This window comes from Acetobacter sp., from assembly GCF_022483985.1.
Lineage (GTDB): Bacteria > Pseudomonadota > Alphaproteobacteria > Acetobacterales > Acetobacteraceae > Acetobacter.
In genome coordinates this window covers 2,589,957-2,636,081 of record NZ_JAKVME010000001.1, presented here as the reverse complement: position 1 = coordinate 2,636,081, position 46,125 = coordinate 2,589,957, and the positions used below count along the sequence as shown (strand labels likewise).

36 protein-coding genes, 1 tRNA gene and 1 pseudogene (1 of these 38 cut by a window edge) are annotated in these 46,125 nt (G+C 60.3%); 30 read left to right on the top strand and 8 right to left on the bottom strand.

Translation table 11 applies throughout. The annotated features are described in order from the left end of the window. Nucleotides 1-137: 137 nt before the first annotated feature. The 5 genes from LKE90_RS11705 (at nucleotide 138) to LKE90_RS11685 (ending at nucleotide 7,151) form a co-directional block, all read left to right on the top strand. A complete protein-coding gene (locus LKE90_RS11705; RefSeq protein ID WP_291493536.1) occupies nucleotides 138-962 on the top strand; it encodes a DsbA family protein in 825 nt (274 codons plus the stop codon). 501 nt (nucleotides 963-1,463) lie between these two features. After that, nucleotides 1,464-2,888: an NAD(P)/FAD-dependent oxidoreductase gene (locus LKE90_RS11700; RefSeq protein WP_291493534.1), complete on the top strand. Its 1,425-nt coding sequence runs from the start codon at nucleotides 1,464-1,466 to the stop codon at nucleotides 2,886-2,888. Continuing rightward, on the top strand, nucleotides 2,881-4,080 hold the full coding sequence (locus tag LKE90_RS11695; RefSeq protein ID WP_291493558.1) for an NAD(P)/FAD-dependent oxidoreductase: 1,200 nt from the start codon (nucleotides 2,881-2,883) through the stop codon (nucleotides 4,078-4,080). The genes LKE90_RS11700 and LKE90_RS11695 overlap by 8 nt, the downstream gene beginning before the upstream one ends. Beyond that, nucleotides 4,077-5,516, top strand: a complete 1,440-nt coding sequence (locus LKE90_RS11690) for an FGGY family carbohydrate kinase (protein WP_291493532.1) — start codon at nucleotides 4,077-4,079, stop codon at nucleotides 5,514-5,516. Before LKE90_RS11695 ends, LKE90_RS11690 begins: the two co-directional genes overlap by 4 nt. Nucleotides 5,517-5,615: 99 nt before the next feature. Beyond that, entirely contained in the window at nucleotides 5,616-7,151 is a 1,536-nt protein-coding gene (locus tag LKE90_RS11685; protein WP_291493530.1) for an amino acid permease, read from the top strand. A gap of 319 nt (nucleotides 7,152-7,470) precedes the next feature. On the opposite strand, the gene LKE90_RS11680 is transcribed toward LKE90_RS11685, so the two are convergent. Together LKE90_RS11680 and metH are read right to left on the bottom strand one after the other, a co-directional pair. Continuing rightward, nucleotides 7,471-9,825: a TonB-dependent siderophore receptor gene (locus tag LKE90_RS11680; protein ID WP_291493529.1), complete on the bottom strand. Its 2,355-nt coding sequence runs from the start codon at nucleotides 9,823-9,825 to the stop codon at nucleotides 7,471-7,473. Nucleotides 9,826-10,342: 517 nt separating this feature from the next. Further along, the gene (gene metH / locus LKE90_RS11675) at nucleotides 10,343-13,858 is read right to left on the bottom strand and encodes a methionine synthase (RefSeq protein ID WP_291493527.1); all 3,516 of its coding nucleotides are present in this window, start codon (nucleotides 13,856-13,858) and stop codon (nucleotides 10,343-10,345) included. A gap of 511 nt (nucleotides 13,859-14,369) precedes the next feature. Between metH and LKE90_RS11670 the strand changes: the two genes are divergently transcribed. The 7 genes from LKE90_RS11670 (at nucleotide 14,370) to LKE90_RS11640 (ending at nucleotide 26,715) form a co-directional block, all read left to right on the top strand. Beyond that, nucleotides 14,370-14,816, top strand: coding sequence for a hypothetical protein (locus LKE90_RS11670; RefSeq protein ID WP_291493524.1), 447 nt, complete (start codon nucleotides 14,370-14,372; stop codon nucleotides 14,814-14,816). A gap of 322 nt (nucleotides 14,817-15,138) precedes the next feature. Beyond that, on the top strand, nucleotides 15,139-17,262 hold the full coding sequence (locus LKE90_RS11665) for a peptidase domain-containing ABC transporter (RefSeq protein WP_291493556.1): 2,124 nt from the start codon (nucleotides 15,139-15,141) through the stop codon (nucleotides 17,260-17,262). Nucleotides 17,263-17,265: 3 nt separating this feature from the next. Then, the gene (locus tag LKE90_RS11660; protein WP_291493522.1) at nucleotides 17,266-18,717 is read left to right on the top strand and encodes an HlyD family type I secretion periplasmic adaptor subunit; all 1,452 of its coding nucleotides are present in this window, start codon (nucleotides 17,266-17,268) and stop codon (nucleotides 18,715-18,717) included. 160 nt (nucleotides 18,718-18,877) lie between these two features. After that, nucleotides 18,878-20,698: a tetratricopeptide repeat protein gene (locus LKE90_RS11655; RefSeq protein WP_291493521.1), complete on the top strand. Its 1,821-nt coding sequence runs from the start codon at nucleotides 18,878-18,880 to the stop codon at nucleotides 20,696-20,698. Nucleotides 20,699-20,707: 9 nt separating this feature from the next. Further along, nucleotides 20,708-23,932 (top strand): glycosyltransferase, encoded by a 3,225-nt coding sequence (locus LKE90_RS11650; protein WP_291493519.1) that lies wholly within the window; start codon nucleotides 20,708-20,710, stop codon nucleotides 23,930-23,932. A gap of 110 nt (nucleotides 23,933-24,042) precedes the next feature. Next, the gene (locus LKE90_RS11645; protein WP_366509544.1) at nucleotides 24,043-25,173 is read left to right on the top strand and encodes a hypothetical protein; all 1,131 of its coding nucleotides are present in this window, start codon (nucleotides 24,043-24,045) and stop codon (nucleotides 25,171-25,173) included. 165 nt (nucleotides 25,174-25,338) lie between these two features. Further along, nucleotides 25,339-26,715 carry a glycosyltransferase family 4 protein gene (locus LKE90_RS11640; protein ID WP_291493515.1) on the top strand — a complete coding sequence of 459 codons (1,377 nt, stop codon included), beginning with the start codon at nucleotides 25,339-25,341 and terminating at the stop codon, nucleotides 26,713-26,715. Nucleotides 26,716-26,838: 123 nt separating this feature from the next. Here LKE90_RS11640 and trxA read toward each other — a convergent pair whose 3' ends face one another. The 3 genes from trxA to rpsU form a co-directional block, all read right to left on the bottom strand. Next, a complete protein-coding gene (trxA, locus tag LKE90_RS11635) occupies nucleotides 26,839-27,165 on the bottom strand; it encodes a thioredoxin TrxA (RefSeq protein ID WP_173574355.1) in 327 nt (108 codons plus the stop codon). A gap of 294 nt (nucleotides 27,166-27,459) precedes the next feature. Next, nucleotides 27,460-27,657, bottom strand: a complete 198-nt coding sequence (locus tag LKE90_RS11630; protein WP_291493512.1) for a hypothetical protein — start codon at nucleotides 27,655-27,657, stop codon at nucleotides 27,460-27,462. Between the two features lie 145 nt (nucleotides 27,658-27,802). After that, nucleotides 27,803-28,006, bottom strand: coding sequence for a 30S ribosomal protein S21 (gene rpsU, locus LKE90_RS11625; RefSeq protein ID WP_010666215.1), 204 nt, complete (start codon nucleotides 28,004-28,006; stop codon nucleotides 27,803-27,805). Between the two features lie 232 nt (nucleotides 28,007-28,238). Between rpsU and def the strand changes: the two genes are divergently transcribed. The 5 genes from def to LKE90_RS11600 are packed head-to-tail and all read left to right on the top strand — an operon-like array spanning nucleotide 28,239 to nucleotide 32,124. Then, the gene (gene def / locus LKE90_RS11620) at nucleotides 28,239-28,793 is read left to right on the top strand and encodes a peptide deformylase (protein WP_291493510.1); all 555 of its coding nucleotides are present in this window, start codon (nucleotides 28,239-28,241) and stop codon (nucleotides 28,791-28,793) included. Further along, nucleotides 28,790-29,452, top strand: coding sequence for a hypothetical protein (locus tag LKE90_RS11615; RefSeq protein ID WP_291493508.1), 663 nt, complete (start codon nucleotides 28,790-28,792; stop codon nucleotides 29,450-29,452). The genes def and LKE90_RS11615 overlap by 4 nt, the downstream gene beginning before the upstream one ends. Beyond that, nucleotides 29,449-30,006: a MarR family winged helix-turn-helix transcriptional regulator gene (locus tag LKE90_RS11610; RefSeq protein ID WP_291493506.1), complete on the top strand. Its 558-nt coding sequence runs from the start codon at nucleotides 29,449-29,451 to the stop codon at nucleotides 30,004-30,006. Before LKE90_RS11615 ends, LKE90_RS11610 begins: the two co-directional genes overlap by 4 nt. Continuing rightward, on the top strand, nucleotides 29,996-30,751 hold the full coding sequence (locus LKE90_RS11605; RefSeq protein ID WP_291493504.1) for a response regulator: 756 nt from the start codon (nucleotides 29,996-29,998) through the stop codon (nucleotides 30,749-30,751). The genes LKE90_RS11610 and LKE90_RS11605 overlap by 11 nt, the downstream gene beginning before the upstream one ends. Nucleotides 30,752-30,759: 8 nt before the next feature. Continuing rightward, entirely contained in the window at nucleotides 30,760-32,124 is a 1,365-nt protein-coding gene (locus LKE90_RS11600) for an ATP-binding protein (RefSeq protein WP_291493502.1), read from the top strand. A gap of 289 nt (nucleotides 32,125-32,413) precedes the next feature. Here the strand turns inward: LKE90_RS11600 and LKE90_RS11595 are convergent, their stop codons facing one another. Further along, the gene (locus LKE90_RS11595; RefSeq protein WP_291493554.1) at nucleotides 32,414-32,923 is read right to left on the bottom strand and encodes an outer membrane protein assembly factor BamE; all 510 of its coding nucleotides are present in this window, start codon (nucleotides 32,921-32,923) and stop codon (nucleotides 32,414-32,416) included. Nucleotides 32,924-33,149: 226 nt separating this feature from the next. Between LKE90_RS11595 and LKE90_RS11590 the strand changes: the two genes are divergently transcribed. The 10 genes and pseudogenes from LKE90_RS11590 to LKE90_RS11545 all read left to right on the top strand — a co-directional run bounded on the left by LKE90_RS11590 (nucleotide 33,150) and on the right by LKE90_RS11545 (nucleotide 40,223). Next, nucleotides 33,150-33,725 (top strand): YceD family protein, encoded by a 576-nt coding sequence (locus LKE90_RS11590; RefSeq protein ID WP_291493500.1) that lies wholly within the window; start codon nucleotides 33,150-33,152, stop codon nucleotides 33,723-33,725. Nucleotides 33,726-33,876: 151 nt separating this feature from the next. Next, nucleotides 33,877-34,080 carry a 50S ribosomal protein L32 gene (rpmF, locus tag LKE90_RS11585; RefSeq protein ID WP_010666207.1) on the top strand — a complete coding sequence of 68 codons (204 nt, stop codon included), beginning with the start codon at nucleotides 33,877-33,879 and terminating at the stop codon, nucleotides 34,078-34,080. 77 nt (nucleotides 34,081-34,157) lie between these two features. Further along, a complete protein-coding gene (gene plsX / locus LKE90_RS11580) occupies nucleotides 34,158-35,258 on the top strand; it encodes a phosphate acyltransferase PlsX (protein WP_291493498.1) in 1,101 nt (366 codons plus the stop codon). A gap of 112 nt (nucleotides 35,259-35,370) precedes the next feature. After that, the gene (locus LKE90_RS11575) at nucleotides 35,371-36,336 is read left to right on the top strand and encodes a beta-ketoacyl-ACP synthase III (protein WP_291493496.1); all 966 of its coding nucleotides are present in this window, start codon (nucleotides 35,371-35,373) and stop codon (nucleotides 36,334-36,336) included. Between the two features lie 94 nt (nucleotides 36,337-36,430). Then, the gene (locus LKE90_RS11570; RefSeq protein ID WP_291493495.1) at nucleotides 36,431-36,724 is read left to right on the top strand and encodes an integration host factor subunit alpha; all 294 of its coding nucleotides are present in this window, start codon (nucleotides 36,431-36,433) and stop codon (nucleotides 36,722-36,724) included. A 65-nt stretch (nucleotides 36,725-36,789) separates the two neighbouring features. Next, nucleotides 36,790-37,015, top strand: a pseudogene (locus tag LKE90_RS16615) (MerR family transcriptional regulator); the annotation flags it as partial. Between the two features lie 350 nt (nucleotides 37,016-37,365). Then, nucleotides 37,366-37,439 (top strand) — tRNA-Pro (locus LKE90_RS11560). 368 nt (nucleotides 37,440-37,807) lie between these two features. Beyond that, a complete protein-coding gene (efp, locus tag LKE90_RS11555) occupies nucleotides 37,808-38,374 on the top strand; it encodes an elongation factor P (protein WP_291493494.1) in 567 nt (188 codons plus the stop codon). 92 nt (nucleotides 38,375-38,466) lie between these two features. Further along, nucleotides 38,467-39,294 carry an inositol monophosphatase family protein gene (locus tag LKE90_RS11550; RefSeq protein WP_291493552.1) on the top strand — a complete coding sequence of 276 codons (828 nt, stop codon included), beginning with the start codon at nucleotides 38,467-38,469 and terminating at the stop codon, nucleotides 39,292-39,294. A 113-nt stretch (nucleotides 39,295-39,407) separates the two neighbouring features. Next, nucleotides 39,408-40,223 carry a hypothetical protein gene (locus tag LKE90_RS11545; RefSeq protein ID WP_291493493.1) on the top strand — a complete coding sequence of 272 codons (816 nt, stop codon included), beginning with the start codon at nucleotides 39,408-39,410 and terminating at the stop codon, nucleotides 40,221-40,223. A 328-nt stretch (nucleotides 40,224-40,551) separates the two neighbouring features. On the opposite strand, the gene LKE90_RS11540 is transcribed toward LKE90_RS11545, so the two are convergent. Together LKE90_RS11540 and radA are read right to left on the bottom strand one after the other, a co-directional pair. Further along, nucleotides 40,552-40,962, bottom strand: coding sequence for a YidB family protein (locus tag LKE90_RS11540; RefSeq protein WP_291493492.1), 411 nt, complete (start codon nucleotides 40,960-40,962; stop codon nucleotides 40,552-40,554). A gap of 253 nt (nucleotides 40,963-41,215) precedes the next feature. Beyond that, nucleotides 41,216-42,616: a DNA repair protein RadA gene (gene radA, locus LKE90_RS11535; protein WP_291493491.1), complete on the bottom strand. Its 1,401-nt coding sequence runs from the start codon at nucleotides 42,614-42,616 to the stop codon at nucleotides 41,216-41,218. A gap of 164 nt (nucleotides 42,617-42,780) precedes the next feature. Here radA and LKE90_RS11530 point away from each other — a divergent pair, with 164 nt between their 5' ends. From LKE90_RS11530 to LKE90_RS11520, 3 genes are all read left to right on the top strand, one after another. After that, nucleotides 42,781-43,221, top strand: coding sequence for a hypothetical protein (locus LKE90_RS11530; RefSeq protein WP_291493490.1), 441 nt, complete (start codon nucleotides 42,781-42,783; stop codon nucleotides 43,219-43,221). A gap of 133 nt (nucleotides 43,222-43,354) precedes the next feature. Further along, entirely contained in the window at nucleotides 43,355-45,526 is a 2,172-nt protein-coding gene (locus tag LKE90_RS11525) for a ComEC/Rec2 family competence protein (protein WP_291493489.1), read from the top strand. A gap of 381 nt (nucleotides 45,527-45,907) precedes the next feature. Beyond that, on the top strand, nucleotides 45,908-46,125 hold the 5' portion of the coding sequence (locus LKE90_RS11520; RefSeq protein ID WP_291493488.1) for a hypothetical protein. It continues 418 nt past the right edge of the window; only the first 218 of its 636 coding nucleotides appear in the window; it begins with the start codon at nucleotides 45,908-45,910; its stop codon lies beyond the right edge, outside the window.

The following is a 46,125-nucleotide window of genomic DNA, read 5'->3' as shown; positions in this document are numbered from 1 at the left end:
TCCAGGCGGTTCAGTAGAAAACAAACGGTTTTCCGGACCTCCTGCAGCGTTTCTGAAGTTTCTTCGAAACGGTCTGGCATGCTTTCAGCACGTAAATTAAAGCCTGTCGGTGAGCGGATTATCGCAGTCCTGCTGCAATGAGCGCCTGTGGCCAGACGTTCACACCGCCCTGTCTCTCCGCTACACTCAGCCCCATGATACGCAATCAACGCTTCCGGGTCCGCACCGCATTGCTCGCCGTGCTGACCTCCATTTCCCTGTTCAGTAGCCTGCCCGCCCGCGCGGATGGTGACTTCTCTCCTGCCCAGCGCAAGGAGATCGTGGACATTGTTCGCGCTGCCCTGAAACAGGATCCTTCCATTCTTGCTGATGCTGTGACGGCCATGCGCGCTCAGGGTGAAGCGGCGCAGCAGGAAGCCAGCCTGAAGGCCGTGCATGAAAACGCAGGCAAGTTCAGCGCCACCACCACGGATGTCGTGCTGGGCAACCCGCAGGGTTCCGTGACGGTTGTCGAGTTCTACGATCCCCGCTGCCCTTACTGCCGCAAGGTGCTGCCGGTGATCGACCGGCTGGTGGCCGAAGATCCGGACCTCCGTTTTGTCGAAAAGGTCATTCCGGTGCTGGGGCCGAACAGCCAGCTTGAAGCGCAGGCGCTTCTGGCCTCGGCCCGTCAGAATGCCTACATCAAGTTCCAGCACACCCTGATGCTGGACAGCCAGCCGCCATCCATTGACCGTATCCGTTCCATCGCCAGATCCGTGGGCCTTGATGTGTCGAGGCTTGAGAAGGACATGAAAGGTGCTGACGTCACCAGCCTGCTCAACGAAAACCTCGAACTGGCTCGCAAGGTTGGCGTCGATGGCACACCGACCTTCATCATCGGCGAGAAGACCGTCATTCCGGGTGCGGTATCGGAAGCGGACCTGAAAGCCGCCATCGCGGCAGTGCGGAAAGCAAAATAACCAGTGGGGACCGGATTTCACTCCGGTCCCGTCTCATACCAACCCGCCTTGACAGTGACATAGTGAAAGCTCAACACGGGGCCGCCTGCACTCCGATTTATTGATAATAAATACGGTTTCCAAAGGCCGATGACCTTTGGTGGGGTTCGGGGCAACACCCCTGAAAACGTCGTCACAAGAGTCAATCTTTTCCCGGGTTGGTATCAGGCCCCGTCTGGGGCTCCGTCCTGTGTATGTTGCCCTCTGGACAGAGACGACCTGCTTCCGAACCGGGTCACACCGGTCCTGTCAGCGACGATGAACGCCGAAAGATTCTGACAGTCCGTTTGAACACATACGGCGCAATCTGCGCCTCTGTCTGAAAATCTTCTGTTTTGCAGAGCCATTCTGATAAGGGGCGTCGGGCGGCTGTCACGGACAGCGCCTGTTCAGCCTTGATCTTGTTGCGATGGAAAAACATAATCCGCGCATGATGATCGCGCGGCTTTTCTGGACAGGTGCATGACGGAGATGATGGCGGGAGACGGCCTTTACGACATAGCGATCATCGGCGGAGGGGTCGTCGGCTGCGCTGTCTTCCGCGCCTGCGTGCTGGCGGGTGCGCGCACTGTTCTGCTGGAAAAAGGCGGCGATCTGCTGGAGGGTGCGAGCAAGGCCAACAGCGCCATACTGCACACCGGTTTTGACGCCACGCCGGATACGCTGGAAGCGGCCTGCGTGCAGCGTGGTTACGCCCTGTATCGTGAAATCTGTGCCGACATGAACCTGTCCGTGGTGAAAACCGGCGCCATGGTTGTCGCCTGGACAGATGAGGACCTCGCGCAGTTTCCGAAAATCATCGAGAAGGCGGTGCGCAATGGCGTGACGGTCAGGCGTCTGGATGCGCGTGAGGTGAGGGAGCGTGAACCCGCTCTGGCAGACGATGTGCGTGGCGCGGTGCTGGTCGAGGGCGAGCATCTGATCGACCCGTGGTCCGCGCCCATGGCCTATGCGCGGCAGGCGCTTCTCAATGGTGGCACGTTGATACGGCAGGCGCGGGTTGAGAACGGTGTAAGACGGGAAGGTGCCTGGCATCTGGACCTCGCGGGCAAACCAGCCATACAGGCCCGGACGGTCATCAACTGCGCCGGGAATTATGGCGATCTGGTCGAAGCCATTGCACGCCCCTCGCCGTTTCAGATTACGCCCCGCAAGGGGCAGTTCGTGGTCTTCGACAAGACGGCCTATGACCTGTTCCGCACGATCATCCTGCCGGTGCCGACGGCGCTGACGAAAGGCGTGGTCGTCACGCGTACGGTGTTCGGCAATGTCCTTGTCGGCCCGACCGCCGAGCCGCAGCAGGAACGCGAATTTCCTACAGTCGATCATGATAACCTTGAAGCGCTTCGGAAGGCCGCTTTTCGGATTATTCCCGCCCTGCGCGAGCATGATGTCACAACCACCTATGCGGGTCTGCGCCCCGCCACGCAGTTCAGCGATTATCAGATCGAAGCCCTGAAGACTGAAGGCTGGATCACCGTGGGTGGCATCCGTTCGACCGGTCTGACCGGCGCGCTGGGGATCGCCGAGCATGTTGTGGCGCTATATCGCGACACCTTCGCGGACCCTGCGCCGCTGCGGGATGTGACTTTGCCGCAGATGCCCAATCTGGTGGAGGAACTGCCGCGTCCATGGATGCTGCCGGAGCGTGGACCGATCGCCTGTCACTGTGAGCGTGTCACGGAGAAGGAGATCAAAACCGCTCTGACCGATGAAGTGCTTCCGGCAGGCACGCTTGGTGGTCTGCGACGTCGGACACGTTGCATGATGGGCCGCTGTCAGGGTTTTTACTGTACACGCCGGGTCATGGAACTCGCGGAGACGCATCTGCCAGGACTGGTTACTCCGATCAGGGGGAGCCAGAGGGGAGATGGGCGTGATGTATGATGTCCTGATCGTCGGGGCTGGGCCTGCCGGTCTCAGCGCGGCCCGTGTCCTGAGGCGCGCGGGCGTTGAGAAGATTGCCGTGCTGGAACGCACGGGTGAGCCGGGAGGCCTGCCGCGTTATTGCGGGCATCTCGGGTTCGGCATGCTGGACTTTGGTCGGATGTGGAGAGGGCCGCGCTACGCCCGCGCACTGACGGAGGCGGCGGGCGTGCCGATCCTCACCGATACGACCGTAACAGGGATTGAGCCCGGCGGTATTGTGCATGTGTCCACGGAACGCGGGCTGGAAACATGGCAGGCTCGTGCCGTTCTGCTCGCCACCGGCACACGGGAGACACCACGTGGGCCACGTCTTGTCTCCGGCACGCGGCCCTGGGGGGTGACCACAACCGGCGCGTTTCAGGAGATGGTGATGAAGGGCCTGCGTCCCTTCCGGAATCCGGTCATCATCGGCAGTGAACTGGTGTCGTTTTCCGCCCTGATGACGGCGCGGCATGGGCAGGTGAAGCCTGTCGCCATGATCGAGGAAAATACACGCATCACAGCACAGCGTCCGGCCGATGTGCTGGCGTCGATGATGTATGGCACGCCCATCCTGCTGAACACGACGCTCGTTTCGATCCTTGGTGGCGACAAGGTCGATGGTGTGGAAATTGAGCAGGATGGCGAGCGGCGGACACTGGCCTGCGACGGTGTCGTGTTCACAGGACAATTTGTGCCGGATGCCATTCTGGCCCGGACATCCGGCTTTGCGCTGGACGGTGGCACGCGGGGGCCGGTGATTGATTCGACCTTCCGGACACTGGACCCGCAGGTCTTCGCGGCGGGCAATGTGTTGCGGGCAGTGGAACATTCTGGACAGGCGGCGCTGGAAGGACGCGCCGCCGCACGGATGATCCTGCGGGCGCTGGAAGGCAGATTGCCAGACCCCGGTTCCGCCGTGTCGGTGACATGTTGGCAAGGGGTGGCCAACGTCTGGCCGCAGCGTCTCCATGCCGCGCCACGGGGTAGAATCGTCCTGCATGCGCGGATGGAAACGCCGCAGCGGGGCGTGCTTCGTCTGTCGGATGAACAGGGGCGCACCGTGGCGTCTCGACGTGTCAGCGTCCTGCCTGAGCGGCGGGTGGAACTGGCTGTTCCCGCTGCCTCGCTGTCGGGCGTGTCCACACTCCGGCTGGAGGTGGAGAAATGAAAAGCTGCCTCGCCATTGATCAGGGGACGACTGGCACCAAGGCCTATCGGGTCTGGAGCGACGGACGGATGGAACTGGTGGGGCGACGTTCGCACCAGCAGTTCCTGCCTGCGCCGGGTCTGGTCGAGCATGATGCGGAAGAGATTCTGCGTCACATCGAGGAACTGATCGCCGAGGCTGGACCGATTGACGCGCTGGCTCTGGCCAATCAGGGTGAAACTGTTGTGGCGTGGGATGCCGAGACCGGCGTGCCCATCGGTCCCGCCATCGTGTGGCAGGACACGCGCACCGCCGATGTTGTGGCGCGCATGAAGGAACAGGGGCTGGAGCCCGAGATCAAAGCGCGATCCGGTCTGCCGCTGGACTGTTATTTCTCGGCTTCCCGGCTACGCTGGTATCTGGACCACGTGCCGCAGGCCCGTCTTCTGCGTGAGCAGGGACGACTGCGTTTCGGCACCAGTGACGCCTTCTTTCTTGATCGCCTGTGCGGCGTCTTTGCCACCGACGTCTCCACGGCCTCGCGCACGTCGCTGATGAATCTGCGGACATGTGAATGGGATGAGACCCTCTGTCGTCTGTTTGACGTTCCCATGGACTGCCTGCCGTCCATCCGGCCGACTGTCGGCGATTTCGGGCTGCTGCGTGACCGGAACGTGCCGGTCCGTGTGAGCGCCGTCGATCAGCAGGCCGCGCTGTATGGACATGGGCTCCAGCATCCCGGTGATGTGAAGATCACGTTCGGCACAGGCGCTTTCGCTCTGGCTCTGGGAGGCGAGGGGTCATGTGAAGGTGGTGAAGGCGGCGTGCTTCCCACCGTGGCATGGCAGTTTGCGGGACAGTCTGCCGTCTATGCGCTGGAAGGCGGCATCCTGACGGCGGGGGCTGCGGTCAACTGGGTGGAAAGCCTCGGCCCGGATTTTTCCTGCGCGGATGAGAAAACGCTGGCGGCAGCGCAGGCGGCTGAAAAAGGCGTATTCTTTCTGCCTGCGTTGCAGGGGCTGGGCTGTCCGTGGTGGCAAAGGGACGCACGCGGAAGCTGGGTCGGGCTTGGGCTGGATACGCGTCCGGCGGACATGGCGCGGGCTGTGCTGGAAGGCATCGCGTTTCGCTCGGTGCAGCTTGTCAGGACGTTCGCTGCGGCAAGCGGGCGGACGGCCACCCGGATCTCTGTCGATGGCGGGCTGGTGAGCAATCACTGGTTCACGCAGTTTCTGGCGAACTGTCTGGGCGTCACGGTGCATGTGCCGGAGCTGATCGATGTGACGGCGGCTGGACTGGGGCGTTTCTGGCTGGAGGGTGAGAGCGTGCGGCCTGTTCCGGCGAGGGAGGCTGGCTGGCGCGTGGTCGAGCCCCTGTCTGGCGGAGCAGAGGCGCTCTGGCAGGATGCGTTTGATCAGGTGACCCGGCAGGCGATCGAAGGCCATGCAAAAAGCTGATTGCATCATTGCAATATCGTCATGATAATGCGGTGATCAGGGTCATCATGCCCCGACGACGGCCGACATGCCGGGACATGAACAGCAGAGGATCTCTCAATGGAGACCAACCACCATAGCGACGAGGACGCAGGCGTACTCGCTTCCATGGGTTACGCTCAGGAACTTTCGCGAAGCATGAAGGGCTTCTCCAACTTCGCCATTTCCTTTTCCATCATCTGCATTCTTGCTGGCGGCATCACGTCCTTCCAGCTCGGCTTTTCATCGCTGGGAGGCTTCGGTGTCGCCGTGGGCTGGGTTGTGGGGACACTCTTCGCCACCATCGTCGCCTGCTCGATGGGCCAGATTGCCTCGGCCTATCCGACCGCGGGCGGTCTGTATCACTGGTCGTCCATTCTCGGAGGGCGTGGCTGGGGCTGGGCCACGGCGTGGGTGAACCTGCTGGGTCTGATCTTCGTGCTGGCCTCGGTGAATGTCGGCGCCTACACGCTGTTCACGCAGCTCATTCTGGGCAAGATTTTCGGGGTTGATATCTCCGGCTGGGGCTACGGGCACCAGATCGTGGGCGTTTCCCTGATCGCGGCCTCACAGGCGCTGTTCAATCATGTCGGCATCAAGATCACGAAAATTCTGACGGATTTTTCCGGCTATCTGATTCTGTTCGCCGCCGTGCTGCTCACCATCATGATGCTGTATTGTGCGCCGGGCTTCCATTGGGAGCGGCTGGTCTCCATCGTGAACAACACGGGGGCTGCGGGTGGCGGCGTCTTCCCGCATTCCGACAGTCTGATCTATGCGTTCTGTCTGTCCCTCATTCTCCCGGCCTACACCATCACAGGCTTTGACGCTTCCGCGCATGTGGCGGAAGAGACGATCGACGCAAGGAACGTCGTGCCGCGCGGCATGATCAACGCCGTCATGATCTCGGGACTGTTCGGCTTCGTCATGGTGTGCTCGTTCGTGCTCGCCATGCCGGACCCGACGGCGTCGGCTTCGCAGGGGGGGGACGTGTTTTTCAACCTGCTCGCCCAGCTTCCCGTGCCGGGCTGGCTGCGCAGCCTGATGTACGTGATGATCGTCGTCGCCAACTATCTATGCGCGCTGGCAGGCATGACCTCCACCTCCCGCATGGTGTTCGCCTTCGGTCGTGACGGCGGACTGCCGGGCTCGAAGCTGTGGCGCTATGTCAGCCCGACCTACCGGACGCCGGTTCCGGCCATCTGGCTGGTGGCGTTCCTGTCCTGCGCCGTGACGCTCTACTCGTCCGCTTTCGCGGCGCTCGCAGCGGGTTGCGCCATCTTCCTGTATGTTTCCTACGCCATGCCAATCGGAGCGGGCATTCTGGCGCAGCGCAAGCGCGATGTGATGACGGGACCGTTCCGTCTGGGGGCGCTGTCCACGCCGTTTGCGATCGTCACAGTTCTGGGCTCGCTGGTGCTGGTCTGGATCGGCATCCAGCCGCCCAACGACATTCTGATCAGTTACGTGGTGGGGATTGTGGTCGTGCTGCTGGCAGGCTGGTTCCTCGTCGAGAAGAGGCGCTTCAAGGGACCGCCGCTGGGTGGTCTTGCGCCGACAGTGACCGAGAGCATGCTGGAGGAGGAGATCGCCGAGGAGCTGAGTGTCAGAAGCTGAGGCAGGATTAGAGCGGTATCCGTTCAGACTGGATCACGGATACCGCTCTAACTCATTGTTTATCGAGCAACTTTATCCGACCAGACGATTCCGTCTGATCAGATGTTGCTCTAGCCTGCCGGATCATGGATGGTGTGTTTCTGATCTGACGGGTGTTACCAGTCTGTCCTTCAGGTAGGGTCTCTTGTTTCCGTACGCTGGCGGGTTCCGATTTTGAAACCCGCCAGCGCCATGGTTTTTCAGATAAGAGCTGTCAGTGACAATGGAGACCAGCTGTGTGCAGGTCTCTGAACCGGTCACTCCATCGTGGGAATCTGGTTCAGTAGTGACCCCGGATTGTAAAGTTGAACGTCCGGGGTTCTCCAAAAATCATCCCGTCATAGAAACCGGCCTGTCTGACGTAGGTTTTGTCGGTGAGGTTGGTGATATTGCCGGCAATGTCCACCCAGTTGTTCACACGGTAGCGGGCCATCAGATTGATGAGCGCGTAGCCCTTAACACGAAGGTTGGAGGCGTCGTATCGTCCGTTGCCCAGAGGGCGCCCGGGGTTGGTCGACCATTCGGTGCTCGTCTGGCTGGAAATGCCGCCGCCTATTGTCAGATTGTGCAATGCGCCGGGCAATGTGTAGCTGGTTGTCAGACGGACAAGATGATGCGGGTCCTGTCGATAGCTCAGGCCTTTTTCGTAAAGATAACTGTAGCCAAAGAAAACATTCCAGCCGGGAAGAAGCTCTCCTGACGCGTCGAAATCAATGCCTTCGGTTTTGACGCCATTGACCGAGCGGTAAATCGACTCACCCGTCGCGGTATTGGTGGCGCCTGTCGCTTCCGCCACGTTGCTCTGTCTGTTCAGATAAAAGGCGAGAGACGTGTTCAGGCGCTGCCGGAAGAACGATCCCTTGAGCCCTGTTTCATAGCTTTTCCCCATGACGGGATCGAGAGGATGATCGTTTGCGTCCCGCAGGCTGGATTGAGGAGTGTAGATATTTGTATAACTGCCATAGACTGACATGGTTTTTGTAAAGTCGTATACCATTCCGGCGTAAGGTGTCAGAACAGCGTTCTGTCGTCCCGTGCCTGTTGCGCCGGAATACTGGTTCTGTTTGTCGTAGGTGCCGCTATAGGCCTCATAAGTGCTGACACGGCCACCAAGGATAAGAGAAAGACCTTTGGCGAGGATGAAACGCCCGGAGGCGTAGGCGCCGTAATTGCGCGTGACATCGACTTCGCGTGCCTTCGTGCGGTGTGTCACGAAATTGGGGTATGATCCATCCCATGTCTGCCAGTTGGATACGGGCAGGCCTGCCGAACGATACTGACAGCCGGAGTAGGGGGCGACACCGGCGATGTTGCAATTTCCAAGAGCATTACTGAAGGTATACTGTGTCAGTTCGTCATTGTAGCCGTTAAAGCCGACAACGATCTGATGCTCATGGCCGAGGAAATGTATGGGGCCAGAGAGACGGACGTCGGCATTGTCACGTGCATCCGCATATTCCGCGTGAAGCGCATTGAGATAACCTCCTGTGCCGTCCTGATTCCAGAAGCCCGCGTAACCGCCGACATTTCTGGCGGCGTTATTGATCTTGGCGACTCCCAGATTGTTATAGGAACTGCCCTGAGTTCTCATGTAGCCGACATTCAGATGCCAGCCTGCTGAAAAATCATGATCGTAATTGATGAAGGCTGTGTACTGGTCGCGTGTCGCCTGACTCCAGTCGGCCGCCGGATTGGTGCGGCGTGAAAGATGGGTCCTGCTTCCATCCGCATACCAGATGGGCACGTTTGTTCCCCATGACGCGCCGTCATTGCGGGTTCTTTCGTACTGAAAACCGAAATTCAATGTGTCGTTCGGAGAGATGTCTGCGGCGAAATTGGCCAGGGCGCCAAGCCGGTTGACATGTTCGCGGACACGAAACGTATCGGTATCGTCCCAGGTGAAGATATACCGGCTACGGATCGTTCCTGACTGGTTCAGCGGTGTATTGATATCGGCCATGACGCGATGCTCATTCCAGTTTCCCAGTCTGAGCAATCCATTGGCGGAAAATTCCTTGTGAGGCGCCTTGCGCTGAAGATAGATGGTCGCGGACGGATCGCCTGTACCGCCAAGCAGGCCGTTGGCTCCCCGCACAATCTGAACATTGTCGTAAAGATCCATGTTCATGGATGATCCGACGCCACCAAAACTCGTGGTGGCGTCAATCTGCATCCCGTCAATCTTGTAGTTTGTGATGTTGAATCCGCGTGCGCGATAGGTGGTGCGTCCTGCGTTGTCATTGGCATAAGACGTGACGCCGGGCGTCATGTTCAGAATATCATCCAGACTGTTGACCTGCTGGTCATCCATGATCTGTCGCGTAACAACCGTTACAGTCTGCGGTGTTTCGCGCAGGCTGAGAGGCAGGCCCGTGGAAGCGCTGCTCGAAGATGCCGTATAGCTGCTTCTCTGCCATCTATGGGACCGGACGAGGATGTGTTCTGTCGCTGGCCTATGTTTTTTCTGCTCTTCTGATGAGGAGTGTTCCTTCTCCTGTCCGGAGTGTTTTTTCTTTCTGGATTCAGGACTTTTTCCGGTTTTTCCAGAGAGAACGGCAGTGTCGTTCGGCTCCGTGGCATAGGCCGGGATCAGAATATCGGGTGCAAGGACTGTAGACGTGAGGAGGGCGGCCATGCCGTAACACATTCGGATTCGCAGGTTCACGTCAGATGTTCCGCTCAGGTTGTTTCAATTGATAATCATTATCATCTTTGGCGGATAGCAGGAGTGTTCTGAATTGAAAAGAAACTGAATAGTTACAAAATATGTCAATACGTGAGTGGATATTTCTTCTGAAAGTATTGTTTTTTATTTTTTAAATTAACTAAAGTAATATTTTATTTTTACTGTAAAAATACTTTAAATATTTTGTTACATTATAATTTATCTGATTATTTTAAGTATTTATAGGGTTATTCTGATTTTGTCTGACGTCTTTTATTTCCAGAAATGTCCTGAAATTCGTCCTGTCAGGGCGTTCGCCGCGTTTTCACCGGGGCTGGAGGAGCGAAATCAGAAGCCCTGCTCCATCTGCCCCATACGGCTGTTTTCGTGTCAGGCAATACCAGTTCTCTGTCGCCCACTTCCTCTCTTCGCAGAGAGAAGTGAATGGCACAGGCTGGTATTGCTCAGAACTCTTTAAGGCAGGTTCTTAAACAGTAAAATATTTCGCCCGCGGGTTCAGAATCACCAGAGCCGAAGTCGACTGTTCCGGATGCAACTGATAACCGTCCGACAGTGACACACCGATCTTCTCCGCATCCAGCAGCTTCAGGATCGGTTCCTGATCTTCCAGACGTGGGCAGGCAGGATAGCCAAACGAATAGCGTGAGCCGCGATAACCCTGTGACAGGAGCTTGTCCATGTCACGCGCATCCTCGCCAGAGTAACCGAGTTCGGCGCGGATACGCTTGTGGGTGTATTCCGCCATCGCCTCGGCTACTTCGACCGACAGGCCGTGCAGATAGAGGTAGTCCTGATAACGGTTTTCCTCAAACCACTCGCGGGCCATGTCGGAGGCTTTCTGCCCGACCGTCACCACCTGCAAGCCGATCACGTCGCGCTCGGCGTCATCAACGTCACGCACGAAGTCAGCGATGCACTCGCCATCCTCACGTGGCTGACGCGGCATGGTGAAACGGGCGACTTCGGTCTGCCCGTCTTCGGCGAACAGGATCAGATCGTTCCCCTGTCCGGCGGCTTTCCAGTAGCCATAAGCGGCGCGCGGCCTGAGAATGTTCTCCGCTTCGCACAGCGTCAGCATCCGGCGCAGGACGGGACGCAGTTCCTGACGCGCCCAGCCGAGGAAGTCCTCCAGCGTGCGGCCCTGTTTCTTGAAACCCCACTGGAACTGATAGAGCGAACGCTCATTGAGGAACGGCAGCACGGCGTTTGTTTCGGCCTCGACCACGCGTGGCCCCCAGAAGGGCGGCGTGATGACCGGCTCGTCTTTCGTGACCCGATGACGACGGGCCTGTGCTGCGGCCACATCCACCGGTCCGAAACCGCGCTCCTCGGTGACTTCCGGCGTGCGAGGGGTGGAACGCTTCGCCTTGCCTTCACGACGCTTGGCGATGGCGGCGGCATAATCGTCGAACTTGCCCTGCGCGACTACATCCATCAGCGAGAGGCCGTCGAACGCATCGCGGGCATAGGCCACACGGCCATGCGTTCCATAGGCGGCGGCGCAGTCGTCCTCGACATAGTTACGGGTCAGTGCGGCCCCTCCGAGAATGACCGGAAGCTCAAGCCCCTGCCGGTCGATCTCCTGAAGATTCTCACGCATGATGACCGTGGACTTCACCAGCAGGCCGGACATGCCGATGGCGTCGGCCTTCTCGGCGCGGGCGGATTCGATCATGTCGGCGACCGGCACCTTGATGCCGAGATTGACCACCCGATAGCCATTGTTGGTCAGGATGATATCGACCAGATTCTTGCCGATATCGTGCACGTCGCCCTTCACGGTCGCCAGTACGATGGTGCCGCGCGCCTGTCCCTCGGCGCGCTCCATGTGTGGCTCAAGCCATGCGACGGCCGCCTTCATCGTCTCGGCGGACTGAAGCACGAACGGAAGCTGCATCTTGCCGGAACCAAACAGTTCGCCGACCACCTTCATGCCGTCGAGCAGCACGTTGTTGATGATGTCGAGTGGCGGCATCTCCTGCATGGCTTCCTCAAGGTCGGCCTCAAGCCCCTTGCGGTCACCATCGACAATGCGGTCTTTCAGACGTTCCGGCGCGGTCTCGGCTTTCGCCTTCTTCGCAACATCCGTCGCTTTCCGTCCCTCAAAGAGTGACAGGAACTTCTGGAGCGGATCGTAGCCTTCGGTACGACGGTCGAAGATCAGGTCTTCCGCGACCTTCACTTCCTCGGCGGGGATCAGGTGCAGCGGACGGATTTTCGACACATGCACGATCGCACCCGTCATGCCCGCCTTCACGGCATGATCGAGGAACACGGAGTTCAGCACGGCGCGCGCCGCCGGGTTCAGGCCGAAGGAGATGTTCGACAGGCCGAGGATGATCTGGATGTCCGGGAACTTGTCCCGGATCATGCGGATGCCTTCCAGCGTCCACTGACCCAGCTTGCGATCATCTTCCACGCCGGTGGCGATGGTGAAGGTCAGCGGATCAATCAGCAGGTCCGACTGCGGCATGCCGTACTTGTCGCAGGCGAACTCCACCAGACGCGAGGCGATGCGGAGCTTGTCTTCCGCCGTCTTCGCCATGCCGACCTCGTCGATGGTCAGCGCCACGACAGCCGCGCCGAACTTGCGGGCCAGCTTCATGCGGTCGTGGGCGATGGCCTCGCCATCCTCGAAGTTGATCGAGTTGATGATCGGCTTGCCGCCATGCAGCTTCAGCGCCGATTCGATGACCGGCGTTTCCGTGGAGTCGATCACCAGCGGCGCGTTCACCGAGGAGGTGAAGCGGCGGATGACCTCGTCCATCTCCGCCTTCTCGTCACGCCCGACGAAGGCTGTGCAGACATCCAGCGAATTGGAACCTTCGACAACCTGCTCACGTCCGACGGCGACGCAGCCGTCCCAGTCATGCGCTTCCTGAAGTTCACGCCATTTCTTGGACCCGTTGGCGTTACAGCGTTCGCCGATGGAGAAATAGGCGTTCTCCTGACGCAGCGGTGTCTGGCTGTAGAGGCTGGCGACGGAGGGCACCCATGTCGGGTTGCGCTTCGTCGGTGCCGGACGATGCCTGCCGGACGGTGCGCGACTGCGGAGCATGGCGTCGAGTGCTGCGATATGCGGCGTGGACGTGCCACAGCAGCCGCCGATCATATTCAGCCCGTCCTCGATGATGAAGCGTTCCATCCATACGGCCATTTCTTCCGGGCTGAGCGGATAGTGCGTCTGGCCGTTGACCAGTTCCGGCAGTCCGGCATTCGGGAGCACGGAAATCAGGCGCGGCCAGTTTTCGGCCAGCCAGCGCACATGCTCGGCCATTTCCTGCGGACCTGTGGCGCAGTTCAGTCCGATCAGATCCACATCGAGACTCTCCACCACCGTCGCGGCGGCGGCGATATCCGGACCGACCAGCAGGGTGCCGGTGGTCTCGACCGTGACCTGCACGAAGATCGGCGTGTTCACGCCCATCTCGGCACGGGCGATCTTCATGCCGTTGACGGCCGCCTTGATCTGGAGCGTGTCCTGACAGGTCTCGATCAGGAAGGCATCGACGCCACCATCGATCAGCCCGCGTCCCTGCTCGGCCAGACCGGCTTCCAGCGTGTCGTAGTCGATGTTACCGAGGGAAGGCAGCTTGGTGCCCGGGCCGATGGAGCCGAGCACGTAACGGTGACGACCGTCATCGAACTGGTCGGCGGCCTCGCGCGCCAGTGTTGCGGCTATACGGTTGATCTCGCGCGCGCGGTCCTGAAGGTCGAATTCCGCCAGCGTGATGGGTGAGCCGCCGAAGCTGTTGGTCTCGACCATATCCGCACCGGCCTCGAAATAGCCGCGATGGATTTCACGCACCAGTTCCGGACGGGAGAGGTTGAGAATCTCGGTGCAGTTCTCCTGCCCCCAGTAGTCCCGCTCGGTTTCGAGATCGAGCGCCTGCACGCGCGATCCCATGCCGCCATCGCACAGCAATACCTGTTCCTGCAGGGCTTCGAGCAGCGGGGGACGGGAAGAGCTTGAGGAGGTCATGTCTGGACTACCGGATATTCGGAGGAGGCAACCCGCATGAGGCGGGAGGGGGACGGCGGTTATTCCAGAGGGTCTCTGTCCTGTCCAGAGAAACGACCATCCAGTGAGCGGGCTGGTTGGATGGGCTGGTCTGGTCCTGTGACAAAAGCCGGACAGGATGCGGTTCCGGCTCACCGATATCTGGTGGTGTCCTGCTCTAAATTTCCAGTGTGGAAGCAGGGCGGCAGTGCTGTCGGGAGAGAGTTTCGGAGCGCTGTCCCGAACTCCATCAGAGGCGCGCCTTTGGGAGCCATTTTACTTATCGATAGACCGGGGCAGGGGACTGTGGTCCCTTGCGGGTGCGGGTCAGCCCGCATCAACCCTGAAAAACGTCCTCTTCGTCAGGAGGGTGTATGAAATGAACAGGATTTCAAGCTGACCCCTCCCGGATTTCCGGGATATTTGAAGCGGGGAGCGGAATACCTTATCTTCTGCCCGGAATGTCTTTCCTGATAGACAGAATGACCGGCCCTTGATTCCTCTGACCATCACCAGTCCGACCGAAGCCGCGTTGTGGCCAGAGGACCTACGCCGTACCGCTTTTCTGCTCGATACAACGGAAGAGGGGTGTTCAGGCGCAGGGTGGGCGCAGAGTGAGCATCTTGCCTCCGCAAACCTTCTTTCGCCTGTCACGCCTGTCACGAAAACGTCTTTTTCCTTAGTGGGAGTCTCTGACGGGGGGAGCGTGTCCGCTGCTGGTGCGCTGCGGCGTCATGGCAGTTCGTGCGCGTGCTGCGTGGGACGACCGGTGCTGGTGGACCGCCTGCTTTCTCTCATTCAGGAACGGGCGCGGGGACGTTGTGCATTCTTTCGCCACATTGCTCTCGTTGTGTCTCCCGGACAGCAGTGTGGCGTGGCGCAAGGACTGGAAATCAGCCCGTTTCTGGAAAACATGTTCAGTCTCAAGGTAGAACAGTAACCAAAAATCATTCTTTCATGCGCTATATGGCTTCAATGACTTTGTGGAACTGCGCGATTTAATTTCCGGAAGTAAAATTTCCGGGAGACAGGAAATCATCCGCACGGCATATCGAGGGCAGCGGTCACACGCTTTATGTGGTAGAGGCCGTTCAGCGTTTCCTGCACAGTGAAACGCGGGCACGTTTTATAGAGGACGATCTGTGGCTTCAGTCGATAACGCGAACGGCACACCCAATCCCCAGACCGACAGACCGGCGCCTTCCATTATCCGGTTGCAAGCCACCATCGCCGCAGCCCGTTTCCACGGTCTTGAACTGGACATGCGGGATTTTGCCGGCGAGCCGGGTGAAAGCAGCCCGTCTCCGGCAACCCTCGTCCGCTGGCTGGTCGATCAGGGCGCCGTGGCGAAGGGGATGAGCATCAAGTGGCGATATCTCGTCAAGATGAGCAACTCGCCGCCGATCGTCCTGATGTTCCGCGACGGGTCCGCAGCACTGATGGTGAACGCCGACGCCGCCCGGGGGATCGTCTGGCTGCGTGATCCGCTGGCCGGAGAGGGTGTCTCGCCTGTCCCGGTCGATGAAATGCGGCTCAATCAGGTCTGGACCGGTGATATCCTCCTGATCAAGCGTCGCAAGGACCAGTCGGAAGCCGATGCGCCGATCAATGCCTCATGGCTCGCCAAGATGGTGCTGCGTGAGAAGAAGTCCCTGCGCGATATCGCCATCGCCTCGATGACGCTGAGTATTCTACAGATTTTCCCGCCGCTCATCGTCATGCAGGTCATCGACCGCGTGGTGAACAACCGCTCCATGGCGACGCTGGTCTCGATTACCGCCATCGTGCTGGTCCTGTCGTTCTATGAAGTCCTGCTGTCCTATGGACGACGTGAGCTGACGCTTGTCCTGACGACCCGTATCGACACCCGGATTTCCCTGCATCTGTTCAATCGTCTGCTGGCCCTGCCCCTCGAATTCTTCGAGCGTGAGCAGGCCGGTAACGTCATCGGTCGCGTCATGGCCATCTATAAGGTCCGTGACTTCATGACCGGTCGTCTCATGTCGACCTTCCTTGACATGTTCACGCTGGTCGTCATCCTGCCGTTCCTGTTCTATCTGAGTTCGACTCTGGCCTGGATGACCATCGCGGCCTCGGGCCTCATCGGTCTCTTGGTCGTCGTCTTCATGGGGCCGGTCGGTCGTCAGATCGGCAAGCTCATCAAGGCCGAGATGAAGCGTTCCGGCGTGATGTATGAGACCGTCGCCGGTATCCGCACCATCAAGACCCTCGCTCTTGAGACGTCCCGCAAGGAAGAGTGGGATGAGTGTACGGCGAGCGTGGTGCAGGCCAAGCTTGATGTCGGTCGCATGTCCAACTGGCCGACCAGCCTGAGCATGCCGCTTGAGATGTTCATCAACCGTGGTGTGATTCTTGTCGGTGCCTATCTGGTGCTGACAGATGCGGCGTCCGTCGGCGCGGGCGCGCTCGTCGCCTTCATGATGCTCGGCGGTCGCGTCGCTTCCCCTCTGACGAATCTCGCCAAGCTGCTGGACGATCTGAACGAGGTCACCGCGTCGCTGGCGGAAGCGGGCACCGTGCTGAATCAGCCGACCGAAACCAAGGCGCTGACGACCGGCATGCGCCCGCGCATCAAAGGCGCCCTGTCCTTTATTGACGTGAACTTCGTTTATCCGGGGTCCACCGCCAAGGCGCTGAACGATGTCAGTTTCGAGATTCCGGCAGGCACCATGCTGGGTCTGGTGGGGCGTTCAGGGTCAGGAAAATCGACCATTACCCGCCTTCTTCAGGGCGTCAGCCGGACCTATACCGGCTATCTGAAGCTGGACGGTGTGGATCTGCGTGAAATCAACCTGAACCATCTCCGTCGTTCGTTCGGCGTGGTGTTGCAGGACAACTTTCTGTTCCGCGGCACGATCCGTGACAATATTTCGGCAGGGCGTCCCGGCCTGACCATTGATGATGTCGTCCGTGCAGCCCGTCTGGCTGGCGCCGAGGAATTCATCGAGCGCATGCCCGCAGGGTACGATACGTGGATCGAGGAAGGCTCCACCAACATTTCCGGTGGCCAGCGCCAGCGTCTCGCCATTGCCCGCGCCGTGATTTCCGATCCGAAACTGATGATCCTCGATGAGGCGACATCGGCTCTTGATCCGGAGAGCGAGGCGCTGGTGAACGCTAATCTGGAGCGAATCGGCAAGGGACGTACGATGGTGATCGTCTCCCATCGTCTGTCCTCTCTGGTGAACTGCGACATGATTCTGGTCATGGATCGCGGTCGCGTGATTGATATTGCTCCTCATGAGATTCTTCTCGAACGCTGCACGATTTACCGGACACTCTGGATGCAGCAGAACCGCCACACGGAAGGGCGGTCCGGTTCCAGCGCCCCCGCCGATGCTCCGCTGATCGCGGAAGGAGAGTGACCGATGACCCAACAGGACGTTGTGCCCGCTTCCGGTGATGAGGAAAAAACCCAGGATTTCCTTCCTGAGGCGACAGATCCTTTTGCTCCGAATGACCTGCCACCGGCGCTGCTTGAGTTCCACTCGCCAAGCGCGGCGCTGGTCAACATGCCGCCTACGGCGACGGCCCAGTATATCACCTGGCTGATCGGTGGACTTACGATCGCCAGTGTCGTCATCATGAGCGTCTTCCCGCTTAACCGTGTGGTGACGACGCCCGGCAAGATCGTTTCGACCCAGCAGACGCTGGTGGTGCAGCCACTGGAAACGTCGATCATCCGCAGCATCGACGTGCATGAGGGTGACTTCGTCCATAAGGGACAGGTGCTTTCACATCTTGATCCGACGATCAGCGACGCTGACATCGAGAACATGAAGGCCCTGAGTCAGAGCTATTCCGCCGAAGTGGACCGTCTGAGCGCCGAAGCGGAAGGCCGCGATTATGTGCCTGATCCGGGTAATCCCGCGACAACGCAGGAGGCGGCGACTTTCCTACGCCGCAAGGCCGAGTTCGACGCGAAGGTGAACAATTATCAGGAGCAGATCGCGTCGCAGACCAGTGATTTGCAGGGCTTTCTGGCCAACGCCGCGATGTTCGGCGCCAAGGCCAGAGTTGCCCGCGACGTGCACACCATGCGTCTGCGTCTGCAACAGGATCAGGTCGGCAGCCGTCTCTCCACGCTGGGCGCGCAGAGCGAGCTTATGGAAAACGAGCGCTCACAGATTGGCGCGCAGCAGCAGGCCGCCAGCGCCCGCAGCAAGATTCGTGCGCTGGTTTCCGAACGACAGAACTATATCGAGACATGGAAAGCCCAGATCTATCACGATCTGAGTGACGCCCAGCGGCATCTCTCCGAGGCGTCAAGCAATTACAGCAAGGCCAGACTGCGCAAGAGCATGACGACGCTGGTCGCCGGTGAGGACTCCATCGTCCTGACGATCGCCAGACTGTCGATCGGCTCGGTCATCACGACCGGTAACGAACTCATGACACTGGTGCCGGTCGGTAGCGGTCTTGAGGTCGAAGCGCATCTCAATGGTTCGGAAGCGGGATTCGTGCAGCTCGGCGACAAGGCCCTGCTGAAATTCGCGACTTTCCCCTTCGCCCAGTATGGTGGAGCCGAAGCTACTGTGCGTGAAATCAGCGCGGACTCTTTCAGCGCGCAGGGCGGCGGCGCAGGCGGCGGCGGTGGAGGGACACCCTCACAATCTTCTGATCCGAGCGCCGCGCAGCAGGCCTATTACCGTGTTCGTCTCCGTGTGGATCGCTATACACTGCATGGTGTGCCGTCCTTCTTCCATCCGCATCCCGGTATGCCGGTCACGGCGGATATTCAGGTGGGCAAGCGGACCGTGATGCAATTCCTGCTCAACAGCATCCTGCCTCTGGTCACGGACGGCATGAGGGAACCATAACGCGTTTCAGACCTTGTCTTCCTGCTCCGGTCGTCTCACCGCTCACGACCGGAGCCTGACTGCCCGGAGCGGTTTTATCTGACAGTCCACGCAGGCTGTCACACACGATGATAACCCAGCGGTATTCTGCCGATCCAGCCGTACCCGGGGAGGACTGCTTTTGAGTCTGCTTTCACGCCTGTTTACCCGCCGCTCTCCAGAGAAACGGCTTCAGTATGGTCTTCAGCTTATCGAAGCCGAGGACTTCGCCGGGGGCTTTGCCGAGATCAGCGCCGCAGCCCAGACGGGCATGCCGGAAGCGCAGTTCCGTCTTGCCCGTCTGTATCTCGACGGTGTCGGTATTCCGCGTGATCTGGTGGAAGGTGGCCGGTGGCTCCGCAGAGCGGCGGAAGCCGAGTGGATCGAAGCCCAGTTCGTGCTGGCGACACTGTATCTGGTCGGCCTGCCGGAAGCCGTTGAGAGCGATTCCTTCAATCTGACGGATGTCGCGCAGAATGTGACCGGTCAGCCCAACTTCCATCGGGCGGCGCATTGGGCGAAGCTGGCGGCTGATGCTGACAACCCGGATGCTCAGGCTCTTTATGGCTATGTGCTCAATGCCGGGCCGGATGATCTGCGTAATCCCGAGGAATCCCTCGTCTGGTATCAGCGGGCCGCCAAGGGTGGCAGTCCGCAGGGTTATCTGGGCCTCGGTCTGGCAGGACTGCATTCCGCCCGGTCCGACGCGGAGCTTGCCGAGGCGATCGGGCATCTCAGGATCGCGGCTGACGCCAATGTCGGCTCGGCGCTCTATCTCATGGGCATCGCTTATGAGCGGGGCGCTGGCGCACCTCATGATCCGGTTGCGGCCACCGTATGCTATGGCAAGGCGGCTGTTCACAATGTCCGCTCCGCTCAGGCCCGCTACGGGCTGGCCCTGCTTGAGGGGCGGGGCATTGAAAAGGATCCCTCAAAGGGAGAGACGTGGCTGCGCAAGGCGGCGCTCGCCGGAGATCTGGAAGCCAGTGCCCTGCTGGGTGACATCCACGCGCGCGGCGGCGATCTGCCGCCCAACTATCTTGAGGCCGCGAGCTGGTATCGCCGCGCCGCGGAGGGAGGGCATGCCGCTTCCGCCCGCGCTCTCGGGATGCTGTATCTCACGGGCGCAGGCGTCACCCGTGATGAGGACGAGGCGGCCAAATGGTTCCGCTACGCCTCGGAAAAGGGTGATAAGGCCAGTTCCGCCGATCTGGGCAATCTGCTGCTGATGGGCGGCGGCACAGCCGAGGACAGGCTGGCGACGCGTACCCTGTATGAAAAGGCGGCTCATTCGGGCGACCTGATCGCCGCCTTCAATTTCGGCGTCTGCCTCGCCGAGGGCGTCGGCACGGAACGGGATGAGGAGCAGGCGGCGCACTGGATGCGCAAGGCGGCGGAAGGAATCATCAACGCGCAGTACTGGTATGGCCGGATGCTGATTGATGGACGCGGCGTTCCCGCCAATCCCGAGGAAGGTCGTGGGTGGATTCGCAAGGCGGCGCTCGAAGGCATGGTGGAAGCCGAGCATTATTACGCCCAGCTTCTGATTGATGGAGAGGGTGGTCCGGCTGACCACGCGGAAGCGTTCGTCATGTTCGAGCGTGCCGCGAAGCAGGATAACGCCAACAGCATGTTTGCATTGGGCGCCATGCTGGGTGGTGGCCATGACATCGCCGAAGATCGGCAGAAGGCTCTGGAGTGGTTCCGGCAGGCGGCGGAACGCGGGCATGTCGGCGCGCAGCTGATGATGGGGCGTTACCTGACACGTGGCCTTGTGGGCGAACCCGACATGGAGGAGGGGCTTGTCTGGTATCGCAAGGCCGAGGCCGCCGGACTGGCGCAGGCCAGCGCGGACATGGCGCAACTGAAATTCCCGTTGCGGGAGCCGAAGCCTGAAGGAAACAGGAGCGCGGAAGAGCCTGCCGAGATGCATCCCGCCGACTCTCACCCGGCTGTTGGTTAGCAGGGATCTTTGGCCAAACGCGCGACAGCCGGAAGTCGCTCCCGGTCTTCTTCCCGGATGGCGGCGGCGGAAGCTCTGAGCGCAGAGCGCACGGATGACGATTCGACCGTAGTCGGTCTCATAACGCCGCAGGATCGGGAAAACTGGGAAAAATGGGCGAGTGAGCAGGCCCAGAACTCTTTCGACAGCGGAGAGGCCTGCTGGAAGGCCGGCGATACGGTCGGCGCACTCGGCTGGCTGGAGCGCGCCCATCGGATGGCGCCCGACAGTCCGAATGTGATGCTTCTTCTCGCCGTGGTCCGACAGGCCTGCGGAAACGGGCAGGGAGCGATTGCCCTTCTCGAAATCCTGACCACCCGTCATGATGTGGCCGGACTCTGGTGCATGCTTGCCGCCGCCTGTCTCAGGCAGGGGCCGGGGCAGACTGAGGCGGCGGTCGGCGCGTTGAAGCGGGCGCTCTCAGGTCATGTCTGCACCGACGATATGGCTGTTCTGGCTGACCGGATCATGACGGCGGCAGGCTATCCCGGCTGGTGCGGTCTGGATAATCGGGGCGGCGTCAGAGTGGGCGGTGATATCAGTCGTCTGCTTGCGACCGAAGGCGATCATCGTCCGGGCCGTCGTAAAAAGCAGCATGCACCGGTATCTGGACGGCTGACTGCCCGTGCCGATGGAGAGATATGCTCCATCCTGCGCGATGAAACCGGCCTGCTGCGCCCGGATGCGCCGGAAGGATTCTGGCATACGGATCGGCTCGACATTCTGTGGGACGGTCATCCGCTACCCGCCAGCCCGCTTCGTCCTGCCGCCGCCATGCGGGTCGAAGGGCTGGTCGAGGCGTCCGAAGGGAGCATCATCGGCTGGGTGTGGCATCCGGCCAACCCGGATCGGGCGCCACGTCTGCGGGTTCTTGAAGCGGCCACAGACCGGGAGATCATGAGCTTCACGGCGGAGGATTTTTCGTCGGACGTCAGCTCCGACATCCCGTTGTCACGGTTCCGGCAGATCGCTCTTTCCAGCGAAAATCTCCCCGTCGGTCCGGTTCGGATCGTCGATGAGACCGGGCGGGATCTGACGGGCAGCCCGCTTGAGGCGCGTCGTGATTGTCCGGTCTCCGGAGGAAAAAAACAGGGCCCCCGCAAGGCCGGTCGTGTGGGCGCCGCTGCGCTGAAACCTGCCGCGACAAAGGCCCGGAGCGGCGCCTCCGTGCTGATCGTCATTCCGGTCTACCGGGACGTGACGGGCACGAAAGCCTGTCTTGAAAGCGTGCTGACGTCGCTCCCTGTGGCGTCCCGCAACAGCCCCCGGATTCTGGTCATCAATGATGCGTCGCCGGACCCGGATATGGCGACCACGCTGCGTCGTTTCGCAAAAGATTCGCGAGTCACCGTGACGGAGAAACCGGCCAATCGCGGATTTGTCGCGACGGCCAATCTCGGTCTTGTGGCCGCTCTTTCCGGGCAGGCCCGCGCCCGGGATGTCGTGCTGCTGAACAGCGACACGCTTGTCGCCGGTGACTGGCTTGAAGAATTGCGTGCTGTCGCCTGGAGCGCGCCGGATATCGGCACGGTCACGCCGCTGTCGAACGATGCGACCATCCTGTCCTATCCGGATGTGGCGGGATCAAATCCGACACCCACGCTCGACCAGACGGCCATCCTGATGAAGTTGGCCCGGTCCGCCAACAAGGGCGTGGTCATCGATATTCCGACAGGACACGGTTTCTGTCTCTATATCCGTCATGACTGTCTGGAGCAGACTGGTCTGTTGCGTGCCGACCTGTTCGCGCAGGGCTATGGCGAGGAAAATGATTTCTGCCTGCGCGCCTCTCGGGCCGGATGGCGGAATGTCGCGGCTCCCGGAGCCTATGTCGCGCATGTGGGTTCTGTCTCGTTCGGGGCGACCCGCACCGGCCTGCTGCGGCGCAATCTCGCTCTGCTCAACCGGCTTTATCCCGATTACAACGCGCTGATCGCAGAGCATGTGGCCGCAGACCCGCTATTCGAGGCGCGACGGAAAATCGATCTCCTGCGCTGGCGTCGGGCGGCCCGTCTGTTTGCCCGTGACGGTTCTTCCGGTGGCGCGCCGCCGGTGGTGCTGATGGTGACGCATGATTATGGCGGCGGTGTCGAGCGGGTGGTGCGCCAGCGTGCGGCGGCGCTGAGGGGGGCAGGGGTTCGACCGGTGCTGATCCGCCCGGTAAAGGGGGGCTGTCGTCTTGAGGGAGGAGCGGAAGCGGAAGATCTTCTGGCCGCTTCCTTTCCGAATCTGCGTTTCAGCCTGCCTGTGGAATGGCCGCGCCTGCTACGCCTGTTGACGGCGGACCCTGTCGATCACATCGAATGGCACCATGCCAGTGGCCATCACATGGCCATGCGGGAGATCGCCTCCGTAATCGGTGTGCCTTACGATGTGTATGTGCATGATTATATCTGGTTCTGTCCCCGCATCTCTCTGGTGGGCAGGACCCGTCGTTACTGTGGCGAACCGGATGCCGCCACCTGCGATGACTGCGTGGCGACGCTGGGTCGGAGCGTCGATGATGACATGCCGGTCGCTGATTATGTCGCGCGTTCGGCGCGTGAACTAGAGGCGGCCCGTAAGGTGATCGTCCCGTCGGACGATACGGCGCAGCGGATGCGACGGCATTTTCCTGCTCTAAGGCCGGTCATAGCGCCTCTGGAGGACGATCGTCCCGACCTGTCGCTGGCGCATTACAGCAGGCTTTTTCCGTCATCGTCTCCTTCTGGGTCTCCTTCTGGCTCCATCATGGGTCTGCCGCGCATACCCGGCCGTTTTCGGGTCTGCGTGGTCGGGGCGATCGGAAAGGAGAAAGGCTATGACGTTCTGCTGGCTGCGGCGCGCGAGGCCCGGGAGCAGGGGCTGCCACTGGAGTTCGTGATTGTCGGCCATACGCCTGACGATGCCTCCCTGATGGAAACCGGGCATGTCTATGTCACGGGCTGTTATCGCGAGGAGGAGGCGATCGCACTGATTCGGGCGCAGCAGCCGGATTATGGACTTATTCCGTCAGTATGGCCTGAAACATGGTGTTTCGCGCTGGGCGTGACGTGGCGGGCGGGCCTGAATACGGCGGCTTTCGACATCGGCGCTGTTGCCGAGCGGATACGGGCAACAGGGAGAGGTCACATACTGCCGCTTGGTATATCGGCAAGCCAGCTTAACGTGATATTGATCTCTCTCTGTCAGCACTCAGGCGAAAGGATATCGTGAAGAATTGTATTCAAATACAGATCGATTGTCGTCTTGTCTGCCTGCTTTGGTCGGCAGAATATCCCCGGAATAGCTGAAACCTTATTCAGAACAACCTACGGAACGAATTTATGTCCCAGAGTGGCCAGTCCCAGAATCAGAATCGTGTCGTTGACCTGAAGGTGTCAGGACACCTGATGACACTTGACCAGGGATTATTCTGCGTCTTCCACGTGCCGTCCCAGGAGCCGCCCAGCCCGCGCGGCCTTCCCGGCGTCCGCCTTACCCAGCCGCCGCTTGTGAACGGGGCTGTGACAATCTCGACCTTTGACGACACAGGCTGGCTTGGCGGTCAGAATAACGCTGCCCTGATCCGCGTCACGCAGGGTCCGGCGCAGGTTCTGGTGACGATCTATCAGGAAGCCGGCAGCCCGCATGAAGCGCCGCGTCTACAGGTTGTCCGCCTCAGCGATGCCACGGGCGCACCGGTTGCTGCTGCGTACGCCGCCGCTGCCCCTCAGGGTCAGGCTCCGGTGGCCAGCATTCCTTCTTCTCCAGCGCCGACAGGCACTCCTGCGGCTGCGGGTCAGCAGTTCGAGGTCGGTGCGCATATCCAGCGTCGGGGCGATGTCGGCGTGATGATCGGCGAATGGATGGGTAAGCCCGGCAGCCGTTTCTGGATCGAGGGCTTCGGCATTTCTCCCGGCAAGCTGATTGCGGCAGAAGACATCGAATATCAGGCTGTTCTTGGTAAAGGCTGGCTTTCACCCTGGACGGAAGGTGGCAAATACTGCGGTAGCCGTGGCATGGCGCTGCCTATTCTCGGGCTGCGCGTAAGGCTGAAGGGCGCTGCCGCGGAGGACTATTTCTGCGAGCTGGAGGCCACCTTCACGGACGGCACGGAAATTGGTCCGGTCGGTGAGGATGAGGCGGCTGAATCCGACAGTCTGGCGCCGTTGGAAGCCTTCCGGATTACGATCGTGCCACGCGACCCGGCGATGGCCGCCGCCCGTCGCGAAGCGGAAGAGCTGGAAGAGGTTCTTGAGGAAGACCTTGCTCTTCTTGAAGAAGAGCAAGACGCAGCACCTGTCAGGAAGCCTGTGAAGCGTGGACGCCCTGCCGTCAGAACAGCGGTAAAACCGGTGGTGAAGGCTGCGGTCCCCGCCAAGGCTCCTTCAGGCAAAGCTCCCGTAACACAGCCGTCAAAAACGGCAAAAGCTCCGGCGAAGGCTTCGACACTCCGTAAGCCCGGTCGTCGCTGACGCCATCTGCCTGTGAGAAGAGAGGCTTCGCTTCTCACAGGCATCTGTCATTTTTTCCGGTACGAGGTCAGTATTTGATTTCAGGACCTCCTGCCATCAGAATCCAGTAACGTCGGCCACCATCAGGAACGGATTGCCGACCTTTATCGCAAATGGATACCGGTCTTGAAATTTCTCTTTGTTCACCAGAATTTTCCTGGGCAGTTCCTGCATATCGTTCGCCATCTGATCCGGTCGGAGGCGCATGAAGTCGTTTTCATCAGCGAGAGCAATGAGAATATCATTTCGGGTGTGCGCCGTGTTATCTATCGGAAACCCGTCGCCCCACCGGAAGCAACTCATCCCGGCGCGCGTGAGTTCGCGCTGGCTCTGAGCCGGGCCGACGCGGTGGCGCAGGCAGCCTCGACATTGAAGGATCTCGGCTTCGTTCCCGATATTATCATCGGGCATCATGGCTGGGGCGAATTGCTCAATTTGCAGGATATTTTCCCGGCTTCTCCAATTCTCGGCTATTTCGAGTTTTTCTATCATTCCGATGGATTCGATGTCGGTTTCGATCCTGAGTTTCCGACAGTGCCGGACATGCTGCCGCGTATTCGGGCCAAGAACGCCGTCAATCTGGTGGCATTGAACAATCCCGGCTGGGGACAGACCCCGACACTGTTCCAGCGCAGCACCTATCCTTCATGGGCGCTCGACAAGATTTCGGTCTTGCGTGAAGGCGTCGATCTGGAACTGTGCAGCCCTGATTCCAAGGCGGCACGACACACGCTGCATATCAAGGACGTGACGATTTCTCCCAAGGACCGTCTGGTCACCTATGTCGCCCGGGATCTGGAGCCCTATCGCGGCTTCCACGTTTTCATGCGTTCGCTGCCACGTATTCTGAAGGAATGCCCGAAGGCCCGTATTGTCATGGTCGGCGGAGATGGCGTCAGCTATGGCGCCCGGCTGGCACATACGACCTGGCGGCAGTACATGCTGTCCGAACTTCAGGGCCAGATTGATCTCGATCGCGTCCATTTTGTCGGCAAGGTCACCTACGATGAATTCCGCGCGCTTCTGAAACGCTCTGACGCGCACGTCTATCTGACCTATCCGTTTGTGGCGTCATGGTCCTTGCGGGAAGCGATGGCGATGGGCTGCGCGATTGTGGGAAGTGACACAGACCCGGTCCGCGAATTTATCGAAAGCGGACGTACCGGCCTGCTGGCTCCGTTCCTTGAGCCCCGGAAGATCGCGGATGCTGTCCTTACGCTTCTGGACAACAGCAAACAGGCAAAAATTTTACGTGAAGGCGCACGCGCTCAGGCGGAAGCCACGCTCTGCCTGAATGACTATCTCATGCGCTATGAGGATCTGATCGAGCAGGTGAGCGGACTGTCACCGTCTGCCGATGCTGCGCCGTCCCCCCGGAAACGTGGTTCACGCAAACCGACCCAGCAGAGCGCGGCGGCATCCAGAAAATCCAGACCAGCCCCTGTCACTGCAAAAACGACTTCGACTGCGAAGACCCGCTCAAAGGCGCTCTTGCCGACCTGAGAGAGGGGGTAGTTTCGTCCGTTATGAAGCACGGTTTGCGAATACGGACGGAGCAGCTTCTCAGGACTTTGGACTGAAAAGACCGGAAAAGCCGGAGAGAAGCTCTCCGGCCGGAAAGGATGGTCAGACCAGTCCCTTGACCCAGTCTTTCAACTGGCTCTTGGGGAGCGCGCCGACTTTCGTTTCCACCGGCTTGCCGTCCTTGAACAGGATCAGGGTCGGGATGCCGCGAACACCGAAGGTATTCGGCGTAAGGGGATTCTCGTCGATATTGACCTTGGCCACTTTCAACTGGCCTTTGAACTCAGCCCCGATTTCGTCCAGCGCCGGAGCGATCATCTTGCAGGGACCGCACCACTCTGCCCAGAAATCGACCAGAACCGGGCCGGATGCCTTCAGAACATCGGTTTCGAAAGTGGTGTCGCTGACCGCGACAGTGTTTTCGCTCATATGCGTCGTCCTTGTAATAGGTGTGTCTGAACAGTTGGGTGGAGTTGGCGTCAGGTCAAGCCCCTCCTCCCCCGGACCCGGTGGTTTTGCGGGCGTATTCTCTGATGAAATCGCGGCTGCACAGAATTTTAGGCTCAACCTCTCAAGGAGGTTCGATCCGGAAGTGTTATTCTGACATGTCAGCAGGAGAGGCGACCGGGAAGTCCAGCGGGATACAACAGTGTCGCCTATCAGGGGAAGCTGTGTTGACGTTCCACAGGCACAGTCTTTTTTACTGAAAACGGCTCTGTGGTTTCAACAATCAGGCGGACCGGCTGTGCGCTTCGGAGAACCGCGCTGTTCAGCTTCATCAGCCAGATCCTTGATATAGCTTAGGAGAGAGGCTGTGCGCGTCAGCGTAAAGCCGAGGGCGGCGATTGTCCGGATGGTCTCCGGAGTCAGGCCGGCTTCCTGTTGCAGAAGTTTTTCATCCTCATCACTCAGGTCTGCCATCGGGGTCTCGTCTGGATGCGCGGTGGTACGCCGCATTCAAAACGGGAAGAGTGAATGTATGATGAAAGCTCTCACGGAAATCCGGGCATAAAAAAACCGGCTTTCCTGAGAAAGCCGGTCTGCCCTGAGTGAGAGCGAAGCGCGATTAGAAGCCTTCGCGCTCGATACGCTTGCGCTCCATCTTGCGGGCGCGACGCACAGCTTCCGCTGCTTCACGAGCGCGACGCTCTGAAGGCTTCTCATAGTGGCGGCGGAGCTTCATCTCACGGAAAAGCCCTTCACGCTGCATCTTCTTCTTGAGTGCCTTAAGAGCCTGATCGACATTGTTGTCGCGAACGAGAACCTGCACTGGCTGGTCGTCTCCCGAAAGAACCTGCTGACCTCGGTCATGCTGGGTTCATGAGTTTCCATAGGGTGAGCGCGACTCCGCACGGAAGCCTCGCCTCTGAGTTAGCCGCGTCCTTAACACACGCCCGCAGGAAAAGACAAACGAATCCGTGGTTCATTGAGCCGGAAAGAACGACGTTTCTGTCACATCGCAATGCGGCGTATCCTGAGGGACGGTTCTGGAGAGGGTGAGCATGACATTACTGAAGATCGCGCGCATGGGGCATCCGGTCCTGCTGAAGCCCGCCGAACGGGTGGAAAACGTCGTCGATCCGGTCGTGCAGACCCTGATTGACGACATGATCGAGACCATGCGTGACGCTGGTGGTGTCGGGCTTGCCGCTCCTCAAGTGCATGTTTCGAAAAGAATTTTCGTTTATTATGTACCCTCGGTCCGTCTGGAGGAAGGAGAGATCTCGCCGGAAGGCGTGCAGGTGCTGGTCAACCCGGTGATTGAACCGGTTGATGACGAAATCCGTCTCAGAATGGAGGGTTGTCTGTCCATTCCGGGATTACGGGGCTGGGTTCCCCGGTATGCGCGGGTTCGATATCAGGGACTCGACCGGATAGGGGCTCCTGTTTCCGGGATTGCGGAAGGATTCCACGCAAATGTGATCCAGCACGAAGGGGATCATCTGGATGGTGTTCTTTACCCGATGCGGATGACAGACCTCGGTCTGATGGGCTTTGATACGGAAGCAGGCCGGTTTCTGACGCCGGATATTATTTTGGGACGCAGTGAGCAATGAGTGGCAGGGACAGGATTCTTCAGTTTGCGGCTGGCGCGGGCTACGGGCTGCTTCAGGGAATGACACCACCATCCGTTGAGCATTCTGGCGAGCGTGATCAGGCGTTGAAGGCGCTGGCTGCTGTGGCCGGAGAGAAGGGGTGGACAGTGACTACCCTGAAGGACGTGGCGGGGCCGGACGCCGATCTCCTGTTTCCCGGAGGTCGCATCGAGATTCTGGAGGCATGGGCCGATCTGGCTGACCGTGAAATGACCGAGCGTGTTCTGCTGGCCATTGATGAAGGCGAGTGTCCCCGTCTCAGTCAGAAAGTCCGTAGGGCTGTTCTGGAACGGCTGGATGGTCTGGAGCCCTACCGAGCGGCGGAACGGCGCGCCGCGACAGTTCTGCTTTCGCCCTGCGCGGGAGCAGCATCGGCCCGTATCCTGTCGCGCACCGTCAACGCCATCTGGGACGCGTCCGAAGACATGTCGGGCGGCGTGACCTGGGCTACGAAAAGAATCAGCCTTACCGGCATCTATGTTCCGACCTTTCTGGCGTGGCTGGGAGGTGCTGATCGTGACAGGGTCGAACAGATTCTTGATGCCGGACTGGCCCGCACCCGGCGTCTGGGTGAGCTGAAACAGCGTCTGTTCCGGCCAAAGGGCCTGCACGCAGCGTGAAACGATTCGTCGAAGTCCGGACCGGCGGGGAGACCGTCGCAGGCGATGGCGTCCTGTTCCTGCGGGAGCAGCAGATCAGGCTCGCACAGGAACTGCTGCTGCTGGTCTGGCTCGATATGGGGCAGGCGGCTTCGCCCGTACTGACGCAGTTCGGCCTCGGGGCGGCCCAGCACAGGGTCCTGCAAATGCTGGCGTTCCAGCCGGGGCTGACGGTGGGGGAATTGCAGGGCGTTCTGGGCGTCACGAAACAGAGTCTCGCGCGCACATTGACCGAGTTGCAGGAACGCGCCCTCGTCAGGACCGAGCAGGGACGGCAGGATCGTCGTCAGCGCTTTCTTTTCCTGACCGCAGAAGGCGTTGAAATCGAGGCGCAGCTTTTTGCCGTGCAGCGGGAGCGTATGGTGGCGGCCTATCGGGAGGCAGGAGGCAATGCCGTGCAGGGTTTCCGGCAGGTCCTGCAGGGAATGCTGTCCGAGGACAGTCGCGCCTTTCTCGCACGGCGGGAAAGGCAGACCAGGGAATCAGTGAGGGGAGCACGACGGGATGGTCAGTGAAGCGACGCATAAAACCGGCAGGGACGACGTTGTCCTGTCCCCTGAAGACGAAAACAGCACGACTCATGTGCTGGTCGTGGATGATGACGCCCGTCTGAGGCGGCTGCTCCAGCGCTATCTCAAGGAAAACGGTTTCCGGGTTACCGGCGCGGCTTCCGCCGCCGAGGCGCGGCAGGCGCTGGGCTTCATGCTGCCGGACGCTCTGGTGCTGGATGTCACCATGCCCGGCGAGGACGGGCTGGAGCTGACAAAATCCCTGCGCGGGCAGGGCTTGGATATCCCCATCCTGCTGCTTACCGCCCGTGGAGAAGCGGAGGATCGCATTACCGGTCTCGAAGCCGGTGCGGATGATTATCTCGGCAAACCGTTCGAGCCGCGTGAGCTGCTGCTGCGGCTGAAAGCCCATCTGCGCAAACATGCACCGCCGCCGCCGTCGGATAATCTGCGAATCGTTCGGCTGGGGACGCTCGAATTCGATCCCAACCGGGGCATTCTTTCCGGCCCCGAGGGTGTTGTGCATCTGACCGGCGGCGAGGCGGCCCTGCTGGCGGTGCTGTCCCGTCATCCCAACGAGGTGCTTTCGCGCGAGGATATCGCGAATGCGCTGGATATGGCGGAAATTGGCGAGCGTGCGGTTGACGTGCAGGTGACCCGTCTGCGGCGGCGGATCGAGGTGGACCCGCGTGAGCCGCGTTATCTGCACACGCTTCGCGGTAAGGGTTATATGCTGAAGCCGGGAATCTGACGTCGGTCATGCGCGGATGGCGCACATTCTGGGGTGATGGCAGGCTCGACCGTTCGGTGCGGCGTGTCCTGCCGAATTCTTTTCTGGGTCGATCCCTGCTGATTGTGCTGATCCCCCTGCTGGTCACGCAGGGAATCGCGCTGGAGCTGTTCTACGGCAATTATCTGCACGTGATGTCACGCCGTATGTCTGAAAGCGTGGTGTCTGAAATCAGCCTGTCGCTGGATTTTCTGGAGCGTTACCAGACACGCGCGGATCGGGCGTGGCTGACCAGACAGGTGCGGTCACGCACTCAGCTCGTTGTTGAGTGGCATCAGAATGCGAAGCTGACCAAATTTGGCTCGACACATGTTGTCGGGCCTATGGATGAGGACCTCGTTCGCACGCTTCAGGCCTTTATTTCCTATCCGTTCTTTGTGGACTGGCTGACGGACGAGCATCATGTGTTCATCATGATTCAGTTGCCGGATGGGGTTCTGAAGATCGATGCACCCCGTAAGCGGCTGGATGTCGGCCAGATCTGGCTTTTCGTATTCTGGGCGCTTGGCAGTTCACTGCTGCTGTTCGTTGTGGCTGCGCTCTTCATGCAGAATCAGGTGCGCGCCGTAAGACGTCTGGCACGCGCCGCCGAGCAGTTCGGTCTGGGACGGGATGTCGGTCCCATTCGGCCGGAAGGCGCTCGTGAAGTCCGGAAGGCCGCCGTGGCGTTCAACCGCATGCAGGAACGGATTTCCCGATTCGTCATGCAGCGTACCGCCGTGCTGGCGGGTGTGTCACACGACCTGAGAACTCCGCTGACCCGACTGCGGCTTTCTCTCGCCATGTTCCCTCAGTCCGGTGTGGTGGATGCCGGACATCTGCGGGATGACGTGCATGACATGATCGGTGATGTCGCTGAAATGGAGCGGCTGATCGAGAGTTACCTCTCCTTCGCCCGTGGGGAAGGGGCCGAAGCGCCGGAGAAACTGGATGTCGCTGTGCTGCTGGAAGATGTTGCTTCCGCCATTGCGCGGGCCGGTGGCCGGGTTGGGGCTGTGATCTGTGAACCGGGTCTGGCTATCGAGGCCCGGCCGGATGCGATGCGGCGCATGTTGAACAATATTCTGGAGAATGCCCGTCGTCTTGGCGCATCTGTCTGGCTTTCCGGACGGCAGGAAGGGCACAGCATCATCATTGAGGTGGATGATAATGGGCCGGGGATTCCGCTGGAACGCCGGGAGGAGGTTTTTCGTGCGTTTTCAAGCGGCAAGAAGGGTGGGACCGGACTGGGCCTGACGATTGTCCGCGACATCGTGCGGGCTCATGGCGGCGATATCCAGTTGGGAGAAAGCCTGCGAGGCGGGCTGAATGTGCGCATTACCCTGCCGTGCTGAACGGCGGGTCTGTTTGCCATCCGGTATAACGGGTATCCTCACATGATGAGTGAGCCTACCATCTTAATTGCGATCTGCTCTGGCTGGCTCGTGCAGAAGCCGATGCGGAGGCTGCCTACTCCCGGAAGGGACCACAGGCCCTTCACCCCGATACATTGATAATAAACTGTTGCCAAAGGCGCGCCTTTGGCGGGGTTCGGGGCAGCGCCCCGTAAACCCTCCCGGCAGATAAGGTCAGGCAGAAGAACGGCCGGGATCACTCAGCAAAGCCGGGCGTCTCAGGCCAGAATCAGGGCAGGCTGTTGCCTGCGCCGCCATGACCCGGGCCGTTGCTCATGCCCATGCCGTTGTTGCCGCCGCCAAAGGAGCTATTGTTCATCATGCCCTGCATCGGGTTGTAGCGTCCGACGTTGCCGATGATTTCCTGAAGAATATTGATCTTGGTGCCTGGTGTCGGAGTGCTGCCGCCGACCATGCCCGGATGTTTGGCGTCTTGCGGCCCCAGTGTTCTGAGGGAGCGGAGCGTTCCGGCCTGATCGAAATTCAGCACGACGACCTGCTGTTTCGTGACGTGCGGGAAATTCGCCGGGGTCGGCGCCGTCATCATCGAAACATAAATCCATGTGTTATCGTCAAAGGTCGCCTTGGAGGTCGGCGAGCCGAGCAGATCAAGCGCATCGGCGCGATTGCTCACGCCGGGCTTGAGCTGGTTGTAGTCGTCAGCCTCGACGAGCGAACCACGCGGCATGGGCGAGTTTTCGAATACCGCACAGCCGGAGAGAACAAAGAGGCCTCCCATCAGGCCCAGAGCCCTGAGCGCCTGTCTGCTGCGCCGTCCTGCGGCTGGCCGTGGTTCAGTCCGGGAGAAAGGCTGGCATTTTGACATGACGGTAGTCTGTTCTCTCCACGGATGGCGCAGTAAATATCGTTACCATTAAAGCACAGGGAACGAATGTCCGATAGAGTGTTTTCTGTCACGCTAAAGGCGCTATCATCGGACTTTGCGTCGGGAAAGGATCTATAAAGTGACTGCTTCCGGAGTTTCCGAATTCCCCCGCCCCGTTCTTGTGAGGACATTGCGCGGTGCGTCCACCGACTCTCCCCGTGAAATCTCGGTAACCGCCACCGAAGCTGAATGTGCCCGTATCGCCCAGCGGCTTGGCCTGCCGGATGTGGCGAGCCTGTCATGCCGGTACGAGCTGTTCCCCCAGACCGGCCATACGGTTCAGGCGACAGGGTCCATGACCGCCCGACTCAGCCAGCTCTGTGTGCTGACTCTGGAAGTGTTCGAGGACGTGATCGCCGAGCGCTTCGTCATTCGATTCGTACCGGCGTCCGACCATGATGGATCGTTCGATGAAAATGGCGAACTGGATGAAATCGACGATGTCCCCTATGATGGAGATGTGGTCGATCTGGGGGAGGCGGCAGTCGAGCAGTTGTCGCTTATCCTTGACCCCTATCCACGGCGTCCCGGCGTGGCGCGGCCTGCGGCGATTCTGACCGAGGAAGAAATTTCCCGGCAGGAAGTGGAAGAAGAGGTCGAGGAGCGTCCCAATCCTTTTGCTGCTCTGGCCAAGCTTAAACGGGACGGTTCCTGAACGTCTGCGTGCCGTGCGGACCTGTCAGTTTCCGATCGGTCCTTGCGGAACCGTTGCTGGTCTGGTAGAGCCCCGCCCTCAATTGTAGTTATGTCCAGGTTCCGTCTTGTGGCGGTTCCGGGATGCCATCATTTCGGAGGGGCTTGGACCCATGGCTGTACCTAAAAGAAAAACGTCTCCTTCCCGCCGTGGTATGCGTCGCAGCCATCAGGCTCTGACGGTTGAAGCCCACGCCGAGTGCGGCAACTGCGGTGAGCTGAAGCGCCCGCACCACGTCTGCAGCCATTGTGGTCACTATGATGGCCGCGAAGTGATCGCAGCCGGCAAGGCCCTGAAAGTTGCAGTCCGCGCCTGATCACGGTGTTGTAACGTGGCACGCGGTATCCCTGATAAGGCAAGGCGTTCTTTGTTCATGAAGGCCGGATCGCATTCATGAGCGCAGCAGAGCACTCCGCCGCAGAGACTGCCCAGAGTCCGGAACCGTTTTCCCTCGCTGTTGATGCTATGGGGGGCGATGGCGGTCCTGAGATGGTCATTGCGGGTCTCGCTATCGCTGCGGACCGGCATCCGGGAGCCCGGGTGCTGCTTGTTGGGGACGAACAGCGTCTGCGTGGGCTTCTCGCCCGCCATCCGAAGGCTGCCGCCATCTGTACGATCAGGCATGCCTCTGCCGCTGTCAGCATGGATATGAAGCCTACAGCCGCCCTGCGGCTGAAGGATACGTCCATGCGCGCGGTCATGGATGCCGTGGCCGGTGGAGAAGCGGCGGGTGTCGTGTCGGCTGGAAACAGCGGTGCGATGCTGGCTCTTGCCAAGATCGTGATCAAGACGCTTCCCGGTATTTCCCGTCCCGCCATGGCGGCCATCAGTCCCAGCATGAAGGGCGATGTCGTCATGCTGGACCTCGGCGCCAATGTGGCGTGCGACTGGCGTAATCTGGTCGAATTCGCCGTCATGGGTGAAGCCTTCGCCAAGGCTGTGCTCGGCCTGCCGTCTCCCACGATCGGCCTGCTGAACGTCGGGGCGGAAGAGCTGAAGGGTGACGAGAAACTGCGTCAGGCCGCCGATGTCCTGAGAGACAGTCCGCTTGCCGGGCAGTTTCACGGCTTTGTCGAGGGACATGACATCACGGCGGGTACGACAGATATTGTCGTGACGGATGGTTTTACGGGGAATGTCGCGCTCAAAACAGGCGAGGGCGCCATGAAGATGGCGTCCGGCCTGTTCCGGCAGGTGTTTACGAGCAGTCTGGCTGGCCGTCTGGCTTATCTCCTCGTTCGCCCGGCTCTGGAGCGCATGAAGGACTGGCTTGATCCCCGCCGCTATAACGGCGCGGTTTTCGTCGGGCTGAACGGTGTGGTTGTGAAATCACATGGCGGCACGGATGCGGAAGGATTTGCATCCGCTGTTGATGTTGCGATGGACATGGTCACGCATCATTTCAATGAAGGAATTCGTGCCCGTCTGGGGAACATGTCCTCGCTGACGACCAGCCGCTCTGTTGCTGATCCGGAACGCCAGCCTGTGGCGTGACGAGGGGGCAGGGTCTGTAACTGATGGTTTTTCGCTGATTTTACGTGGTTTCTGTGACTGAAGACAGCGGGCGAGGGTTGTTGTCGCCCCCTGTGTCCTGAAGGTGTGCCGGATGACAATACGTTCCATGCTGGTTGGCGTTGGCAGCTATCTCCCTGAGAAAATTGTTACCAACGACGAACTCTCCGAGCGTCTCGATACATCGGATGAATGGATTCGTGGTCGAACCGGCATTGGTCAGCGGCATATCGTCAGTGGCAGCGAGAACGCGGTCTACATGGCATCCCGGGCTGCCCAGCGGGCGCTGGATTTCGCTGGTATCGACCCGATGGAGGTGGGCGCCGTCATTGTGGCGACATCCACACCGGATCAGGTTTTTCCGGCCACTGCCGTCCGCGTTCTCGCCGATCTCGGTGTGACGGATGGATTCGGGTTCGACGTTGCCGCCGCATGCAGCGGCTTCATCTATGCACTGTCCACCGCTGACGCCCTCATTCGTGCCGGTAACACGAAATGCGTCGTTGTTATCGGGAGTGAAGTCTATTCCCGTATTCTGGACTGGTCCGATCGTGGAACGGCTGTGCTGTTCGGTGATGGCGCGGGAGCCGTTGTGCTTCAGGCGAGTGACGACGCTAACGGTCGCGGCATTCTCTCCACGCATCTGCATGCCGACGGTTCCGCCGGAGACCTTCTCTTTGTCGATGGTGCTGTTGGGCGGCCGGATCACTCCGGGCATCTGCGGATGAACGGGCGGGAAGTGTTCCGTCACGCCGTGGCGAAGCTGGCGTCTTCCGTTGACGAAGCCCTGGAAAGTGCTGGTTTCACGCCGTCCGATGTGTCCTGGCTTGTGCCGCATCAGGCGAATATCCGGATTATCGAAGGCGTGGCCCGTAAATTGCAGATGCCGATTGAAAGAGTTGTGGTCACTGTCGATCGCCACGCCAACACATCGGCGGCGTCCATTCCGCTGGCGCTGGATGAAGCCATGCGGGATGGCCGGATCAAGCGCGGTGATCTGGTGCTCATGGAAGCGTTGGGCGGTGGGCTGACCTGGGGATCGGCGCTGGTGCGAATCTGAGGTTGGTTCCGTCCGCCGGTCAATTTATCTGACGGACGATTTTCTCCTGCATGACGTAATTGACGGCCCGCATCAGCATGTTACCTTGTGAGACATGAGCACGGTAACGCGCGCCAGTCTGGCGGAACACATCTATACGGAAGTCGGCCTGTCCCGGAGTGAGTCCGTGGCGCTGCTGGAAGCCGTCCTTGAAACAATGTCGGCTGCGCTTGAATCCGGGGAATCGGTGAAGATCAGCGGGTTCGGCACTTTCATGGTGCGCCGGAAAGGCCAGCGGAGCGGTCGAAATCCGAAGACCGGCGTGGAGATTCCCATTCTCCCCCGTTCGGTGATCTCCTTCCGGCCCAGCCATATTCTTCGTGGCGCGGTCAATGGAGCCTCTGAATGAGCGCCGGGGAAAATCCGGAAACCGCTCCAGATACACACGAAGCAGACGACGAAATTCGCGGGCGCAAGGGTCCGCTGGCCTTCCGCACCATCAGCGAGGTCGCTGATGAACTGAAGGTTCCCCAGCACGTGCTGCGTTTCTGGGAAACGCGCTTTGAGCAGGTGCGGCCCCTGAAAAGGGGCGGTGGACGCCGGTATTACCGGCCTGAGGATGTCGATCTGCTTCGGCGGATTGCGACGCTGCTTTACGTCAAGGGTTACACCATCAAAGGTGTCCAGCGCGTTCTCCGTGAAAAGGGGCCGGAAGGGCTGGAAGAGGAAGTCAGCGGCAGGACTGCCGACGCTTCTGGGCCTGAAACGGTTTCTGAGCCAGACATGTGTCAGTCGCAGGATGATGAGCCACAGGCGGTTGCTCCTCCGCTCATGCAGGCTGTGCAGCCTGAGCCGCAGGTTGTCACGGTGACTGTGCGTGACGAGCGGCTGGAAAATGAGCATGACCGGATGCGGAAAAGTCTCGAAGACATTCTGCTCCGGCTGGCTGAGGTCAAGGCCAGTCTGACGGTCGGTTAAAGCGCCGATTGCTGTCGAACCTCTCTTGTGGAGGGTCGGCAAGCCTGCTAGAGAGTGGCCGTTCATTACTGACGGGCAGTAGCGCAGCCTGGTAGCGCATCAGTCTGGGGGACTGGGGGTCGTGGGTTCGAATCCCGCCTGCCCGATATTTATCCGTTTATGGGTAAATCGTCAGTAAGGAACACTTCCAAAAATATGATCGGATTTTAGCGTCTGCCACGCCTGTATGGGCTGTTGGCGTGCCGCGGTCGTTCTGTGCTGATGTCCGTCTGGCGTGGCCCGGTTGAGTACGAACACGGGTTTCGAACTCTGTCCGGCTGAGACGCAGCTTTGGTCATTCCCGGAGCACGTGGTTGCCAGAGATAAGCGCTGAGGTGACGCGGGATGCGCCGTAGCAGGTGCTCTCGGCGAGGCCATCAGAGAGCCATCCTGCTGGTCTGACCTTGCTCTTCTGCCGTCCGGGGAGTAGAAGCCCGCCTTTGATCCCCAGTGTTTCCTTCTTCAGGGATAAGTTATGAAACAGCAGGCAAACCTGATCCGCGCGGGCCAGGTCATTGAGCATGACGGTCGTCGCTGGACGGTCCTCAAGCAGCAGATCATCACGCCGGGCAAGGGCGGCGCGTTCATTCAGGTTGAAATGCGCGACCTGAAGACGGGCAACAAGACCAACGAGCGCTGGCGTACAGCCGACACGGTCGAGCGTCTGATCACCGAAGACAAGGAATATAACTATTCCTATATGGACGGTGAGACGCTGGTTCTCATGGACCCTGAGACATTCGAGCAGTTCATGATTCCGCTGGAGCTTCTGGGTGATCAGGCGCCGTTCCTCCAGGACAATATGGTGCTGAACGTGAACCTCGTCGAAGGTGACCCGGTCGCCGTGACGCTGCCACCGCATGTCACGCTTGAGATCATCGAGGCTGACCCGGTTGTGAAAGGCCAGACGGCCAGTTCCTCCTACAAGCCCGCGAAGCTGTCCAACGGCGTCAAGACGATGGTGCCGCCGTTCATCGAGGCTGGTGAGCGCATCGTGGTCCGCACGGATGACGCAACTTATGTGGAGCGTGCGAAATCCTGAGGGATTCCGGCCGACACTGACTATCACCGGAGAAGACTCCCGACTCCGGTGATTCCATTTTCCGCTTTCCTACAGGATCAAATGTCGTGGCGATGCGTCTTTCTCCCGTAATGACCGTGATGCAGGCCGCCGCCGAAAAGGCAGCGAAGCGTCTTCTGCGTGACTTCAACGAGGTCGAGCAGCTTCAGGTCAGCATCAAGGGACCGGGTGACTTCGTGTCGCAGGCCGATCTGCGTGCCGAGCGCACCCTGAGGGAAGAACTGGAACGGGCGCGTCCCGGCTACGCTTTTCTCATGGAGGAGAGCGGCGAGTCGGGTAGTGAAAACTGGACATGGCGCTGGGTGGTTGATCCGCTCGACGGCACGACCAACTTCCTGCACGGCATTCCGCACTGGGCGATTTCCATCGGTCTCCAGCGTCGTCTGCCTGACGGTTCCATCGAACTTGTCGCGGCTGTGGTCTATAATCCGGCAGCGGGCGAGATGTTCTGGGCCGAAAAAGGTGTCGGTGCATATCTGAACGACCGGCGCATCCGCGTGTCGGCACGTCGCGACATGCTGGAATCCCTGTTCGCGACCGGTATCCCTTTCGCCAAGGTTTCTCCGAAGCGTCGTCTGCCGTTTGCCCGCGTCATGGGCACGCTCATGCCGCAGGTGGCGGGTATCCGCCGTTTCGGTGCGGCTGCGCTTGATCTGGCCTGGGTCGCGGCAGGCCGTTACGAGGGATACTGGGAATTCGGCATCAAGCCGTGGGACTGCGCAGCCGGTGCCCTGCTGGTGCGTGAAGCAGGCGGTCATTGCACGGACACTGAGGGTAACGACCTCAACGATCTGCCCGATGATGTGCTGATCGTGGCTGGTAACGGCCATATGCATGGCAAGCTGCGGGAGATTGTGGCGGATGGCCTGACCGCCGCCTGATCTTTCGTTCGCCACTTTTCGAGTCAATCCTCGAAGGCGGTTTTCCGTGATCCCGGAGCGTGCCGCGTGCGCTACAGGATCATCCGGTCCACGTTGTCCCGAGGCCCTTTTGCATGAGTGATTTGAAAAAATCCTTTCATAAGCCCGAAGGCCGTCGCCTTTCTGCGATGACCGGCATGCTAGTGGTTACGGGGCTGACGGTGGCCGGTGTGGTGGGCGTAGCGCACGCGCAGATCACCACGGACACTTCGGCGCTGGGTGCGCTCGGCGGAGCCGCGCCGGAAAAGCCGGAATCCGAGGCGGCTCCAGCCAGAAAGCCTGTGCACAGGCAGGCGGGGCCTGCCCGGAAAACAGCGCAGACGCCTGGGACGACCAAACCGGAAACGCAGAGTTCTCCCTCCGCCACAGCAACGGCCGGGACGCCCCCGTCTGCGGCGAAGCCCACCAAACCCCCGCCAGCAGCGACGATTCCTGCTGCGCCTCCTTCCCCTCCGGTGCTGACGCCTGTCGTGATCCCCGTCGAACTGCATCCGTTCCCGATGCCGCCTGACCCTCAACCGTCCAAAGACGCCAAGGGCGAGGTTATGCCGATCAGCGGCGGACTGCGCGTGACGTTCGGCGCGGATTCGGCGCAGCTTAACCCGGAAACGAAAAACGGCATTCTGGCGTTCGCCAACATGCTGAAAGAACATCCGGACGTGAGGGCGCTTGTCGATGTGACGGCCAGCGGCGTTCCGAATGATCTGTCGCGTCCGCGTCGCATGTCGCTGAGCCGTGGGCTGACTGTCCGGGCGGTCCTGATGAACGCCGGGATTCCGTCAACGCGGATTTATGTCCGTGTGATCGGCCTTCCTGACAGGACGGGAATTGAAACACCTGCTGACAGGGCCGATATCCGCCGCTCCGATGAGGCTCCGGCGGAGAAATAGTACCGTTTCTGGCGCGGCAGGATGCCTGTCATACCGACAGCCTTTCTGTCTGTTCGTTCCTGTCGGGGAGATTTTACGGGGTGCTGCCCCGAGCCCCGCCAAAGGCGCGCCTTTGGAAACCGGTTTGCAACAGATCGGGGGCAAGGGGCCTGCGGTCCTTTGCGGGGGCGGACAGCGCCCGCTTCGATGTCCGCAAATTGGTAGGCAGTTATGTTGACCGTATTACACTTGTCGGAAGGTAGGGAACGCGGTTCTTGCCCCCGCCATCAAGTGGCGTCCTGCTGCTGACGCCGGGGTCTGGTGACAGCTTCAGCAGTCAGTATCCGTTTCAGGATTCTGGTGCTTCGGCCGCTTTAAGGTCGGCGAGAGCATCCTCGACAGCCGCGCCGCCGCTCTCGTTGCGGTCAGCCATTTTTGCAATGACCAGTGGCAGCAGTCTGGCGATCACCGGCAGCAGCGGCGCGAGGGGAAGTCCGGTGCAACTGGCGAGAAATTTTGCCTGATCACTGGTCAGAACACGCTGGACTTCCTCTGTTGTGAGCGGCTGCCGGGGACCGGGTCCAACCCATGAGCGGGCCTTGTCGCCCAGACCGGCCTTCTCGAACTGCTGCATGAGATGTTCGACGCCAGCCTGTCCGGTTTCGGAAGCGAGAAGACGTTTGAGGGCATCGGCGGCCTTGTCTTCAACTCCGGAAACACTCAGAGCCTTGTCCTTGAGTTTGTTGAGGAAACCACTCATTTACTCATTCTTTCCCATGTAAGCAGGTTGCTCATATGATCGGCATAACTGGCTGATCTTTGCAGAGGTCGATGCGGGTTCTGCCCGCACCCATAAGGGACGCAGGCCCGTTGAGCTTAACTTGTCGCAAGCAAAACGGTTTCCAAAGGCGTCGTCTTTGGTGGCGTTCGTGGAGCGTCCCATCGGCAGAAAAGCCATAGGTAACAGGGATAGAAACAGCCGTGCGACCTGTCCATTCCCCTGCCTCCGAGTTTCAGTCCTCTTTGGAATCACGGGTGCCATTGCCGCCCATCGCGGCGACCAGACTGGAAAGATGACCGAGCTCCTGCAACTCAAGACCCGCCGGCGGCTTCGTGCGGGCGGCTCCCCGCGCTACGCGCCGGGGTAAGACAGCCGTGGTGAATCCCAGCTTCTGCGCTTCCCGCAGACGCAGATCGGACTGAGGCACCTGCCGGATCTCGCCGGAAAGACCGATTTCCCCGAAGAAGACCGACCCGGAACTGGTGGGCTGGCCGGTCGCCGCGGAAATGATGGCGGCGGCGGCGGCCAGATCGGCGGCGGGCTCGGTGACGCGCAGGCCCCCGGCGAAATTCAGATAGACATCCATGCCGGAGAGCTTGAGGCCGCACCGGGCTTCCAGCACGGCCAGCAGCATCGACAGGCGTCCGGTGTCCCAGCCGACCACGGCGCGGCGCGGGCTGCCTTCTCCCGCTTTTGGAGACAGCAGCGCCTGTACTTCCAGAAGAACCGGGCGTGTGCCTTCAAGACCTGCGAACACTGCGGAACCGGCAATATTGCCATGCCGCTCGGCCAGAAAGAGTGCGGAAGGGTTGGGGACTTCCACGAGACCACGGTCGGTCATGGCGAAGACGCCGATTTCATCGGTCGCGCCGAAACGGTTTTTCGCGGCGCGCAGGATACGGAACTGGTGCCCGCGATCACCTTCGAAATACATCACGGCATCGACCATGTGTTCCATCACGCGCGGCCCGGCCAGACCGCCCTCTTTGGTCACATGTCCGACCAGAATGAGCGCGAAGCCGCGTTTTTTGGCGAGACGGATCAACTCAAAAGCGCAGGCTCGGACCTGCGCGACGGAGCCGGGCGCGCTCTCGATCGTGTCGAGCCACATGGTCTGGATTGAATCGATGATGACGAGGCCGGGTGGCGTGTCGGTTTCAAGGGTGGCGGTGATGTCGGAGACATTGATGGAAGCGGCCAGTTCCAGCGTCGGTGCATTCAGCTCAAGCCGTCTGGCCCGCATCCGAATCTGCTCGACGGCCTCTTCGCCTGAAATATAGATCACTTTCTGCCCGGTGGCGGCGAGACGGCAGGCAGTCTGGAGCAGTAGCGTCGATTTGCCGATACCGGGATCGCCCCCCACCAGAACAACCGATGCGGGGACGAGGCCGCCTCCCAGCACTCGGTCCAGTTCGGCGATGCTGGTGCCGATCCGCGCCGGAGGCTCGGCGCTGCCTTCCAGGCCGGTGAAAGTCAGGCGTCGTTTCGACTTGCCCGCGCGGGAGGCGGTCGGTTCGACCGTTTCCTCAACAATGGTGTTCCATTCGTGGCAGGCTTCGCATTTCCCGGACCATTTGGGATAGACCGCGCCGCAGGACTGGCAGACGAAACGATGGAGAGGTTGTTTGGCCAAGGAGAGCTACATTCCGAAATCAAGAGGGAAGAAACATAAATCGTTACAGTCCTATTTTTAACGCAATTCTCGTGCTCTGTTGCATTGTCATTCCTGACCAGATTGTTAAATTCCCGACCTAATAGGCCGATTTGCAGGCTTCGGTGAACCAAGGAGAAGAATTCGTGGCACGAGCCAGTGTGATGAAGGCAGCAAAAGCAGGTAAGACACGCTCATCAGCGACGAAGTCCGCCACGGCTTCGGGGAGAGCGGCCGCCGTGAAAAAAAATCCGGCCGGCAAGGAAGATCTTCTCTCCGAATTTGAAGCTGAAGTCGTGGAAACGCCTGTTGAGGTTGTTGTTCCGGTCAAGGTCGCTCCCGTTCCGGAAGCCCTGTATTTCGACGCCCGCTGGTATCTGGAAACCTATCCGGACGTGGCTGACGCAGGCATTGATCCCGCGACACATTACCAGATGAACGGTTTCCGTGAAGGCCGCAAACCGAACGCGGCGTTTGACGGCAAGGCATACCTCGCCGCCAATCCCGACCTTGAGGGATATTCCGAAGACCTCTTCGCGCATTACGTGTTTTTCGGCGCCTCCGAGGGCCGTCGCATCAAACCCTGAGACGGACGTCCTGCCGACGGTAGGACACGCTCTGGCCCGTTCTGCCAGTCCCGTCTTGTGAGTTCGTCTTGGCGATCAGCTTAAAAGCCTGCACATAGAGTGCAGGCTTTTTTGTTTCGGGAGTGGCGAGCCGGTGAAGGGTGTACTGACCCGCTTGCAGACGCTGCTTCTCTCAGAACGTCACAGGCTGCCGCTCTGGCTGCCGGTTTTCATCGCTCTCGGTGTGCTGGCCTATTTTCAGCCTCTCGCGGAGCCTGTGTTCTGGTGGGCTCCGGCTGGTCTGGTGTTGTCTGCCCCCTTTCTCATAGTGGGCTGGCATCGGCTGGGCGGACGGATGGCAGGCTGTGCGCTGCTGTGTCTGAGCCTCGGCTTTCTGGCGGCATGGAGTGAGAACCATCGTGTCCCGCCCATGCCGGAACTTCCCCGACGCGCCGTCATTCTCACCGGTCATGTTCAGGCGGTGGATGTCCTGCCCGCCCGGACCGAGGGCGCGCCGGGCGGACGACGGGTCACCCTGTCCCATGTGCGTTTCGAGACATGGCTTGATGAGGGCATGGCTCCGCTGAAGCGGACGCTGCGTATCCGACTGCGTGATGACGATTCACTGATCTTCGGTCCGGGCAATGATCTCCGGGTCCGGGCCTTGCTGGAAGCGCCACCTTTTCCGGTCATGCCGGGAGCGAGGGATCTGCAACGGGAAGCGTGGTTCGGGAAGGAAGCGGGAACCGGTCGGGCGCTCGGTGCGGCGGTGCTGGCTGATGATGCGGAACAGGGCACGGCCGCCACAGCCTTTGAGCGTCTGCGGGAGGCGATCGCCGCCCGTATTGCTGCCGTGCTGCCGGGATCGGACGGCGCGATCGCCTCGACGCTGCTGGTCGGTCTTTCGGGCGGCATCGCTGCCAAGGATCGGGAAGCCTTCTCGGTATCCGGCCTGTCGCATCTGCTGGCGGTGGCGGGGTTGCATCTGGGCATCGTGATGGGGCTTGTGGTCACGGGCGTCCGTTATGGTCTCGCCTCCATTGAATGGACGGCGCTGCGCTGGCCGTGCAAGGAAATCGCGGTGATCTGCGGGCTTCTGGGCGGTGTGGTCTATGTAACGATGACCGGCATGCATCTGCCCGCCCTGCGCAGTCTGATCATGGCCTGTCTGGTCGTTCTGGCGCTTGTCACGGGGCGGAACGCCGCCTCCATGCGCGGGCTGGCGGTCGCCGCGACGGTCCTGCTGCTGACGGGTCCGGCGGTGATTCTCGGCGTGCCGTTCCAGATGTCCTTCGCGGCGGTGATGGCGCTGATTGCGGGCTATGAGGTGCTGCGGGTTCCGTTGCGGCGACTGCACGGCGAAGGGACGGTCAGCCGTCGCTTTCTTGTTCACGTCACGACGCTCGCCCTGACCAGCCTGCTCGCGGGCACGGCGACCCTTCCGGTCTCCATGGCGCATTTTGGCGAGATCCAGCCCTTCTTTGTCGTGGCCAACCTTCTGGCCGTGCCGATGACGGCGCTCTGGGTGATGCCAGCGGGGCTGCTCGCCGTCCTGCTGATGCCGTTGCATCTCGAACGCTGGGCGCTGGATGTCATGGGCTGGGGGGTGGATGGCATCATCTGGCTCGCAGAAAGTGTCGCTCACTGGCCTGCGGCCCGGATCGCCGTGCCGATGACGCCGGGGTGGGGACTGACGCTGTTTCTTTTCGGTCTCTGCTGGCTGTGCCTGTGGAGCCGAAAATGGCGGCTTTTCGGCGTCGTGCCGATGCTTGTCGGGTTCCTCTCGCCGTTTTTCCAGTCTCTGCCGGACGCGGTCATCACACCTGATGGCGGACTCGTCGCTGTGCGAGAGGGTGGTCAGTTGCTGATGAACGGTCAGTCCCGGGACGCCTGGTTTGAGCGTCGGGCTCTGGAGCAGGCGTTCGCAAGGCCTGTTGTCAGTCTGCCGGTGCGTGGAGAGACGGCGAGCGGTGATCTTGCCTGTGGCGAGGACGGAGCCGCGGGCGTCTGTGTTCTCACGCGGGGAAAGCGCTCTATTCTGTTGCGGGTGGAGGATGCGACGGATGGCGAGGCCATTCTGCCTGCGGAGATGTGTCAGGGAATGGATCTGTTCGTGGCGGTTTCTCCTGCCCGTTCGTCTTGCCGTGGGGTGCCGGTCATCGATCGCTTCACGGTCTGGCGGGAGGGAGCCGTGGCTGTCTGGATAACAGATTCGGGCTTGCGGATGCTGTCAGACCGGCGGGAAAGCGGAGACAGGCTCTGGGTCATGCGACCGGGCCGGCATGGGGTGCCGAATCTGCCGCTGGCGAAAGAGGATGAGCGTTAGGCAGCATCCGGTCAGATGGGATCGTCTGGTCGGATAAAGTTGTTCGAGAACAATGAGTGAGAGCGATATCCGTGATCCAGTCTGAGCGGATGCCGTTCTAATCGCGGGATGTTGCGCAAGACTGAGTGTTGAACGAGGTGCTTGCGTCGCGGCGATCAGACCGGGCTCGGATGTGAAGGGCCAAGGATCGTCCCTGAGTCTGTAATTTTTAATTGGGACGGAATATTTTTGAGATCCGGACAGCGTTTGGGCATGTCTGGCGGGATAGACCTATGCAGATTTTACCGGAAAGTGTGCTGTTTTTAATTGCAATTAAGAATGGTTCTCAATTAAAGAGGGTTCAGCAAGACAGGAGGCGGACCTCCCGGGTCCGAGGGTGCCATGAACGCGACTTCCGATACTCTGACTGAACTTTCCGGTGACGAACGGGTAGCTGTGTGGATGCTGCGGTATCTCGCAGGCCCCGGTCGTCCCTGTTGCCGCCTTGGAACAGGGGGCTGGGGCGACATGTTTTTCCGGCAGGATTTGGAGGCGCTAGGCGCGGCTTTCCGGAGCGCTCTCGACCGGTGCTCCGGATTCGGCATGAATCCGTTGGATGT

Bases quoted from the DNA above. Each gene is read 5' to 3' on its own strand.
- LKE90_RS11705 (WP_291493536.1), top strand. From the start codon at position 138: ATGAGCGCCTGTGGCCAGACGTTCACACCGCCCTGTCTCTCCGCTACA.
- LKE90_RS11700 (WP_291493534.1), top strand. From the start codon at position 1,464: ATGACGGAGATGATGGCGGGAGACGGCCTTTACGACATAGCGATCATC.
- LKE90_RS11695 (WP_291493558.1), top strand. From the start codon at position 2,881: ATGTATGATGTCCTGATCGTCGGGGCTGGGCCTGCCGGTCTCAGCGCG.
- LKE90_RS11690 (WP_291493532.1), top strand. From the start codon at position 4,077: ATGAAAAGCTGCCTCGCCATTGATCAGGGGACGACTGGCACCAAGGCC.
- LKE90_RS11685 (WP_291493530.1), top strand. From the start codon at position 5,616: ATGGAGACCAACCACCATAGCGACGAGGACGCAGGCGTACTCGCTTCC.
- LKE90_RS11680 (WP_291493529.1), bottom strand. From the start codon at position 9,825: ATGGCCGCCCTCCTCACGTCTACAGTCCTTGCACCCGATATTCTGATC.
- metH (WP_291493527.1), bottom strand. From the start codon at position 13,858: ATGACCTCCTCAAGCTCTTCCCGTCCCCCGCTGCTCGAAGCCCTGCAG.
- LKE90_RS11665 (WP_291493556.1), top strand. From the start codon at position 15,139: ATGCGGGATTTTGCCGGCGAGCCGGGTGAAAGCAGCCCGTCTCCGGCA.
- LKE90_RS11660 (WP_291493522.1), top strand. From the start codon at position 17,266: ATGACCCAACAGGACGTTGTGCCCGCTTCCGGTGATGAGGAAAAAACC.
- LKE90_RS11645 (WP_366509544.1), top strand. From the start codon at position 24,043: ATGTCCCAGAGTGGCCAGTCCCAGAATCAGAATCGTGTCGTTGACCTG.
- trxA (WP_173574355.1), bottom strand. From the start codon at position 27,165: ATGAGCGAAAACACTGTCGCGGTCAGCGACACCACTTTCGAAACCGAT.
- LKE90_RS11630 (WP_291493512.1), bottom strand. From the start codon at position 27,657: ATGGCAGACCTGAGTGATGAGGATGAAAAACTTCTGCAACAGGAAGCC.
- def (WP_291493510.1), top strand. From the start codon at position 28,239: ATGACATTACTGAAGATCGCGCGCATGGGGCATCCGGTCCTGCTGAAG.
- LKE90_RS11615 (WP_291493508.1), top strand. From the start codon at position 28,790: ATGAGTGGCAGGGACAGGATTCTTCAGTTTGCGGCTGGCGCGGGCTAC.
- LKE90_RS11605 (WP_291493504.1), top strand. From the start codon at position 29,996: ATGGTCAGTGAAGCGACGCATAAAACCGGCAGGGACGACGTTGTCCTG.
- LKE90_RS11600 (WP_291493502.1), top strand. From the start codon at position 30,760: ATGCGCGGATGGCGCACATTCTGGGGTGATGGCAGGCTCGACCGTTCG.
- LKE90_RS11595 (WP_291493554.1), bottom strand. From the start codon at position 32,923: ATGGGAGGCCTCTTTGTTCTCTCCGGCTGTGCGGTATTCGAAAACTCG.
- rpmF (WP_010666207.1), top strand. From the start codon at position 33,877: ATGGCTGTACCTAAAAGAAAAACGTCTCCTTCCCGCCGTGGTATGCGT.
- plsX (WP_291493498.1), top strand. From the start codon at position 34,158: ATGAGCGCAGCAGAGCACTCCGCCGCAGAGACTGCCCAGAGTCCGGAA.
- LKE90_RS11575 (WP_291493496.1), top strand. From the start codon at position 35,371: ATGACAATACGTTCCATGCTGGTTGGCGTTGGCAGCTATCTCCCTGAG.
- LKE90_RS11570 (WP_291493495.1), top strand. From the start codon at position 36,431: ATGAGCACGGTAACGCGCGCCAGTCTGGCGGAACACATCTATACGGAA.
- efp (WP_291493494.1), top strand. From the start codon at position 37,808: ATGAAACAGCAGGCAAACCTGATCCGCGCGGGCCAGGTCATTGAGCAT.
- LKE90_RS11550 (WP_291493552.1), top strand. From the start codon at position 38,467: ATGCGTCTTTCTCCCGTAATGACCGTGATGCAGGCCGCCGCCGAAAAG.
- LKE90_RS11545 (WP_291493493.1), top strand. From the start codon at position 39,408: ATGAGTGATTTGAAAAAATCCTTTCATAAGCCCGAAGGCCGTCGCCTT.
- LKE90_RS11540 (WP_291493492.1), bottom strand. From the start codon at position 40,962: ATGAGTGGTTTCCTCAACAAACTCAAGGACAAGGCTCTGAGTGTTTCC.